At 46.2% G+C, this 57671-nt stretch carries 59 protein-coding genes and 1 riboswitch (2 of these 60 running past the window's edge); of the genes, 2 read left to right on the forward strand and 57 right to left on the reverse strand.

Annotated elements, in window-relative coordinates:
• The 7 genes from CTH_RS07640 to CTH_RS07670 all read right to left on the reverse strand — a co-directional run.
• Positions 1-818, reverse strand: partial view of an ABC transporter ATP-binding protein gene (locus tag CTH_RS07640; RefSeq protein WP_078666466.1) — the 5' portion only. 700 nt of this gene lie to the left of the window's left edge; the window shows 818 of its 1518 coding nt (coding positions 1-818); it begins with the start codon at positions 816-818; the stop codon falls past the left edge of the window.
• Positions 819-879: 61 nt separating this feature from the next.
• Entirely contained in the window at positions 880-2004 is a 1125-nt protein-coding gene (locus CTH_RS07645) for a BMP family lipoprotein (RefSeq protein WP_078666473.1), read from the reverse strand.
• A gap of 107 nt (positions 2005-2111) precedes the next feature.
• Positions 2112-2846, reverse strand: coding sequence for a GntR family transcriptional regulator (locus CTH_RS07650; protein ID WP_078666467.1), 735 nt, complete (start codon positions 2844-2846; stop codon positions 2112-2114).
• Between the two features lie 83 nt (positions 2847-2929).
• Complete coding sequence (locus tag CTH_RS07655; protein WP_107753454.1) at positions 2930-5071, reverse strand: FtsK/SpoIIIE family DNA translocase; 2142 nt, start codon at positions 5069-5071, stop codon at positions 2930-2932.
• Between the two features lie 80 nt (positions 5072-5151).
• A complete protein-coding gene (locus tag CTH_RS07660) occupies positions 5152-5937 on the reverse strand; it encodes an undecaprenyl-diphosphate phosphatase (protein ID WP_078666469.1) in 786 nt (261 codons plus the stop codon).
• 60 nt (positions 5938-5997) lie between these two features.
• On the reverse strand, positions 5998-6219 hold the full coding sequence (locus tag CTH_RS14525) for a YlzJ-like family protein (RefSeq protein WP_078666470.1): 222 nt from the start codon (positions 6217-6219) through the stop codon (positions 5998-6000).
• A complete protein-coding gene (locus CTH_RS07670; RefSeq protein WP_078666471.1) occupies positions 6220-6999 on the reverse strand; it encodes a ClpP family protease in 780 nt (259 codons plus the stop codon). It abuts the gene before it with no gap.
• Positions 7000-7172: 173 nt separating this feature from the next.
• On the opposite strand from CTH_RS07670, the gene CTH_RS07675 reads away from it, so the two are divergent.
• Positions 7173-7862, forward strand: coding sequence for a copper amine oxidase N-terminal domain-containing protein (locus CTH_RS07675; protein ID WP_107753456.1), 690 nt, complete (start codon positions 7173-7175; stop codon positions 7860-7862).
• The gene (locus CTH_RS07680; protein ID WP_159073838.1) at positions 7852-10281 is read left to right on the forward strand and encodes an outer membrane protein assembly factor BamB family protein; all 2430 of its coding nucleotides are present in this window, start codon (positions 7852-7854) and stop codon (positions 10279-10281) included. The genes CTH_RS07675 and CTH_RS07680 overlap by 11 nt, the downstream gene beginning before the upstream one ends.
• A gap of 79 nt (positions 10282-10360) precedes the next feature.
• Here the strand turns inward: CTH_RS07680 and CTH_RS07685 are convergent, their stop codons facing one another.
• The 50 genes from CTH_RS07685 to CTH_RS07930 all read right to left on the reverse strand — a co-directional run.
• Entirely contained in the window at positions 10361-12028 is a 1668-nt protein-coding gene (locus tag CTH_RS07685) for a ribonuclease J (protein WP_078665226.1), read from the reverse strand.
• A 174-nt stretch (positions 12029-12202) separates the two neighbouring features.
• On the reverse strand, positions 12203-13063 hold the full coding sequence (gene dapA / locus CTH_RS07690; RefSeq protein ID WP_078665227.1) for a 4-hydroxy-tetrahydrodipicolinate synthase: 861 nt from the start codon (positions 13061-13063) through the stop codon (positions 12203-12205).
• A gap of 17 nt (positions 13064-13080) precedes the next feature.
• Positions 13081-14301 (reverse strand): aspartate kinase, encoded by a 1221-nt coding sequence (gene dapG, locus CTH_RS07695; RefSeq protein WP_078665228.1) that lies wholly within the window; start codon positions 14299-14301, stop codon positions 13081-13083.
• Between the two features lie 14 nt (positions 14302-14315).
• A complete protein-coding gene (locus CTH_RS07700; protein WP_078665229.1) occupies positions 14316-15326 on the reverse strand; it encodes an aspartate-semialdehyde dehydrogenase in 1011 nt (336 codons plus the stop codon).
• Positions 15327-15349: 23 nt separating this feature from the next.
• Positions 15350-15940, reverse strand: coding sequence for a dipicolinate synthase subunit B (locus CTH_RS07705; protein ID WP_078665230.1), 591 nt, complete (start codon positions 15938-15940; stop codon positions 15350-15352).
• A 1-nt stretch (position 15941) separates the two neighbouring features.
• A complete protein-coding gene (gene dpsA / locus CTH_RS07710; RefSeq protein WP_079906376.1) occupies positions 15942-16850 on the reverse strand; it encodes a dipicolinate synthase subunit DpsA in 909 nt (302 codons plus the stop codon).
• 84 nt (positions 16851-16934) lie between these two features.
• Positions 16935-17714 (reverse strand): 4-hydroxy-tetrahydrodipicolinate reductase, encoded by a 780-nt coding sequence (gene dapB / locus CTH_RS07715; RefSeq protein WP_078665232.1) that lies wholly within the window; start codon positions 17712-17714, stop codon positions 16935-16937.
• 107 nt (positions 17715-17821) lie between these two features.
• Positions 17822-18007, reverse strand: a riboswitch (Lysine riboswitch).
• Between the two features lie 69 nt (positions 18008-18076).
• Positions 18077-18346 (reverse strand): YlmC/YmxH family sporulation protein, encoded by a 270-nt coding sequence (locus tag CTH_RS07720; protein ID WP_078665233.1) that lies wholly within the window; start codon positions 18344-18346, stop codon positions 18077-18079.
• A gap of 52 nt (positions 18347-18398) precedes the next feature.
• Positions 18399-18848, reverse strand: coding sequence for a dUTP diphosphatase (gene dut / locus CTH_RS07725; RefSeq protein ID WP_200803473.1), 450 nt, complete (start codon positions 18846-18848; stop codon positions 18399-18401).
• Complete coding sequence (locus tag CTH_RS07730; RefSeq protein ID WP_078665235.1) at positions 18836-20089, reverse strand: M16 family metallopeptidase; 1254 nt, start codon at positions 20087-20089, stop codon at positions 18836-18838. Before CTH_RS07730 ends, dut begins: the two co-directional genes overlap by 13 nt.
• A 66-nt stretch (positions 20090-20155) precedes the next feature.
• Entirely contained in the window at positions 20156-20848 is a 693-nt protein-coding gene (locus tag CTH_RS07735) for a polysaccharide deacetylase family protein (RefSeq protein ID WP_107753460.1), read from the reverse strand.
• A 39-nt stretch (positions 20849-20887) separates the two neighbouring features.
• A complete protein-coding gene (locus tag CTH_RS07740; protein ID WP_159071880.1) occupies positions 20888-21988 on the reverse strand; it encodes a D-alanyl-D-alanine carboxypeptidase family protein in 1101 nt (366 codons plus the stop codon).
• 64 nt (positions 21989-22052) lie between these two features.
• Positions 22053-24146 carry a polyribonucleotide nucleotidyltransferase gene (locus CTH_RS07745; protein ID WP_078665238.1) on the reverse strand — a complete coding sequence of 698 codons (2094 nt, stop codon included), beginning with the start codon at positions 24144-24146 and terminating at the stop codon, positions 22053-22055.
• Between the two features lie 161 nt (positions 24147-24307).
• Complete coding sequence (gene rpsO / locus CTH_RS07750) at positions 24308-24577, reverse strand: 30S ribosomal protein S15 (protein ID WP_078665239.1); 270 nt, start codon at positions 24575-24577, stop codon at positions 24308-24310.
• A gap of 105 nt (positions 24578-24682) precedes the next feature.
• A complete protein-coding gene (locus CTH_RS07755) occupies positions 24683-24904 on the reverse strand; it encodes a hypothetical protein (protein ID WP_078665240.1) in 222 nt (73 codons plus the stop codon).
• Positions 24905-24982: 78 nt separating this feature from the next.
• Positions 24983-25927 carry a bifunctional riboflavin kinase/FAD synthetase gene (locus CTH_RS07760; RefSeq protein WP_078665241.1) on the reverse strand — a complete coding sequence of 315 codons (945 nt, stop codon included), beginning with the start codon at positions 25925-25927 and terminating at the stop codon, positions 24983-24985.
• 3 nt (positions 25928-25930) lie between these two features.
• A complete protein-coding gene (gene truB, locus CTH_RS07765; RefSeq protein ID WP_079906371.1) occupies positions 25931-26839 on the reverse strand; it encodes a tRNA pseudouridine(55) synthase TruB in 909 nt (302 codons plus the stop codon).
• A 2-nt stretch (positions 26840-26841) separates the two neighbouring features.
• Positions 26842-27825, reverse strand: coding sequence for a DHH family phosphoesterase (locus tag CTH_RS07770; protein WP_078665243.1), 984 nt, complete (start codon positions 27823-27825; stop codon positions 26842-26844).
• Positions 27806-28165 (reverse strand): 30S ribosome-binding factor RbfA, encoded by a 360-nt coding sequence (rbfA, locus tag CTH_RS07775; protein ID WP_078665244.1) that lies wholly within the window; start codon positions 28163-28165, stop codon positions 27806-27808. The genes CTH_RS07770 and rbfA overlap by 20 nt, the downstream gene beginning before the upstream one ends.
• Before the next feature lie 15 nt (positions 28166-28180).
• Positions 28181-30580 (reverse strand): translation initiation factor IF-2, encoded by a 2400-nt coding sequence (gene infB, locus CTH_RS07780; protein ID WP_079906369.1) that lies wholly within the window; start codon positions 30578-30580, stop codon positions 28181-28183.
• Positions 30581-30605: 25 nt separating this feature from the next.
• Entirely contained in the window at positions 30606-30905 is a 300-nt protein-coding gene (locus CTH_RS07785) for a L7Ae/L30e/S12e/Gadd45 family ribosomal protein (protein WP_078665246.1), read from the reverse strand.
• On the reverse strand, positions 30887-31165 hold the full coding sequence (rnpM, locus tag CTH_RS07790; RefSeq protein WP_078665247.1) for an RNase P modulator RnpM: 279 nt from the start codon (positions 31163-31165) through the stop codon (positions 30887-30889). Before rnpM ends, CTH_RS07785 begins: the two co-directional genes overlap by 19 nt.
• 5 nt (positions 31166-31170) lie before the next feature.
• On the reverse strand, positions 31171-32214 hold the full coding sequence (nusA, locus tag CTH_RS07795; protein ID WP_107753463.1) for a transcription termination factor NusA: 1044 nt from the start codon (positions 32212-32214) through the stop codon (positions 31171-31173).
• A gap of 17 nt (positions 32215-32231) precedes the next feature.
• Positions 32232-32699, reverse strand: coding sequence for a ribosome maturation factor RimP (locus tag CTH_RS07800; protein ID WP_078665248.1), 468 nt, complete (start codon positions 32697-32699; stop codon positions 32232-32234).
• 158 nt (positions 32700-32857) lie between these two features.
• Positions 32858-33397 (reverse strand): GNAT family N-acetyltransferase, encoded by a 540-nt coding sequence (locus tag CTH_RS07805; RefSeq protein ID WP_078665249.1) that lies wholly within the window; start codon positions 33395-33397, stop codon positions 32858-32860.
• A 23-nt stretch (positions 33398-33420) separates the two neighbouring features.
• Positions 33421-37707, reverse strand: coding sequence for a PolC-type DNA polymerase III (locus CTH_RS07810; RefSeq protein ID WP_107753465.1), 4287 nt, complete (start codon positions 37705-37707; stop codon positions 33421-33423).
• Between the two features lie 5 nt (positions 37708-37712).
• On the reverse strand, positions 37713-38342 hold the full coding sequence (locus tag CTH_RS07815; RefSeq protein ID WP_078665251.1) for a glycosyltransferase family 2 protein: 630 nt from the start codon (positions 38340-38342) through the stop codon (positions 37713-37715).
• Positions 38343-38359: 17 nt separating this feature from the next.
• Positions 38360-40081: a proline--tRNA ligase gene (locus tag CTH_RS07820; protein WP_078665252.1), complete on the reverse strand. Its 1722-nt coding sequence runs from the start codon at positions 40079-40081 to the stop codon at positions 38360-38362.
• Complete coding sequence (gene ispG / locus CTH_RS07825; protein WP_107753467.1) at positions 40082-41134, reverse strand: flavodoxin-dependent (E)-4-hydroxy-3-methylbut-2-enyl-diphosphate synthase; 1053 nt, start codon at positions 41132-41134, stop codon at positions 40082-40084.
• A 6-nt stretch (positions 41135-41140) separates the two neighbouring features.
• Complete coding sequence (gene rseP, locus CTH_RS07830) at positions 41141-42208, reverse strand: RIP metalloprotease RseP (RefSeq protein ID WP_078665254.1); 1068 nt, start codon at positions 42206-42208, stop codon at positions 41141-41143.
• 5 nt (positions 42209-42213) lie between these two features.
• Positions 42214-43377 carry a 1-deoxy-D-xylulose-5-phosphate reductoisomerase gene (locus CTH_RS07835; protein WP_078665255.1) on the reverse strand — a complete coding sequence of 388 codons (1164 nt, stop codon included), beginning with the start codon at positions 43375-43377 and terminating at the stop codon, positions 42214-42216.
• 22 nt (positions 43378-43399) lie between these two features.
• Positions 43400-44512 (reverse strand): sporulation integral membrane protein YtvI, encoded by a 1113-nt coding sequence (gene ytvI / locus CTH_RS07840; protein WP_107753469.1) that lies wholly within the window; start codon positions 44510-44512, stop codon positions 43400-43402.
• The gene (locus CTH_RS07845; RefSeq protein WP_159073839.1) at positions 44509-45300 is read right to left on the reverse strand and encodes a phosphatidate cytidylyltransferase; all 792 of its coding nucleotides are present in this window, start codon (positions 45298-45300) and stop codon (positions 44509-44511) included. Before CTH_RS07845 ends, ytvI begins: the two co-directional genes overlap by 4 nt.
• Positions 45301-45316: 16 nt before the next feature.
• Positions 45317-46084, reverse strand: a complete 768-nt coding sequence (locus CTH_RS07850; RefSeq protein ID WP_078665303.1) for an isoprenyl transferase — start codon at positions 46082-46084, stop codon at positions 45317-45319.
• Between the two features lie 104 nt (positions 46085-46188).
• Positions 46189-46356, reverse strand: a complete 168-nt coding sequence (locus tag CTH_RS07855) for a DUF362 domain-containing protein (protein ID WP_078665258.1) — start codon at positions 46354-46356, stop codon at positions 46189-46191.
• A gap of 30 nt (positions 46357-46386) precedes the next feature.
• Positions 46387-46944 carry a ribosome recycling factor gene (frr, locus tag CTH_RS07860; RefSeq protein WP_078665259.1) on the reverse strand — a complete coding sequence of 186 codons (558 nt, stop codon included), beginning with the start codon at positions 46942-46944 and terminating at the stop codon, positions 46387-46389.
• Positions 46941-47669: a UMP kinase gene (gene pyrH / locus CTH_RS07865; RefSeq protein ID WP_078665260.1), complete on the reverse strand. Its 729-nt coding sequence runs from the start codon at positions 47667-47669 to the stop codon at positions 46941-46943. Before pyrH ends, frr begins: the two co-directional genes overlap by 4 nt.
• 116 nt (positions 47670-47785) lie before the next feature.
• On the reverse strand, positions 47786-48433 hold the full coding sequence (gene tsf / locus CTH_RS07870) for a translation elongation factor Ts (protein ID WP_432612288.1): 648 nt from the start codon (positions 48431-48433) through the stop codon (positions 47786-47788).
• Positions 48434-48504: 71 nt separating this feature from the next.
• Positions 48505-49203, reverse strand: a complete 699-nt coding sequence (gene rpsB / locus CTH_RS07875; RefSeq protein WP_078665262.1) for a 30S ribosomal protein S2 — start codon at positions 49201-49203, stop codon at positions 48505-48507.
• Positions 49204-49346: 143 nt separating this feature from the next.
• Positions 49347-49802, reverse strand: coding sequence for an endolytic transglycosylase MltG (locus CTH_RS07880; RefSeq protein WP_107753475.1), 456 nt, complete (start codon positions 49800-49802; stop codon positions 49347-49349).
• Positions 49802-50248, reverse strand: a complete 447-nt coding sequence (locus CTH_RS07885) for a DUF6115 domain-containing protein (protein WP_143311824.1) — start codon at positions 50246-50248, stop codon at positions 49802-49804. Before CTH_RS07885 ends, CTH_RS07880 begins: the two co-directional genes overlap by 1 nt.
• A gap of 13 nt (positions 50249-50261) precedes the next feature.
• Positions 50262-50528 carry a hypothetical protein gene (locus CTH_RS07890; protein ID WP_107753477.1) on the reverse strand — a complete coding sequence of 89 codons (267 nt, stop codon included), beginning with the start codon at positions 50526-50528 and terminating at the stop codon, positions 50262-50264.
• Positions 50529-50538: 10 nt separating this feature from the next.
• Entirely contained in the window at positions 50539-51942 is a 1404-nt protein-coding gene (locus CTH_RS07895; RefSeq protein WP_107753478.1) for a DUF342 domain-containing protein, read from the reverse strand.
• Positions 51943-51959: 17 nt separating this feature from the next.
• Positions 51960-52751 carry a FliA/WhiG family RNA polymerase sigma factor gene (locus CTH_RS07900; RefSeq protein WP_107753480.1) on the reverse strand — a complete coding sequence of 264 codons (792 nt, stop codon included), beginning with the start codon at positions 52749-52751 and terminating at the stop codon, positions 51960-51962.
• Positions 52752-52763: 12 nt separating this feature from the next.
• Positions 52764-53246 (reverse strand): chemotaxis protein CheD, encoded by a 483-nt coding sequence (locus CTH_RS07905; RefSeq protein WP_079933047.1) that lies wholly within the window; start codon positions 53244-53246, stop codon positions 52764-52766.
• A gap of 6 nt (positions 53247-53252) precedes the next feature.
• Positions 53253-53864 (reverse strand): chemotaxis protein CheC, encoded by a 612-nt coding sequence (locus CTH_RS07910; protein WP_107753482.1) that lies wholly within the window; start codon positions 53862-53864, stop codon positions 53253-53255.
• Positions 53843-54265: a chemotaxis protein CheW gene (locus tag CTH_RS07915; protein ID WP_159073840.1), complete on the reverse strand. Its 423-nt coding sequence runs from the start codon at positions 54263-54265 to the stop codon at positions 53843-53845. Before CTH_RS07915 ends, CTH_RS07910 begins: the two co-directional genes overlap by 22 nt.
• Before the next feature lie 5 nt (positions 54266-54270).
• Positions 54271-56292 carry a chemotaxis protein CheA gene (locus tag CTH_RS07920; RefSeq protein WP_078665271.1) on the reverse strand — a complete coding sequence of 674 codons (2022 nt, stop codon included), beginning with the start codon at positions 56290-56292 and terminating at the stop codon, positions 54271-54273.
• 19 nt (positions 56293-56311) lie between these two features.
• The gene (locus tag CTH_RS07925) at positions 56312-57346 is read right to left on the reverse strand and encodes a protein-glutamate methylesterase/protein-glutamine glutaminase (RefSeq protein WP_078665272.1); all 1035 of its coding nucleotides are present in this window, start codon (positions 57344-57346) and stop codon (positions 56312-56314) included.
• 11 nt (positions 57347-57357) lie between these two features.
• Positions 57358-57671, reverse strand: the final stretch of a protein-coding gene (locus tag CTH_RS07930; RefSeq protein ID WP_078665273.1) for a flagellar brake protein. 331 nt of this gene lie beyond the right edge of the window; the window shows 314 of its 645 coding nt (coding positions 332-645); its start codon lies off the right edge, out of view; it ends in the stop codon at positions 57358-57360.

The raw sequence follows: 57671 nt of genomic DNA on the forward strand, positions 1-57671 counted from the left end.
AAGGCAGGTAATTTCCTATCATTCAGCGCTTCCAGATTTTCAACTCTGAGAATAGTCTGTCCAACTTTTGCCTCAGTTTTAGGCACTTTCAGGATTACTTCCCGGCCCACCATCATGCGGGCTAATTCATTTTGATTGGTCTGGGCAGTGGCAACCGAGCCAACAGTACGTCCAGCCCGTAGAACGGTAACATTATCGGTAATTTCAATAACTTCATTGAGTTTATGAGTAATAAAGATAATGGTTTTACCCTGAGCAGTCAGGTTTTTCATGATCCGGAACAATTCCCGCACTTCCTGGGGAGTTAAAACAGCTGTCGGTTCGTCCAGTACCAGTATTTCCGCTCCCCGATAAAGGGCCTTGATAATTTCAACCCGCTGTTGCATCCCTACGGAGATATCCTGTATTTTGGCCTGCGGATCTACCAGCAAATTATATTGTTTGGAGATTTCTTCAACCTCGCGGATTGCTCTCTCCATGTTCAGCATAATGCCTTTTTTGGGTTCTGAACCCAGGACAATATTTTCCGTAACTGTAAGGGTTGGCACCAGCATAAAGTGCTGGTGAACCATACCAATACCCAGCTTAATAGCCGTAGTAGGGCTATCAATGGTGACTTTTTGTCCATTGAGCAATATTTCTCCGCTATCCGGTTGATATAACCCATAGAGAATACTCATCAGGGTGGACTTACCTGCACCATTTTCTCCAACCAGAGCGTGGATTTCCCCTTTTTTTATCGCCAGGTTTACATTATCGTTAGCGATAACTCCAGGGAACTTCTTGGTAATATTACGCATTTCCAGAATATAGGTCATAGAGCTGCCTCCTTCGCTAAAGAGGGTGCTGTTTGGTAACAGCACCCTCTCTCCTATTCATTTACTTGGCAGTTGGGTCTTTGACAGTGATTTCGCCTTTTGCAATCTTTTCTTTAGCATCATTTACAGCTTTTACAACATCATCAGGAATAGCTTTCTTCATATCTTCGATTTTTTTGATAGCAGCGGCATCATTTTTAACCCCTTCTTTTTCAACGGGCTCAACGTTGCGCAGATCGGTCAGGCCAACGCCATCTTCTTTTACACCGAAAACTTTATTACCAGCGGTGAACTTGCCATCCAGAGTGTCTTTTACTACCTGGAAGACAGCCACGTCTACCCGCTTCAACATAGAAGCCAGGATAGTACCAGGTTTAATCCAGTTCTGGTTGGAGTCTACACCAATAGCGAATTTGCCCTTTTCAGCCGCAGCCTCAAATACCCCTTGACCAGTACCACCAGACGCATGGTAAATAATGTCAGCACCATTGTTGAACTGGGTAGTTGCCAGAGCTTTACCTTTTACAGGGTCATTGAAAGCCTCACCAGTTGTACCAGCGTAAGCGGATTGTACTTTTACATTTTTGCCAAAGTTTTTGTTAACATATTCTACCCCTTGCCTGTAGCCTTCTTCAAACTTGTGAATCAAGGGGAAGTCAGCACCACCAACAAAACCGACATTACCGGTCTTTGACATCATAGCAGCCAGAACGCCAGCCAGGAAGGAACCTTCATGCTCCTTGAAAGTCAAAGAAGCTACATTGGGCTTGTCTACTACTTCGTCAATCAGAGCAAATTTTACATCTGGAAATTCAGTAGCGACCTTTTCCAAAGAGGTCTTCATCAAGAAGCCGACACCGATAACCAGATCATAACCGTTTTCGGCCAGGAAGCGCAGTGCTTCTTCATCAGAAGCCATTTCTTTGGGTTCAATGTATTTATATTCGATACCCAGTTCTTGTTTGGCTCTTTCCAAACCAGCAATAGCAGCGTCGTTAAAAGATTTATCACCTTTACCACCAGTAGACAGTACGATCCCTACTTTGATGCCTTTTGCTTTTGGAGCTTCTCCGGTAGGTGCTTTTTCTTCAGTCTTCTTGGCACAACCAACGCCGACCAGAGAAACTGCCATAATCATGATGGCCAGCAACAGCAAGGAACGGTGCTTACGGAACAGCTGATACATTTTAATCACACATATCCCTCCCAAATTTTTAAGGTAATTCCGGAACCACACATGCAATCGTTTGCGCTCCTCTCGCCTCCCTTCAAACAGTTGAAGAAAAGAAATAATTATTTTCTTTTTCTGATAACCTTAAAGTTGAAGAAATCAGGGCGGAAATAGTTTTCACAGTAAAATATCGGGACCCCGCTACGATCAAAGTGAATTTGTTTTAGTAATAATAAGGGACTGTTTTTGCGAATGTGCATGAGCTTGGCCATGTTTTCGTCAGCATTTATCGGTACAATTTGAGCTATCGCCTGTTCTATGTAGATACCCAGTTGAGATTCCAGCAAGCTAAAGAGTGAACCATCCCAGCTGGCATTCTCAGGCAAGCGTTCTGTATATATTTTGGGAATGTAGTCGATACAATATACTGCCACCTTATTATCCGCTGTTCTAAGGCGGGAAAGCTTGAGTAGCTCTGCGCCCACAGGTAAATTGAGGGCTTCGGCCATGCTTTTATCGGCTTGAGCTTGTTCCAGTCCAACTATAATAGAGCCTGCTTTCTGGCCTAATTTTTCAATGCTTTCTGTGACACTGAAAAGCTCCTCAATCCCTCGTTCTACCAGGGCCCGGGGCTGATTAACAAAAGTCCCAATTCCCTGTTTTCGGGTTAATACCCCTTCTTCTTCCAAAACGCGCAAGGCTTCTCTTAGAGTAGCCCTGCTCACTCCGAATAAGCGGGCTAATTCCGCTTCAGGAGGTAACTGTTCTCCTGCCTGGTAGCTACCATCAGCAATCATTTTTTCCAGTCTTTCTTTGACCAGCAAATATAGCGGTCTATTATCCTGTCTAACCTGCATAATGTTATCCCCCTGTTCCGCCTGACTGACGTTAGAGGTCAGACATCTGATTTTATTTTAATATGACTTTGGCTATTTGTAAACTATTTTTTTAGAGAATCCAAAAAATTATCCAGCTGCTCTTTCGAAAGCAAGACGGTGCGCGGCTTACTGCCCTCGTGAGGTCCTACCACACCAATCTGTTCCAGTAAGTCCACTAACCGGGCTGCCCGGGCATATCCCACCCTCAGACGCCGTTGTAGCAAAGATGCTGAGGCCTGACCATGCTCAACTACCACCCTGACTGCCTGAGGTAACAGATCATCGTCTATATTCTCCGGGCCCGCTGTTGTGTCTTCCGGTAAATTGATTACCTCTTCATTAAAAATCGGAGCTCCCAGAGTTTTCAGGTGACTAACAATCAGTTCTATCTCCTCTTCTCCAATATAGGCGCCCTGAACCCTAATCGGCTTATTGGCTCCAATCGGATAATACAGCATATCCCCTCGCCCCAGCAGTTTTTCCGCCCCGGCCATATCCAGAATAGTTCGGGAATCGATCTGGGATGAAACAGCAAAGGCGATACGTGAAGGAACATTCGCCTTGATTAAACCGGTAATAACATCCACAGAAGGCCGCTGGGTAGCAATTACGAGATGAATACCAGCCGCCCGCGCCATCTGAGCGAGGCGACAAATAGCATCCTCTACATCGGCAGGCGCCACCATCATCAAGTCAGCCAGCTCATCAATAATTACAACGATATAGGGCAATGGTTTCTGGTTTTGTTTTTGCAACCAGTTGTTGTAGCCTTCGATATTTTTTACTTTGGCCTCAGCGAAACTGGTATAGCGTTTTTCCATTTCCATTACCGCCCAGCGCAAGGCACCTGCAGCTTTTTTGGGATCCGTAACCACTGGAGCCAGCAGATGCGGAATGCCATTATAGATGGATAATTCCACCATTTTAGGATCAATCAGCATGAACTTGACTGTTTCTGCCCCCGATTTATATAGAATACTGGTAATAAGACTATTAATGCAGACAGATTTTCCTGAGCCCGTAGAACCAGCTACCAAAAGATGGGGCATCTTGATCAAGTCAGCCACCACCGGTTGACCAGCAATGTCCTTCCCCAGAGCCACAGTGAGAGGCGATGGACTGTTCTTAAACTGAGGACTTTCAATTACTTCTTTTAAAAACACAGGGGCAGGAGTTTTATTGGGCACTTCAATTCCTACTGCTGCCTTGCCGGGGATGGGTGCTTCAATTCTCACCTGTGCTGCTGCCAGGGAAAGGGCAATATCATCAGCCAGGTTGACTATCCGGCTAACTTTAATTCCAGGGGCAGGTTGAATTTCGTAACGGGTGATAGTTGGGCCTACGCTGACCTGCTGAACTTTTGCCTTTACCCCGAAGTTATCCAGGGTTTGTTCTAGCAAAGCAATATTTTTATTAATTTCATCCTCTGACAGGGTGAAATTGCTATTTGCTGGTGCTCGTAACAATTCGATATCCGGCAAGGCCGCACTTTCAGCTCTTTTGCTGTCTGTGTCAATTTCTGCAGTAATGATAGGTTCAGGCGGATTGCTAACAACCTCTGTTCTTACCAGAACCTGCTCTTTTTCTGCAGACTTTACTTTAGTACTCGTTCTGGTCCTGGCTTTTCCTTCTTCTCTGGGCTTCTGGCGGGATGAAACTAATCTGGTCATTATTCCTGTTAAAACTTCCTTTGTCCTGGAATAGAGCCAGCGTAGCCCGCTGCTGGCCGAAACTTCTGAAATTATTAATACCCCTGTCAAAAATAAAGAAATGATAATAACATAACTACCAGCCTTACCAAAAAGTTTCAGCAAAATCCAGCTAAAAGCTGCTCCCAGAAGTCCTCCTCCAAGCCCACCGCTGGCATAAGCAAAAAACCCTTCCGCAGGAATATCCATATGCAAATAGGCTAAAACGCTAAGCAATACCAACCCGGCGCCAGTAAGCCTCTTCTGCCATGCCGCCTGAGCCCAGTAAAACAGGCGATAAAAACCAATATAAAATAAAAAAAAGGGAAAAAACCATACACCTTCACCGAACAAGGAAAAAAGAAACTTGCGCATATAGATGCCCAGCAGGCCAATTTGGGCAGCGGATTTTTCTAAAATAATCAAAAAAGTTAAAATAGCCAGGGCTATCCATCCTATCCCCTTAAGCTCGTTTTTAAATCTCGTACTGGTTTGGCTTGGTTGTACCTTAGGCACACAATCACCTCCAACTGGTGTTTATTTATTCCACACCCCTCCGCGGTTTTCCTGCAAAGAAAAACCCCCAATGAGGGGGATTAAAATTTGCCAAACCACTGGGCAATCACTATGCTGATCCCTAAAAACCAGGTGTAGTAGGAAAAATATTTTAGACTCCGGTTCTGGATCAAGGCTATCATCCAGCGCACAGCTAGATACCCTGAGATAGCTGCCAGCAAGGTTCCGGCCAGCATCGGCCCTATTTCCATCCCCGCCTGATTTATCCCAGTTTTAGCTAAATCCTTCACCTGCAATACTACTGCTCCTAAAATGGCAGGAATAGATAAAAGGAAAGAGTAGCGAGCAGCAGCATTTCGTTTTAAACCGACAAATAGAGCTCCCGCAATAGTAAGTCCTGAGCGGCTAATAGCTGGAAGGATAGCAACACCCTGTAACAGACCTACTACAATCGCGTCAAAAATAGTCATATCATCCAAGCGTTTATAGCCCTCGCGAAATCTTTCAGCCAGCCAGATAACCAGACCGGTGGCAATGAACTCATAACCCAGAGTACTGCCACTGGCAAATAATTCTTCAAAAAGATCCTTGAAAAGCAAAGCGATTATTACTGTAGGTAATGTTCCCCAGAAGAGCAACCAGGTTAGCCGTTGCCAAGGTCGTCGTAATAAGGAAATAATATCTTCCCAAAAATAAACAACTACGGCTACAAGGGTGCCCAGGTGCAATAATGTATCCAGTAATAAGCCAGCTTCCTTAATACCCATCAATTTTTGCACTAGCACCAGATGTCCCGAGGATGATATGGGAAGAAACTCTGTTAACCCTTGAATAATACCTAGAATAATAGCCTCAATATAACTCATTTTCCTGCCTCCCAGTCTAATAATGACATTACTTTGTTATTATAACAACAATCACCCCCTTTAGCAATTAGCTAAAGGGGGATCAACCAACCTTCCGGGAGCAAAATTAGGGTTAAGATAGTCATCCAGGTTAGTACTAATTATTCGATAGACTTCAATTTTCCCATCCCGTAGCCTACCCTGCAGGATAAGATCTCCATATCTATACTCACTTACATCGCTTAAAAAAGAATAGTCAACAGGAAAAATTGCCTCTGGAGCAAGAGGAGTATATAATATCATTTAACTTCTGGCCTCCTTGATCATATCTTTTAGTTTAGCGAGGGCCTTACTTAATCCGCCTACCTCATCGATTAAACCAACTTCAACTGCCTCAGCCCCTATTAATACCGTCCCAATATCCCGGGCCAGTTCACCTGTTCGGAACATGAGCTCGCGAAATTTCTCGGGAGTAATCTTGGAATGTTTTGTCACAAATTTAACTACCCTATCTTGCATTTTATCCAGATATTCATAGGTCTGAGGAACCCCTATCACCAGTCCGCTCAAACGAATGGGATGAATGGTCATCGATGCCGTTTCTGCGATAAAGGAATATTTAGCCGCAACCGCTATCGGGGTCCCAATGCTGTGGCCTCCCCCAAGAACCAGGGATACGGTGGGTTTACTTAAACTTTCCACCATTTCAGCAATAGCCAGACCGGCCTCCACATCACCACCGATGGTATTCAATATTAACAGAATACCCTCTACTTCCGGGCTTTGCTCCAATGCCACCAACTGCGGTAATATATGCTCATACTTGGTGGTCTTATTTTGTGGAGGCAGCATCATATGTCCTTCGATCTGACCTACTATGGTAATACAGTGGATAGAACTTTTATTCACGGCGGGATTCTGGGGTTGTCCATATTCTTTTATTGGATTAAAAGTCTCTTTCCTGCTGGCTCCTGGTAAAGGCGCTGCCGGTTCAGGATTTACCGGTACTTCCGGTTCATTATCCTGGGTAAAGGTCTGTAAAGCCACGGCAGGCTCCCACCACTGCCAATGGTAGTTAGACATAAATTGCCCTCCTTTCTTCCTCTATGGTTTGCGATAAAAGCAAAAAAAATACACCTTCTGCTTGGTGGTAGTAAAGATGTAGATTTTTGTCGCTTTGTATACAGGATTTGGCAGCAGGAAATCAGGGAGATGCGAGGAATATGTCATAAAAAACCAGCAAGGGGGAGTTATTTGTGAAAAAAGTCCTTATCTCTTTTTTGTTTGTGGTGTTTTTATTGCCAGCGACGCTGGTCTGGGCCTGGGAGGACCATATCATCCTGGGTCGTACCTATGATGGGGAGGTGGATACCACCCATACCATTCCCGGCTATTCCCTGGAGCAAATGCTGAAGTTTCTCTACTATGAGGCCAGCAATGTGGAAGAGATTCTGGCTATTGATGGAGTGCCCATCAGCAAAACACCATGGAAGAAGTACGGGGGGAAAATTAATCCTAAGGTGAAAAAGCCCGACCCAATTGATACTATGCCGAGGCCTATAAATGTGGCATTTTCCAATGGTCTATTTGTCTATTTTCCAGATCAGCGACCTGTTTTTTATAAAAACAGAGTTATGGTCCCACTTCGTGCTTTTGCTGAGGCATTAAGTGCAAATGTTTCTTGGAACCAGCAAGATCAAAGCATTAAAATACAGAAAGACAATACAATGATAGTTTTTAAAATCAATTCAAATATTATGCTTATTAATGGAATTGAAAAAAAGATGGATATCTCACCCTATATCCTTAACAAGCGGACCATGACGCCAGTTCGTTATATCTGTGAGGCGTTTGGATATCAGGTTAGCTGGGATAATAACGCTAAAATGGTGTTAGTCAATGTTGATGTTGATTTTGTTCCCGGAGGTTACGGCAATGAACAGTAAAAAAATAGCTTTGGTGCTGTTTTTAATCTTTTTGAGTTTTATAAGTAATTTTTCTTACGCAAATACTAATGTTGAACATAAAAATTCTTATATGTTCGGAAATTATCCTTCTAGAAATAGGATATTTAATGACCCCACCTTTCCGCCCATTACCACCCAGTGGGAAGTACAGCTAGCCCCGGCGGGCAAATCCGGTGAACCGCCAATCTTAGGCCAGCCCGTCATCCTCAGCCAGGAACAAAAAATCTACATCAAAGCGGGTCAGGAAATCCTGGCCTTAGACCTTAACAGCGGCCAGCTCCTCCAGCGCAAGCAGATTGAAACCACAGCCACCTTTCCTTCCATCTCCTCACCCACCTACAGGCAGGGCCGCCTTTTCTTTGGCACCAGAGCTAATGGCATCTATGCCCTTAGCAGCAATCTGGCCCAGACCCTCTGGCATCTGCCCCTGGAGAGCAAAGTTTCCTCCTCACCCCTGCTGGTGGACAACCTGGTCATCCTCGGGGCCACCGACCAGCACACCTATATCCTGGATCAGCATCAGGGTACCCAGGCTGGCAATTCCCCTATTTCCCAGCAAGGGGAAATCACCTCTTCCCCCTGCCTGTTTGGCAATGCTTTTGCTATCGGTGTGGATGGAACGGCTCTAAATGGCTCCGTCCAGGCCTATGACCTGCAGGGACGGCTGCACTGGACCTATAACACCAAAACCGGGGTACCGGCCTCCATTGCTACCGATGGCAGCTATCTTTACTTTTCCGATAAAAAAGGCCGCTTCTATGCCTTAAATGCTAGTACCGGCAAAAGGCAGTGGATGAATGAAAGTTTCTTTAAACCGGCCAATTTCATCAACAACTCCCCCGCCCTTTATCAAAACCGCCTCTATTTCGTTATTAACCAGTACAACGGCCAAAAAGCCAGAGTAGTTTGTCTCAACAGCACCAATGGCCTTCCCCTTGCCGGCTGGCTTCAGCGGGACCTGGCGGCGGATAGCTGGGTTTCGCCTATCATCTGGTCAGCTGCCAATTTGCTGCTGGTAGCAGATGATAGCGGTACTGTCTATGGCCTGGATCTCACAACCGGCCAGGAGCGGCCCTGGTATTATGACCGGCAACAGGGCAAGACCGTCAGCCGGGTTAACCTGGGAGCTCCGGTTACAGGGGAAATGGCTTTAGCAGGGGGATATTTGCTGGTAGCCACCCTGGATGGCAAGTTACACGCTTTCGGTAACCAGGGCCTGCAAAACCTGATGGTCTCCGGTTTAACCAGCAGCAGCCAGGAGATAGAGAAAGGCAAGACCAATCAGACCCGGCTGCTGGTCAGTGCCCGCGATGTTAGCCGGCCGCTGATAACAAAACTGGAACTAAAGCTGGACGGTCAGACGGTGGCCAGCCAGAACCTGACCATAAGCCCCGGTGATGGCAGGCCCTGGCAGGAACGGGGTCGGACCGTGGAGGTGGAAATCCACTGGCAGGCTCCGGCTAATCTGCCGGAAAAGGATAGCTACACCCTGACCGCCATTGTCAACGGGGACCGTCAGGCCCACTGGCTCAACCAGAACCAGCCTTTTGTAGAAACCACCTATGCCGATAATACCACCAGCTTAAAGCTCAATGGTTCCCTGGTTAACCTTAGAATGCTCAGCTTATCTTACCCGTCTCCCATCAGTCCCGGACAGAGCTACCAGGGGACAGTACAGGTAGAAAATCAGGGTAGCCGCCCGTTATCGACAACACTGAAACTGACCCTTAACCAGCGTCAGGTAGCATTATTGCCTGTAACCCTGGTAGCGAAGGAAAAGAAGGCAGTCAGCTTTGCCATCAAGGCACCGGACACTACCGGTTCCTTTAACCTGACAGCCCGGATTAATCCTGATCGTCAGATTAAGGAGAAAAACTATCAGGACAACAGTTTGAGCAAGGCCATCCAGGTTCGTCAGGAAGTGAGGGAAGAACAGGGCCAGCTGACCGTCAGCGGCAGGGCGGAACCGGCCCAGATCAAAGCCGGACAGGTATTTGCCCTGGTGGTGGAAACGGCCACCACCCCTTATACCTGGGAAGAAACTGTTTATGAACAGCAGCCTGATGGCAGTGTTGTAGAAAAGAAAGTAAGACGAAGTCGGCCCTGTCCGGGAGCAAAATATGTACAGGCCCGCTTTCCTGATGGACAGCAGGTGCTGCTGGAACCGACAAATCCGGCCGGGACACCGGCTAACACCTGGCAATTGCCTGTTAATCCCCGGTCGAAAAACAAAGCTCGCATCCATTTCACTGATCCCTATTTACCGGATGGACTTTATCCGGTTACCATTATCGCTGGCGGGGCGGGGGATAATGGTAACCTTTCGGCCCGCACGGTGATAAAAGTGGTGATTAAGGGCAGTATACTGGAAGGAATTAAGAGCAGATTGACATATTGAAAAAAAATCAAAAGAGGTCCCTTGCATTACATGCAAAGGACCTCTTTTCTTGTCTTAAAAAAGGCAAAATCGGCTTTGTTTATACTTCCATGATGATGGGCAAAATCATGGGTCTTCTCCTGGTCTTTTCATAAAGATATTTACCGATGCTGTCTCTAATTCCGGCTTTGATCGAAGCCCAATCAGCATTCCCTCTGACCTGGGTCTTCTCAATCGCGATCTTCACCTTCTCTTTGGCTTCTTCCATTAGCTTTTCCGCCTCACGGACATAGACGAAACCTCGTGAAACAATATCTGGACCTGCTACAATGGCACCGGTCTCTTTGTTCATTGTCACCACTACAATCAAAATCCCATCCTGGGCCAACTGTTTTCTATCCCGCAATACAATATTTCCCACATCGCCTACACCCAGGCCGTCAACCAGTACTTTACCGGCAGTGGTGCGACCTGCCACCCGTCCACTTTTGCGTGTAAACTCCAGCACCTGACCATTTTCAGCCACAAAGATATTGGCTTCATCCATTCCCATTTCTTTTGCCAGCTGGGCGTGTTTAATCAAATGGCGATATTCCCCATGTACCGGGACGAAAAACTTAGGCCTAACCAGGTTGAGCATCAGTTTTAGCTCCTCCTGGCTAGGGTGCCCGGAAACGTGGATACCGGAGAACTTTTCGTAAATTACTTCCGCCCCTTGTTTAAACAGGCTATTGATTACACGGGAAACCATGCGCTCATTTCCAGGGATGGGAGTAGCTGAAATAATTACCGTATCACCTGGTAAAATTTCCACTTGACGATGGTCTGCATTAGCCATGCGGGTAAGGGCAGACATAGGTTCACCCTGGCTACCAGTGGTCAAAATCACAACCTCATTGGCAGGATAGTCGTTGATATCATCCAGATCAATCATGATATCTTCCGGATAAGTCAAATACCCCAGCTCTGTGGCAATATTAACAACATTGACCATACTCCGCCCTGAAACAGCAACTTTTCTGCCATATTTGTGAGCCGCATTAATTACTTGCTGCAGACGATGAACATTGGAAGCAAAAGTGGCAACAATTATCCGGTTTTTGGCATTCTGAAAGGTTTCATCGAAAGTCAAACCTACTGTCCGCTCAGACATGGTATAGCCAGGGCGTTCCGCATTGGTACTATCTGCCAGTAAAACCAGAACTCCCTGATCGCCAAGCTCAGCGAATTTATGAAAATCGGTTACTTCCCCATCAACAGGAGTTTGGTCAAACTTGAAGTCCCCGGTATGCACAATCACACCTAACGGAGTTCTGACCGCTATTGCTACCGCATCAGGTATGCTGTGGCTGACCCGGATAAACTCCACTTTAAAAGGTCCGATGGTCACACTGTCTCTGGGTTTTACTGCCACTAACTTGCACTGCCCTAAAATCCCCGCCTCTCTCAACTTTCCCTGCAAAAGCCCTAAAGTCAATCTGGTCCCATAAACCGGCACATTCAGTTGTTTCAAGACATAGGGTAAAGCGCCGATATGGTCCTCATGTCCGTGGGTGAGGACTATCCCCCTGACCATTTCCTTATTTTCCAACAGATAGGTGATATCCGGAATCACAAAATCAATACCAGGCATATCATCTTCAGGAAACATCAAACCTGCATCAATAACCAGAATGTTATCCTCATACTTTACTACCATCATGTTTTTGCCAATTTCCCCCAGACCACCCAGGGGAATTAATGTAATTTTACCCTTGGCCGCAGCCATGGATACACCTCCTGACTTTTCTTTCTCTGCCCATCTTTGTGCCAGGAGAAGCAATCTTTTACCTCAGGTGATTCCGGATATAAGCCGCCCTTGCCACTTCGTAACAATTATACAGGAAAGCCAGTTCATTTACAAGTATTCCCCAAGAAAAGAAAAAAATCCGGGGCACCCCGGTTATAGCAATTTTGCTATTGCTGCTTTTATTTCTTCAGTAGCAGGGACTAAAGGCAGGCGTACACTGCCAACCTGAAAACCTTTAAGAGCCATCGCAGTTTTTACCGGTACTGGATTGGTAGTAATAAACAACCCCTTAAAAACAGGTATCAGTTCCCGATGCAAGCTGGCAGCAGTTTCGATATTGCCAGCAAGATAGCTTTCAATCATTTTTTTCATCTGCAGGCCTACAATATGAGCCGCTACACTAACTACTCCATAACAGCCCAGGCTTAACATGGGTAAAGTCAGACTATCATCACCGCTATAGACACGGAAGTTTGCCGGAACCAGACGTAGCAACTGACTTACCTGATCCAGGTTGCCGGAAGCCTCTTTAATAGCCACAATATTGGACACCTGAGCCAGTTCTGCCACCGTCTCCGGCAATAGATTGATTCCTGTTCTGCCCGGAATATTATAGAGCATAATGGGTAACCCAGTGGATTCTGCTACTGCCCGGAAGTGAGCTTTTAACCCGTTTTGACAGGGCTTATTATAGTAGGGAACTACCAGCATTACCCCATCTACACCCAGTTTTTCTGCTTCTTTGGTCAGAGCTATAGATTCTTTGGTATTATAGGAACCGGTTCCAGCAATAACCCGGGCTTTATTGCCCACCGCCTCCTTTACCGCCGCATAAAGCTTAATCTTTTCTTCTTTAGTAAGCGTAGGGGATTCACCAGTGGTCCCAGTCACAACTATTCCATCACTGCCGTTATCGACCAGGTACTGGGCTATCTTCTGAGCCTCAGAGTAGTTTACTTCATCATTTTCTGTAAAAGGAGTAATCATGGCGGTTATTAACCTGCCAAAATCCATTAATGTTTCCTCCCTTCTTATTGGTCCAAATAAAACTCAGTATGCAAGGCCCGTATTGCCCTTTCCATATCCTGATTTTTGACCAGTACCCAGATGGAGGTATAGGAATCAGCGGATTGCAGGATATTGATCTGTTCTCGATAAAGGGCGCGGGCAATTGCAGCCATTACCCCGGGAATGCCAGTCATACCAGCACCTACCACAGCTACTTTAGCGCATCCAGGGGTGAGATAAACTTGATAACCTAAATTAGCTAAGATGCTATATGCTTTTTCCGCCAGGTCATCTTTTACAGTAAAAGCTACCATTTGCGGATCAGCATTTATGAAATCCACACTGATGCCAGCTTCCGCCATGGCATGGAAGATTTTGTATTGTTCAGTGATGCCGTTTTCCTGAGCAAGGACAACTTTAACCTGGGTAATTCCAGCAATATGAGCTATCCCGGTAATCATTCGCTCTCGTTTAACACCATTATTGCCCTGAGCCTCCTGGTTACCAGTTACCAGTGTCCCCGGATGTTCGGAAAAAGTATTTTTAACCCAGATTGGGATGTTTTTTTGCATAGCAATTTCCACGGCACGGGGATGGATCACTTTGGCTCCTTCCTGGGCCAGCTGGCAAATTTCATTGAATGTAACCACATCCAGCAGTTTGGCTTTATCTACTATGCGCGGGTCAGCAGTCATAATGCCGTCAACATCAGTATAAATGTCAATATATTCGGCATTCAGGGCCACCCCCAGGGCAGAAGCAGTAGTATCACTGCCGCCCCGGCCCAGAGTGGTGATCTCACCTGCTTCAGTCATGCCTTGAAAACCTGCTACTACAGGGATTATATTGCGTTCCAGCAACTGCCGAATTCTTTTGGGTTCTACCCGCAGAATGCGGGCATCACCAAAATGGTCATCGGTAATTATCCCCGCCTGCCAGCCAGTCAGAAAAGAAGCTGCCAGCCCTCGCTCCAATAAGCCTGCCACTAAAACAACCCCGGAAATTATCTCTCCACAGACAGCCAGTAAATCCAATTCCCGCCGTGGCACTTTAGGGTTAGTTTTACGAACCAGATCCAGAAGGGTGTCGGTAGCATAAGGATCACCCCGCCGGCCCATGGCCGAAACGACTACTACCGGCAGGTATCCCTGTCGCACCGCACCAATAATTTTTTCCAGTACTTTTTCTCTGGTCTGCTCATTTGCTACCGATGTCCCACCAAACTTCTGGACAATAATCTTCATAAATTCGCACCTCGTCAAATACAATTATATTTGACCAGGAGTTCCGCTATTTGCACCGCATTTGTTGCTGCCCCTTTACGCAGCTGGTCGGCAACTACCCAGAGATTTAAACCATTGGCAAGGGAATTATCCTCCCGGATCCTGCCGACAAAAACTTCATCCCTATTGGAAGTGAAAAGTGGCATCGGGTACTGTTTTTCCTGGACATTATCAACCACAATAATACCAGGGCTATTGCGCAGTATTTCCCTGGCTTCAGCCGCAGTTAGCTTCCGCTCGGTCTCAATATTAATTGATTCGGAATGGCTGCGATAAACAGGAACCCGTACAGTCGTAGCTGTAACAGCAATATTGTCATCATGCAGAATTTTCTTGGTTTCCCGTACCATTTTCCACTCTTCTTTGGTATAATCCATGTCTTCAAAGACATCGATGTGAGGAATCAGGTTAAATGCGATTGGATAGGGAAACACCTGGGGCGGATACTCTTCCCCCGCCAGTACAGCCTGAGTTTGTTTGGTTAGTTCTTCAATGGCCTCAATTCCGGCACCAGAAACTGCCTGGTAAGTAGAAACAACAACCCTCTTAATTTTAGCAGCTTGATGCAGCGGATTCAATGCCACCACCATTTGAATAGTGGAACAATTGGGGTTAGCAATAATGCCTTTGTGCCATTTTACATCTTCGGGATTGACCTCTGGCACTACCAGGGGTACATCAGGTTCCAGCCGAAAGGCACTGGAATTATCAATAACTACACAACCAGCTTTGGCCGCGGAACGGGCAAATTCCTTACTGGCAGAGCCGCCAGCAAACAGCGCTATATCCACCCCTTGAAAGGATTCATGGGTAGTCTCCTCTACGATATAGCTTTTTCCCTGATATTGAATTTCCTTACCTGCAGAACGCTGGGATGCCAGTAATTTCAGGCCATTGATGGGAAATTCTCTTTCCGCCAGCACTTTTAGAATCTCCTGTCCTACTGCGCCAGTGGCACCTACTACAGCTACATTCAATTTTTTCACGTTCATCCCTCCATCTCTCTCTGTTATTTCGGTGGTCCTAACAAAACAGGCTGGATTTGGCGCCCGTTTAATGCCTCTATAATGGTATCAGGAATAAGTTCCATTTTAGCCACCAGTGAGTTGGGTTTTTGCCAGGGGTTATCCTGACAGAAAGGCACCAGATAGATATTTTTGCTGTTTAATAGTAATCCGATATTTTTAGCATTCATACCCAGTCCATCATTGGTCGAAACTGCAATGACCACCGGGCGGCCATTGCGCAAATGAGCTTTAGTAGCCATCAATACCGGGCCGTCGGTAATGCCATTGGCCAACTTGGCGATAGTATTGCCGGTACAGGGAGCGATCACTATCAGGTCTAACAGCTTGCCAGGACCGATGGGCTCTGCTGTGACTATTTCGTTTATTACAGGACCGCTACAATATTTAGAAAAGCGATTCAGCCAATCTTCTGCCTTGCCGAACTTGGTATCCGTCTGGTATGCCGCTTTGGACATAATCAGAGTGATCTCGGCACCCTCCTGAGCTAGCTGGTCCAGTACCGGTTCTACGGCAGCAAAGGTGCAAAAGGAGCCGGTGATAGCAAACCCGATTTTTTTACCCATGAGACGCATATCAGGCATCCCCCTTTTTAGTCAATCCAAGTTCCTGCATAATGATTTTGGGAATCACCTCAACCAGGATTTGGGCCGCTGTCACCGGTGCCACCTTGCCGGGGAGCCCCGGAGCCAGTACGGCTTTTATGCCGAGTCCGGCAGCAGTTTCAAAATCAACCCCGCCGGGATGGGAGGCCAAATCCAGAATATATGCGTCCGGGCGAACTTTTTTTAATTTTTCCCTGTCCAGCACCAGAGCTGGGACTGTGTTGAAGATAATATTCATACCAGGTAATACTCTGTCGATCTCAGCAAAGGCTACGGGAACATACCCGCATTCATAAATTCTTGCCAGGTCTTTTTGTTTTCTGGCTGCCACATAGGTATGCGCCCCAATGCCTTTGAGCATGCGAGCCAGAGTAATGCCAGTCCTGCCAAAACCGATAACCAGGGCATTAGAGCCATGGATAGTGATCGGTAAGGCTTCCATTGCCATCTGGATAGCCCCTTCAGCAGAAGGAATAGAATTGTAAATAGCAACATCATCTAGTTCCATATACTCGATAACCCGGTGACCAGTGCGTGCTACCAGTTGTTTTAAAGCCTTTTTAATCACTCCCACCAGGATTGGGGCCCGTAATGGCAAATGGGCAAGCGTCTCCTCCGTTAAAATTAAAGGAACAGATAAATGGGGAGCGTAAACTCTGCCGCCATCTCCAATTCCTGGTACCGGCAATAACAGCACATCTGCGTCTTTCAGAGCCTCGTGGATGCTGGCAGCTTGAATAATCTTAGGTCCAGATTTAAGATTGGGAACCCCGATGACTTTTAAAATCGCCCCCATTTCCGCCAGGGCATTCACCAGAATAATCTGCCTCTGGTCCCCACCAACTACGGCTATGGTTACCCCGTTTAATACAGGCGTCATTTTTTCCCTCCCTCCCTGAGCCTAAATCCCAATATACTCTCATGGTAGTTGTAGTATATGGTGCTCAGGGAGAAGGCGTGCCTGTTAGAGTTCCAAAAAGTTATCCAAACCGTATATTAAGCCCTGGGTATGATAAATCTGGCGAATACCCAGCAATACCCCGGGCATAAAGGACTCCCGGCTGATGGAATCATGGCGAATGGTGAGGGTCTGGCCTAAACCGCCAAAAATAACTTCCTGATGAGCGACATACCCTGGTAATCGTACGGAATGAATTCTAATCCCACCAAAATTGCCACCACGGCTAGCAGGAATGGTTTCTTTTTCCTCCGGGTGACCCTGAGCTTTTTCGCCCCTGACAGTCATAATGGCTTCCGCTGTCTTGATGGCTGTGCCCGAGGGAGCATCCAGTTTTTGATCATGATGTAATTCAATTATCTCTACATCGGGAAAGTACTGGGCAGCTTTTCGGGCAAATTCCATCATCAGGATAGCACCTAAGGCAAAATTCGGAGCTACCAGGCAGGCAGTTTGATATTGCTGACACCAGCGCTTAATCTCTTCCAGGTCCTGCTGGGAAATACCAGTCGTCCCTACTACTGCTTTAGCCCCATTGGCTAAAATGGTATGTATGTTGCCCATCACATTTTCCGGGCTGGTAAAATCGACCACTACATCAGCTCCAGTGGACCGAATAGTTTCGGCCAAATCATTGCTTACATATAAATCTGTAATTGCAATTTTTTCCTTATTACCGCGTACATCTACTGCTCCCACTAAAAGCAAGTCCGAAGCACTATTTACAGCTTTGATGACTTCCTGGCCCATTTTACCTAATGCACCATTAACTATAACCTTAATCATCTAATCCCTCCTCCTGCTTAATAAAAAAGCGACTGCTGAGTATTTCTCTCAGTAGTCGCCCAATTCCCGATGAGCAGAGTTAAAAGAAATACTCACCTCTGTCCCCCAAATGAGTCAGTGCTCCATTAGGAAACGGGGATTTCCTAATGACAGTCCCGGACATCTTCTGCCCGGTCCCAGCAACAATAGCGCAGATCTATTGTCACTTCGGCGGTCTCCCCTTTCCCCTGACCTCCTCGAGTTCTGCCCTCTCCGTCAGGTTACTCATGAATCCCGCGACCTCTGACTCATCCCTCGTCGAGATGAGGATGATATTTTTTAATTTATATATTAGCATAATTTTTCTCCTCTGGCAAGGCTGGTTAATAGGCGTATTTCTGATAGTTGGGATAAGTATTATCCAGTTCTACAATTACCACTTCACTGCCTATTTTTTTTATCGCCGGCCATGGTATAATCAGATATTGTTTGTCCATCCAAAACCCCAGCATACCACCCCGATTAGGTAAAATAATGGATTCTATCTGCCCGGTTCTGGGGTCGATGACCACATCAGACTCGCCGATGGTGCCCAATCTGGCGCCATCCAGGATATTTATTACTTCTTTGCCAATTAACTCACTCAAGCGCATAATCACTCCCCCTTTGGAATTAAATATATCCAACAGGGGACAAAATTATGCTTTATCTGCCGGTATGACCAAATCCTCCCGTGCCTCGCTCCGTTTGAGGCAATTCATCGGTTATAACCCATTGGCCTTGAACTACTGGGGCAATTACCAGCTGGGCTATTCGCTCTCCCGGCTGGATGGTAAAAGGCTGTTGGCCGTGATTGATCAAAATAACTTTTATCTCACCTCGATAATCAGCATCGATGGTACCAGGGGTATTTAAGCAGGTGATACCATGTTTGGCAGCCAGGCCACTCCTGGGCCGGACCTGAGCTTCATAACCGGGGGGTAAAGCAATGGCAATCCCGGTATCTATTAACCTGTACTGGCCCGGTTCCAAAATAACAGGTGCCGGAATAGCTGCAATTAAATCAGCCCCGGCGCTCCCTTCTGTCATATAAACCGGGACCACATCTAGTGGTAAATCCGTAACTTTTTTCAGGGGGACTTTTATTTGTGCCAAGATTCAATCACCTCTTGGGTACCTTTCGGTCCGATTGCTGCCAATGACCACCCCTGCTGGTACCAGAATTTTGTACCCAGCTGTTTTACCTGTTCCACAGTAACCTGATCTATTTTGGCCAGTACTTCCTCTATTGGTGTAATCCTCCCCAGGGTAAGTTCCAGCTTACCCAGCCTGGACATGCGACTGCTGGCTGACTCCAGACCGAGGACAAAATTTCCTTTAATTTGCTGTTTGGTCCGATGGAGCTCCTCCTCATTTAAATCATTTAACATTTGCTCGAAATTCTCTTTAATTAAAGTTAAGACTTGAGGGATATTATTCATGGTCAAGCCGGCATAAATCCCCAGTATGCCCGTATCCATATAATTACTGGTATAGGAATATACCGAATAAGCCAAGCCTCGTTCTTCCCTTATGCTCTGAAACAAGCGGGAACTGATCCCACCCCCTAGTAAACTATTAAGACAGTGCAGCCCATAAATATCGGGATCTCCTGCTGCCAGACCATAACTGCCCAGGCAGATATGTACCTGTTCAATATCCTTGGTTTTAACCAGTACAGGTTGCTGTTCAAAAGTGTTTTGGCTGGTAACGGTTAGGGCATTTTCCCGCTGCCAGTTAACAAACAACTGGGTAAAACGATTCTTTACATATTCTGGCTCAAAAGAACCGGCAATAGCTATCACAGTGTTTTCAGGACGATAGGTTTGTTCTAAATAGGTCAAAATATCTTCCCGTCTGATGTTATTTATGATTTCTGTTGTACCAATGATCGGACGACCCAAAGCATGTCCGCTGAAAAGCGCTCGGGAAAGCAAGTCATGCACAATATCATCGGGAGTATCTTCATACATTTTAATTTCTTCCAGAATTACATTCCGTTCTTTATCAATAGCATCTGTGGCAAAAAGGGAATTGAAAAACATATCGGTCAGAACATCAATTGCGATATCAATGTATTCATCCAGTACTTTAGCATAATAGCAGGTATATTCCTTGGAAGTAAAGGCATTTAGTTGTCCGCCAACAGCATCAAGAGCTTCTGCCAATGCTTTAGCACTACGCTGGGTTGTTCCTTTAAACATCATGTGTTCAATAAAATGAGAAATACCGTTATTTTGTTCATTTTCTGATACAGAACCAGCTTTAACCCAAATGCCAATGGAGACGGATTTTACCCAGGGTAAGTGTTCATAAACAATCCGTACACCATTGGGCAAAACAATTTTTTCGATCATTCTATATCCTCCCTGAACCCACAAAATTACCTCTAAAAAATTCAACACGATCGAGCAAATTCCTGCTTATGACGACATATTTGTTAATAATTTTCCAATTGATTCAATCTCATAACCTTCCTGTCGGATCTGGTTAATTAAGGAAGGTAACGCTAAAACTGTTGGAGCTGTAGGGTGAATGAGTATTATTCCACCATTACGCAGTTTACGCTTTACCCGTTGTAAAATTATTTCTGGTGCCGGTTTTTGCCAGTCGATGGTATCGATGTTATTGATTACAGTAATATGGCCTGTTTCATAGGCAGTGCTGATAACAAAATCATTAAAGTCACGATAAGGGGGGTGGTAATAAACCGTTGGTTTTCCCGTCAGTCCCCGAAGGATTTCCGCAGTCCGGGTTATATCTTCAATTAGTTGTCTCCGACCCAAACGGGTAGGATAAACATGACGAAAACCATGGTTTTCCACCTCATGGCCATAGGCCACAATTTCTCTTACCAGGTCGCCATTTTTCTGGGCCCATTGCCCTTCCACAAAAAAAGTAATCTTAACATTTTTGTCTTTAAGTACCTTTAATAAAGGCGGTAAATATTCCTCCCCCCAGGCTACATTACACATTATAGCTACCGCCTTTTTATCACTTGGTCCTGATTCAACCAGCCCTTTGGCAATTACTGGTTGCGCCGCTTCTCTGTTATAAAATATAGTTACCAAAAAGATAAGCAAAATCAGTGAAAAAAAGAATAGTTTTTTTTTCATTCCCAGTTTTCGCCTCCCTCCATTCTATTTTATTATTCTTTACTGTTTACGATGCCAGAAGTTCGTAATTATATCGCGATCAGGATAAAGCTCAATCCGGCCAATGAACTGGTTTCCAAACCAGAACTCCGCTTTTCCTACTGGTTGTTGAGCCTTAACCGGTAACTTAATATTAGGATTGATATATACTCTTTTTATAATCTGATTTTTTTCGGAGGCAGGCAGCACCACTTCTATTCTTTTTTTACTGATTACATCAAATTCTAGCGGCCTATTGCCGCCCAGGCGCACTCTTTGCCAGTCTTGGTCAAAATCTACAATAATCTCCTTTGTACACCTTTCTTCAGTAAATCTCTTTAGTTTCAACATGTCACCCCAGCGTTCAGAACTATTTAGCACGATCCCAATAAAATGATGACCATGGGCGTCCCACGCCCCAGCCAGACATTTGCCAGCCAGGCTAGTGGTACCGGTTTTTATACCATAAATTCCCTGGTCACTAAAAAGTAAGCGGTTGGTATTGCGTAAGGTCAGCTTTTTTTCCTCTCCTTTACGCTTTATCATGATTTCTGCCTCTTTCATTCCTGCCAGGGCTTTAAATTCAGGATTACGCATTGCCATCGCTGACCAAACCGCCAGATCATAAGGGGATATGCGATGATTAGCTACTGACAAGCCATGAGTGTTGGTAAAACTGGTACTAGCAAGCCCAAAACCATAAGCAGTGCCATTCATTAGTTGTAAAAACAGCTCCAGGTCACCGGCTGTAGCTTCTGCAATCGCTATGGTAGCATCATTGGCAGAAACGATCATGGCCGCTTTCAATAAATCTTCAAATTTGATTTCATCTTCACTCTTTAGCCCAATGATAGAGCCAGTATTTAAATTTCCAGCTTTCTGTGATACAATCACCACTTTCTTATGGTCGCCAAATCTCAATCCTGTCAGGACAGTTGCTATCTTAGTCAAGCTGGCGGGATGAGCTTGCTTATTCATCTTTTTTTCCCAGATTATCAAGCCTGTATCCATGTCATAGAGAACGGCCTGGGCAGCTTTGAGCTGGAGGGATTGAGCAGCATGAGCACTTTCCACCGCTAAGAACAATATTAAACACAAACTAAACATGACTTTTCTAATCATTTTTATCCTCCTTCCCCTTTTATTATGCCCAGATAAACAAAAAAAGCTCAGGTAATTCCTGAGCTTAACCCTTTTGCTTTTCTTCCTGGATAGCTTGCTTGCGGGAAAGATTGATCCGCCCCAAATCATCAATCTTGATTACCTTAACAGGAATCTGATCGCCAACACTGACTACATCTTCTACTTTATTGACTCTCTGTTCGGAAAGCTGACTGATATGCACTAAGCCTTCCTTACCGGGCAGAACTTCGACAAAGGCGCCAAATTCTACAATCCGAACTACTTTACCGAGATAAGTTTTGCCTACTTCCACCTCCTCGGTGAGTTCCTCGATCATTTCCTGTGCTTTTCTACCAGCAGATTGGTCAATTGCATATATGAAGACTCGGCCATCATCTTCAATATCAATCTTTACTCCGGTTTCATCAATGATTTTCTTGATGGTTTTACCACCAGGGCCAATCACCGTCCTGATTTTATCCGGATGAATGGTCAGGAAAATCAGGCGCGGAGCCCATGGTGACAACTCCTTACGGGGTGCCGGTAAAGTCTCCAGCATCTTCTGAAGAATATACAGCCGTCCCTGTCGGGCCTGTTCCAGAGCCATCTTGAGGATCTGCCGGTCAATCCCAGCGATCTTGATATCCATTTGAATGGCTGTTACCCCGATTTCAGTACCTGCAACTTTGAAATCCATATCCCCCAGAGCGTCTTCCATACCCTGGATATCGGTCAGGACCCGGACAATATCTCCTTCCTTAACCAGACCCATAGCTACACCGGAAACGGGGCGCTTGATAGGTACACCTGCATCCATTAAGGACAAGGTGCTGCCGCAAACGCTGGCCATGGAACTGGAACCATTGGATTCCAGGACTTCGGAAACCAGGCGGATAGTATAGGGGAAGACCTTTTCATCAGGTATCATAGGTTCGAGAGCTCTTTCTGCCAGAGCGCCGTGACCGATTTCCCGTCGGGATGGAGCCCGGAGCGGTCTGGCTTCTCCTGTGCTATAAGGCGGAAAATTGTAATGATGCATATAGCGTTTTGATTCGTCTACTCCCAGGTCATCCAGAATCTGTTCATCCCCAATCGCCCCCAGAGTAGTAACGGTCAGTACCTGGGTCTGTCCTCTGGTAAAGATAGCAGAACCATGGGTTCTGGGCAAAACTCCGACTTCACACCAGATAGGACGAATTTCATCCAGTTTCCGGCCATCAGGACGGATTCCTTCAGTGATAATCATCTGCCGTACAGTTTCTTTCAAGATGTTATGAAATACTTTTTCCAGCTCTTTTTCCCGTTCCGGATATTGTTCCTGGAAATGTTCTAGCACTTTTTTCCTCAGTTCTTCTAATGTATCCTGCCGTTGCTGTTTGTCAAAAATTCGCACTGCCTGGTTGATCTCTTCGGCAATAAATGCCCTGACTGCCTGGTCCATTTCAGGATCTGGCTGGGCCAATGGAATTTCCCGTTTAACCACTGCCAGTTCAGTTTGAACCTGAATCTGAAATTCTACTATCTTCTTGATTTCTTCATGGGCAAACATGATGGCTTCCAGAATTTCATCTTCCGGAACCTCATTGGCAGCAGCTTCCACCATCATTACTGCATCTTTGGTTCCCGCTACGACGATGTGCATGTCGCTCTTTTCAGATTGTTCTAGATTAGGATTAATGATAAGCTTCCCATCAACGCGGCCAACGATAACAGCCCCAATAGGTCCGTTAAAAGGTATGTCAGAAATGGTTAGAGCAACGGATGCACCACACAAAGCCACAACCCGCGGGTCATGATCCTGGTCAACGGACATTACAGTAGCTACTATATGTACATCATTGCGAAAACCTTCAGGAAATAAGGGACGTATGGGTCTGTCAATCAAACGGGCAGCCAGAATGGCTTTTTCCCCCGGCCTGCCTTCCCGTTTGATGAAACCGCCTGGGATCTTACCAGCGGCATATAATCTTTCTTCATAATCTACTGTCAAAGGAAAGAAATCAATCCCTTCCCGGGGTTCCTTGGAACAGGTAGCCGTAACCAGGACCCGAGTATCGCCATATGCTGCCATCACAGCACCATTGGCCTGTTTTGCCAGTTTCCCGGTCAAAAAAGACATGGTCCTGCCGCCTACCTCTAACTGGAAGGTTCGTTCCATTGCTATATTTTCCTCCTCTCAATTTCGCCATTTAAGAATAACCTATAATTATTTCCACATTACCTATAGTATTTCCTGCTTATCTAGCAAAAAATACATTATTTTCCCATCATACAAAATGATTGATATAAAACAAGCGGGGTCTATACCCCGCTTATTGTCTATCTTCTCAGACCCAGTTGCTCAACAATATTACGGTAACGATTGAAATCCTTTTCCTTCAAATAGTTGAGCAAGCCTCTTCTCTGGCCTACCATTTTGAGCAGACCCCGACGAGAATGATGGTCCTTCTTATGAACCTTCAGGTGTTCAGTCAGGTAATTGATTCTCTCGGTCAGGATAGCAATCTGCACTTCAGGAGAACCAGTGTCCATGTCATGCAGTTTGTACTTGGCGATAATAGCTTGCTTCTGTTCTGTAGTGAGTGCCATGGTTTTCACCTCCTATTCCTAATATCCCCACAAGCCAAGAAGAAGGGCGGAGCCTCCTCCCTCCGAGCCAGTGGTTCTTTATAACAAAGGGATTCCTTTGTTAACTCATTTTCCAATGACAGTGATCACTATCCGCAAATTATCACTGTCTTTAACAACAACATCAAACCATCTTCCTGAACCAGCGAGAAAATTTCTAAATCTGGTGGCAACCTGAATCCGTCCAGGAATACTGCTGGCTGCTGCCAGAACATCTTCAACCCGAATCAGTTGCTGTCTCTCTTCCTGCAAGCGCCTCCGGGCATGATCGCTGATAATCACATTCACCTTTACTCACCCTGAGTCAAGCAGGACACTTATAAAATATACCATATCGGCCCCGCTTTGTAAAGTATCCTGCTTAGATTATATGCAAGGTGAGTAAAAAAGGCCTCTAGCTTTGGCAATATCCAGCTTTATTTGCTCTTTCAATTCTGCCACACTGGTAAATTTTTTTTCATCCCTTAATTTTTTAAGAAATTCCACTTCGATAGTCTCGCCATAAAGCTCGGGCACATTATCATTTAAAATAAAAACTTCCAAACCCAGCTGGCCTTGTTCATAAAAAGTAGGCCTATGTCCTAGATTGGCTACTCCCGGCCACTGCTGTTCCTGCCACCTAACTTTGACAGCATAAACTCCTTGCGCCGGAATGACCAGTTTCCTGTCAACTGCTACATTAGCAGTAGGAAACCCTAGTTCCCTCCCCCGCGCATCACCATGCTTTACTTCACCGGCAAGATAGGGATAATAGCCCAAACAGGTTGCCGCTGCTTCCATATTGCCCTGCTGGATATAGTGACGAATCAGGGAACTGCTTACCCGCTGCCCGTCAACAGTTACAGGAGGCACTATTTCTACCGGTACATTATAGACATTCCCCAGTTCCTGCAAAGTTTCTGCAGTACCTTTTCCGCCCTGGCCAAAGGTATAATTATACCCTACCACCAGACCCCTAACTCCTACTTGTTCCAGTAACACTTCTGTAAAAAAAGCCCGGGGCAAAAGTTCAGCAAAAATCCGGGTAAAGGGCACCACCAGAACGACTTCTATCCCTTTACTGGCCAACAATTGGAGTTTTGCCTTCTGATCGAGAATCATAGGAGGTAATTTTTGAGGGGCAAGTAATTGCAAGGGATGGGGATCGAAGGTCATGACACCCGGAATAGCGTCCAGCTGTGCCGCCAGTTGTAAAGTTTTCATCAACAAAGCTTGATGGCCGCGGTGTACCCCGTCAAAATTCCCCAGAGCCAGAACCAGCCTTCCTCTCAGGTCCCGCCCAAGATCAGACAGGTCTCTTAATATCAACATTCCTTACCCCTCCCGGAAAACAATCACAGGTTGCAGATGACCATTCTCTATGCTTTTGGCCACAGCTAATAACCTGCCCTGTTGATTGCACAGCAAGATTCTTTCCGCCTGGTCTGGAAATGTTTTAGTATAAGGCAAATTGATCCTGTTCCCGTTTTCCACTTTTCTTGCTTCTTCTGCGGAAACAATAACTACCGGCCAATCCGGAAAAACCTGCTCAACAGAAAAAAGATAATCCTTTATTTGGTCTCCGTCCATCTCTTCTAACTCTTCCAGTGCTAAGCCATTCTTCAGGTTAAAAATCCCGACTTCTGTCCGTTCCAGTGCTGTCATGACTGCCCCTGTTCCCAGTTTCTGCCCCAGGTCGTGCACCAGGCTCCTGATATATGTTCCTTTTGAACAATGGACCTCTATTTCTACTAATGGGTGGTCACTGCCCAGCTGTTCTATTTTTGCAAGTTTTATCTGATAGATCTCGACAGGACGAGCCTCCCGTTCCACTACAATTCCCTGCCGGGCCAGCTCATATAAGGGCTTACCCTGCCTTTTAATAGCAGAGAACATAGGAGGTACCTGCATTATTTGGCCTTCGAACGTTTGTAAAGCTAATACAATCATCTCCCCGGTAATGTGACTGGCCGTGGTTTCGGCTATCACACTGCCTTCCCGGTCATAAGTATCGGTCTCAATCCCCAGTTGCAGCTGGGCCCGGTATTTTTTACCCATGTTGCTCACATACTCAGCCAATCGGGTAGCTGGTCCTAAACATAGAGGAAGTACCCCCGTTGCCAGCGGGTCCAAGGTACCAGTATGGCCGATTTTTATTTTACCGGTTTTTTTCTTAACCCTTTGTACTACTTGTTGAGATGTTAGTCCAGCTGGTTTTAGTACATTAAGAAAACCAAAATGCATATTTATGCCCCCGCGCCCTCAGTTATTAATATGGCCTGTTCAATTATTTTCTGTTCAGCCTCTGTTAAGGGACCACGGTAACGACAGCCAGCGGCTCTCTGATGGCCGCCTCCCCCAAATATCTGGGCCAGCGCATTGACATCAACAGCCTTCTTGGAGCGGAAGCTGACCTTAACTAGATCTGGCTCAGCTTCTCTGAGCAGAATCCCAACCTCTACGCCCTTCTGGGCTTTGGCATAATTAACTATACCTTCCAGATGCTCATCCCGGGCCTGTAAACGGGTCAAAGTTTGCTTATCCAGTACCAGCCAGCAGACTTTGCGCTGGGGTGAATATTGAAAGTGGGCAAAGGCATACCCAAGCACCGCCAGGGTTTCTGGCGGTATTTCTTCATAGATCTGGTGATTGATTGTTTCAGTATCGGCACCGGCCTCTTTCAATTCTGCTGCAATCCGGAAAGTGCTGGCGGTGGTATTAGGAAAACGAAAAGAACCGGTATCGGTCACAATGGTAACATACAGACAGGTGGCTATTTCCCTTGATAATGGCACCCCAGACATTTTCACCAGCTCATATATGATTTCACCGGAAGCAGCCCGTTCAGGAACTACCAGGTTAAAATCAGCAAAAAGCTTGTTACTGATATGATGGTCAATATTGAAGAGGGTGCTAGCCTGACGGTAATAAGGCAAAATTTCATCCCCACAGCGTTTCGGTTCAGAACAGTCGACAAAGATCAGGTTTTTCCCCTGCCAGTCTCCTGCCTGGGGGCAAGAGAAACGTTGCACCCCCGGCAGGAAATGATAAAGCTCCGGTACTGGGTCCAGATTCCAGAGTTCAACCTTTTTCCCCAGACTCTCCAGCATAAAGGCCAGGGCCAGAGCAGAACCGATAGTATCACCATCAGGATTGATATGGCCGATGATAGCAAAATCATCCAGCTCTTGTAGCTTAGCCAGGAAATTTTTAATCTCTTGATTCTTCATTCTGGTTCACCTTGTTTAAAAGCTCCATTATCCTGGCACCATGCTCTATCGACTCATCATAGACGAATTGCAGTTCCGGAGCAAACCGCAGGCGCAGGCGTCGACCCAGCTCCCCTCTGAGCCAGCCGCTGGACTTTTCCAGCAGCTCAGCAACTGCTCCTTTATCACCCTTGCCACCCAGCAGGGTGAAATAAATTTTGACATACCGCAGGTCAGAAGAGACATTGACCGCTGTAACAGTGACCAGTCGTAAAACTTCTTCTTTAACATCTTCGCGCAGGATTTTAGCCAGTTCCTTTTTAATTTCTTCAGCTACACGTTGCGGTCTGTGACCTCCCATTTTAGTTCACCTGCCCTAAATTTCTCTTTTTATTTTTTCAAAGGTAAAGAACTCAAGAATATCTCCTTCTTTGATATCATTATACTTTTCAATGGTCAAACCGCACTCATATCCCTGGTTAACTTCACGTACATCATCTTTAAACCGCTTGAGAGATTCCAGTTTACCCTCGTGCACGACGATTCCATTGCGGATTAACCGTAAATGGCTATCCCGGGTAATTTTGCCTTCCAGCACATAGCAACCTGCGATGGTACCGATTTTGGAGGCCTTGAAAGTCTGACGCACTTCCGCCCGCCCCAGGACTACTTCCTTGATTTCCGGCTCCAGCAAGCCACTCATAGCGGCTTTTACATCTTCGATAGCATCATAGATAACCCGATACAGTCTGATATCGATTTTTTCCTTTTCAGCCGCCTTACGTGCATTGCTGTCCGGCCGGACATTAAAGCCAATTATAATAGCATTAGAGGCTGAAGCCAGCATAATATCGGTTTCAGTTATAGCTCCAACCCCGCCGTGAATGGGTTTAACTCTTACTTCATCATTGCTCAGATTTTCCAGGGACTGCTTCAAGGCCTCTACTGAACCTTGCACATCCGCTTTAACAATGACATTTAGTTCCTTGATTTCCCCTTCTTTAATACGGGCAAAGAGGTCCTCCAGACTAACCTTGCTGTTAGCCTTCAGTTCCTCTTCCCGCTTGCGATCCAGCCTGATTTGCACCAGTTGCTTGGCCTTTTTCTCATCATCAAAAGCATAGAAAACATCCCCAGCTTCTGGTACTTCTGACAACCCCAGGACCTCAACCGGCATCGAGGGTGGTGCTTTCTTGACCTGTCTTCCCTTATCATCGGTCATGGCTCTGACCCTACCAAAGGCAGTACCGGCAACGATGGCATCACCAATTTGCAGGGTACCATTTTGCACCAGCACAGTAGCCACCGGTCCGCGGCCTTTATCCAGTTTAGCCTCAATCACTGTACCTTTGGCCAGGCGTTTGGGATTAGCTTTCAGCTCCAGCATTTCAGCCACCAGCAGAATCATTTCCAGCAAGTCACTAATTCCTTGCTTGGTTTTGGCAGAAACATTTACACAAATGGTATCTCCGCCCCATTCTTCCGGCAGCAGACCGTGTTCAGTCAGTTCCTGTTTTACCCGATCAGGGTTAGCTCCTGGTTTATCCATTTTGTTAATGGCAACTATGATCGGTACATTGGCAGCTTTTGCGTGGTTGATAGCCTCAACAGTCTGGGGCATTACCCCATCATCAGCCGCTACCACCAGGATAGCGATATCAGTAACCTTTGCCCCCCGGGCTCGCATTGCTGTAAAAGCTTCGTGACCGGGAGTATCCAGGAAGGTAATTTTCTGCCCATTGTGCTCGACTTGATAAGCGCCAATATGCTGGGTAATTCCACCAGCTTCTGAAGCAGTAACATTAGTCTGACGGATAGCGTCGAGCAAGGAAGTTTTCCCATGGTCAACATGCCCCATTACCGTAACCACACAAGGACGGGCTACCAGATCCTCAGGACTATCTTCCTGCTCCAACAGCTCCAGAATTTCTTTTTCCGGGTCCTCGATTTTGACCTGAACTTCCACCCCGTAATCAGCGCAGATAATTTCAGCGACTTCTGCGTCGATTTCCTGGTTGATGGTAGCCATAATGCCCAGGCCGATTAACTTTTTAATCAATTCAGCGGCTGGTTTCTTTAAACGATTAGCCAGCTCCTGTACAGAAATGGAAGCTCCCATAATGATAGGCCCAATAACTTCCTGATTTTCATTGCTCGCCCTTTGCTGTTTGTTTCCTTTTTTGGCTTTACCGCGGGTTTTTTGCTTCTCCAGCAATTTTTGTTCTTCCCGTTCCCGGCGTAATTCGATAATGTTCTTTTCCTCTTTTTCCAACGGTTTTACCTTTTCCCGCGGCTGCTCCTTTTCCGGTGGTATTACCGGAGGTATACTAGCAGCGGCCTGGGGTCGCGGACGGCGCTGGTCGTCCTTACGGAATTGGGGCTGATTAGCCGCTGCGGCAGGGGCCTGACCCGGTTTTCTGTCCCGATTCTGCTCCCGCTGCCGATCACGCCTTTCACCTTGCGGTACTGGTCTGTTTCCAGGTCTGTTATGCCGGTGCTGTTGACCCTGAGGCCGGTGCTGTTGCTGTTTCGGTTGCTGTTGTTGTGTGGTAGTTTCTGTCTGCTGTTTTTTGGCTGTCTGCTGCTTAGGCACGGATTTCTCCTCTTTTTTCTCTTTTTGACCTTTTGCTTTTGCCCGTAGCATTTCTGCTACATCATCTTCAATTGTGCTCATGTGATTTTTTACCTCTATTCCATGGTTTTTTAGCCAGCTGATCATATTTTTACTTTCTATCCCCAGTTCCTTTGCCAGCTCATGCACCCTGATTTTACCCATGAATTCACCCCCAGAAGTTATGCTTTTAGACCAGATTTTCATATACGGCTTTTGCCAGTTCGGCATCAAGAATCAGTACCACGGCTCTGGGAGATTTGCCCAGTGCTATGCCCAGTTCCGTTTTCGTTCCGGCAATTACGCTCTTTATACCCAGGGACTTAGCCCAGTGTTGATAAACATTTATCCGTTTACTATTTAAATCTCCTGCCAGAACCAGTAATTCTCCTTTGCCTTTTTTCAACATGGCCTCAACAGCCGCTTCGCCCGATACCACTTTCCCTGAACGTTGCCCCAGCCCTAAGAGACCTAACCATCTGTTTCGCATGCCGCCAACTCCTGTTCCAGTTGACTGATTAGTTCAGGAGGAATGGTAACCGACAGGGCTCTGTCCAACCGCTTGCCTTTGACTGCTTTTTTTAAACATTCCAAATTGGGACAGATATAAGCCCCACGCCCATTCTTTTTCCCAGTCGAGTCGACCAGCACCTCTCCTTCTGGAGTCCGTACTATCCGTACCAGTTCTTTTTTAGGCTTCATCTCCTGACAGCCTACGCATTTTCTTTCCGGAATCTTTTTTACCTTCATCAGCCTCACTCCAGTTCGGCAGCTTGACTCTCACTCTTGATATCGATTTTCCAGCCTGTTAATTTCGCTGCTAAACGCGCATTTTGTCCTTCTTTACCAATAGCCAGAGAAAGCTGGTAATCCGGCACAATTACTCTGGCCATTTTCTCCATATCCCTTATTTCTACTTTAACCACTTTGGCAGGGCTCAGGGCAGCAGCCACAAACACTGCCGGGTCTGGATGCCAGGGGATAATATCAATTTTTTCGCCCTTCAATTCATTTACCACCATCTGCACCCGGGCCCCTTTTTGACCGACACATGCTCCCACCGGATCAACATTTTCATCTCTGGAATGGACGGCAATCTTGGAACGGTATCCTGCTTCCCGGGCCACCGCCTTGATTTCCACAATTCCTTCCCGAATTTCAGGTACCTCCAGCTCAAACAGGCGTTTCATCAGCCCCGGATGGGTACGGGAAACATAGACCTGAGGGCCTTTATTGGTACGCTTGACCTCAACCACATAGGTTTTAATCCTGTCCCCGGAATGGTATTCTTCCGTAGGCATTTGCTCACTTTTGGAGAGCAAGGCTTCGGTTTTGCCCAGATCGATGATAACATTATCCCGTTCGATGCGCTGTACAATCCCGGTAACAATGTCCCCTTCCCGATTGGCAAATTCCTCATAAATCAGACCTCTTTCAGCTTCCCGCAGCTTCTGGATTACCACCTGCTTGGCATTCTGGGCCGCAATCCGACCAAAGTTACGGGGAGTTACTTCCAGTTCCACCACATCGCCCAGGTCATAGCGGGGGTTAATTTTTCTGGCCTCGGTCAGGCTGATTTCCTGGGTTTGGTCAGCCACTTCTTCTACTACAGTTTTTCTGGCAAAGACTTTAAGTTCCAGCGTATCCCGGTTAATATCCACCCTGACATTGTCTCCGGTACCAAAGTTCTTTTTGTAGGCTGAAACCAGAGCTGCTTCCAGTGCTTCGATAATTACTTCCTTGTCCAGTCCCTTTTCCCGCATCAAATCAACCAGTGCTTCCAGTAGTTCACCACTCATTGCCTGTGCCTTCCTCCTTAAAAATCTATTTCTAATTTAATTTTGGCTATTTGATTACGTGGGATGCTGGTTTCCAGCATCTCTTCTCCTATCCCAATAACCACTCTTTCTTTAGAAAAAGCCCGTAGAGTACCTATCCATTCTTTTTTCCCTTCAAAAGGGGCAAACAAACTGATTCTGACTTTCTTACCCAAAGACCGGGCCAAATCCTGGTCGTTTTTCAGGGGCCGGTCCAGTCCTAAAGAAGATACTTCCAGATGATATGGGAAGGGTATCGGATCGTGATTATCCAGAACAGGATCAATTTGCCTGGAAATCATTTCACAATCATCGATATTGATGCCTTCCGGTTTATCAATAAAAATGCGCAAATACCATTCACCATGTTCTTTTTCCAGTTCCACATCAACAACTTCAATTCCCAGGGGTTCCGCAATTTCCTGCGCCCATGTGAGTACCTTCTGGCAAACCTCTTTCTTATTCAATTTTTTTCACCTCTTCAACAAATATTTCCACTGGTTATTATTTCCCAGGCTCTATCCTTTAATAGCCATTCCATCTCTGCAAAAGGAAAGAGTGGGTATGGACCCACTCTTTATCCGCTCCATTCATGGGATACTATAACAATTATACCATAGTACAACTATAATAGCAACCCCATCATTACTTCATCAATATACTCCGAGCCAATTCGATATTGTCTTTTCCTTCTGCCTTCTTCCTGGAAACCGTGTTTTTCAAAGAGATGGATTGAGCGACGGTTGGTGGTAAAAATCTGGGCTGTTAGTTTGCCGAAGCCTTTCTCTTTGGCCCATTCGATTGCATAAGCCAGCATTTGACTGCCAATCCCGGCCTCCCGATAATCCTTAACCAAATGCAGGCCTATTTCCAGCACATGCTGCAGTTTGGGATACTTGCCTCCCCCTGCCTGGGACGCTCCCAAACCGCCGATAACCTTATCTTCATGCAAAGCGACCAGCAAAAGATTGTGCTGAGTATCCAGGTTAGCGATATATTTAGCTTCTTCTTCCACTGTTCGTCCCACATTTTCGGTGAGGATAAAACTGCGCTCCCTGGCAACTGAAGCTATACTGCTGAGAATCCCTTCAGCATCTTCCGGCCGGGCAGGGCGGAGCCAAATTTCCCTCCCTTTTTGGTCAATAAAACGCCACTCTCTCTCCATACTTTAACCTCCCATCTTTAATCTTAAGCCATAGTAAAAAGCTGCAACTGACTGGTAGCCGGCAAACCTCTTAAACAACCATGCCGGTCTAACACCTCGATGACGGTTTTGGTCAGGCGGGCCCTGGTCCGCAAATCCTCAATGGACACAAAGGGGGCTTCTCGCCGCGCCTCCACAATATTCTGGGCTGCAGCTTCACCTACTCCCTGTAAACCAGCAAAAGGCGGCAGTAATCCTTCCGGGGTGATGATGAATTTCTTGGCCTCCGATTCTTCCAGGCTGATCCGGCGCATTTTGATTCCACGCATATACATTTCCAGAGCCAGTTCTAAGATGGTCTGCAGGTTTTTTTCTTTCTGCGTAGCGTCAGAGCCTTTGGCCTCGATCTCTTCAATGGTCTTACGTACAACCTCTGGTCCCTGACAAATGAGCTCCGCATCGAATTCATCGGCACGTACGGTGAAATAGGTAGCGTAAAAGGCTTCAGGATAATAGACTTTAAAGTAGGCTATCCGGAACGCCATCATGACATAGGCTACCGCATGGGCCTTGGGGAACATGTATTTTATTTTCTTACAGGATTCTATATACCACTCCGGCACATTATGCTTGCGCATTTCTTCTTCATCTTCCGGTTTTACCCCTTTACCTTTCCGTACGCCCTCCATAATTTTAAAAGCTCGGCTGGGTTCCAGTCCTTTATAGATCAGATAGATCATAATATCATCCCGGGCCGAAATGGCCTCTCCCAGCTGACAGATGCCATTTTTGATTAAGTCCTGGGCGTTATTTAACCAGACATCGGTTCCGTGAGAAAAACCGGAAATTCGCACAAGTTCTGAAAAAGTTTTGGGTTTGGTATCTTCCAGCATCTGTCTTACAAATTTAGTCCCGAATTCAGGTATACCGTAAGTGCCCACATTACTCCGAATTTGTTCCGGTGTCACCCCCAGTGCCTCCGTACTGGAAAAAAGGGATAATACTTTCGGTTCATCCAGGGGTATGGTTTTGGCATCCACTCCGGTCAAATCCTCCAGCATTTTTATTACCGTCGGGTCATCATGTCCGAGAATATCCAGTTTAACCAGACGGCTGCTGATGGAATGGTAATCAAAATGAGTGGTAATCACCCCGGATTTTTTATCATCGGCCGGATACTGCAAAGGAGTAAAATCGTGAACATCACAATCCCGCGGTACTACCATGACCCCTCCTGGATGCTGGCCTGTTGTCCGCTTTACACCGGTACAGCCCTTGACCAGGCGGAGCAGCTCTGGATTGCGTTTGGGAATCCTGCGTTCCTCAAAATACTTTTTCACAAACCCGAAAGCGGTTTTTTCGGCAATGGTACCGATAGTACCAGCACGGAAGACATTTCCCTGGCCGAACAATTCCTCAGTATATTTATGGGCCCGGGGCTGATACTCACCCGAAAAGTTTAAATCAATATCAGGTACCTTGTCGCCTTTGAAACCCAGGAATACTTCAAAGGGTATATCATGGCCATCTTTTTTGTATTTACAACCGCAGTCAGGACAGTTCTTATCAGGCATGTCCGCACCAGAGCCTACCGACCCGTCCAGGATAAATTCGCTTTTCTTACACTGCGGACAAACATAATGAGGGGGTAAAGGGTTAACCTCCGTAATCCCGGTCATGGTCGCCACAAAGGAAGAACCGACAGAACCCCGGGAACCGACCAGATAGCCATCATCATTGGACTTTCTTACCAGTTTATGAGCAATTAAGTATAAGACCGCAAAACCATTATTGATAATAGAATTCAGTTCTTTATCTATCCTGGCCTGTACTATTTCCGGCAGGGGGTCACCATAAATTCTTTTTGCCGTCTCATACGTCATGTTGATAATTTGCTCCTCCGCACCTTCTAGAACGGGAGGATAAAACTCATCCGGAATGGGTTTAAAGACTTCTACCGATTCCGCTATTTTCTGCGGGTTTTCAATTACCACTTCCCGCGCCTTCTCTTCCCCGAGATAGGCAAATTCCTCTAGCATCTCCTCGGTAGTTTTAAAATAGAGTGGTGCCTGGTCATCAGCATCGGTAAAGCCCTTGCCTGCCATTAATATTCGCCGATAAACTTCATCCTCAGGATTGAGGAAATGCACATCACCAGTAGCTACAACGGGAATCTGCAGCTTTTCCCCCAGCCTGACAATTTCCTGGTTCAGCCGTTGTAACTCTTCTAAATTCTTGACGGCATTTTCTTTCAATAAAAATTGATTGTTGCCAAGGGGCTGAATCTCCAGGTAATCATAAAATGTGGCGATTTCTTCCAATTTTTCCTGACTGGTCCCGTCGAGCAAAGCCCTGTAAAGCTCTCCAGCTTCACAGGCAGAGCCGATGATCAAGCCTTCACGATGTTTTATCAGCTGACTTTTGGGAATGCGGGGATGACGATGATAATAGTGCAGGTGGGACAAGGTAACCAGTTTGTACAGATTTTTGAGACCAGTCTTATTTTTGGCCAGTAAAATAATATGGTAAGATTTCAGACTATCCAGATTGATGTTTTTAATCAAACTGTTAATTTCCTGAATCTCATTTATGCCTTTTTCCCTTACCAGTTCCAGCAGTTTAAGAAAAATCAGGGCAGTAGCCTCAGCATCACAATCGGCACGATGATGCTGTTCCAGGTCTACTTCAAAGTGACGGGCCAGCTGATCTAGTTTATAATTTTTCATTGTCAGTAAGCAGCGAGCTAGCGATAAAGTATCCAGGAGGGGGTTAGTCAATTTTTCGCTGAAATACTGTTCAATTTTCACCCGGATAAAACCAGCATCAAAAGTGGCATTGTGAGCCACCAGAACAGCCCCTCGAATGAAGTTAAGAAAATCCTGCAACCCTTGTTCTGGCTCCAGAGCCTCAGCAAGCATTTCATTAGTAATACCTGTTAATTGGCTAATTTCTTCACTAATTGGCCGGGATGGCTTGAGAAAACAGTGGAATCTGTCTTGAATTTGTCCAGCCCTTATTTTTACGGCACCGATTTCAATAATATCATTGGTTAAGGGACTAAGTCCTGTTGTTTCCAGGTCAAAAATAACATAATCCGATTCGGCAATTGGTCCATTAACTTCACCGATCAGAATCGGCTGACCATCATCGATTAAATAACCTTCCAGGCCATAGATAACTTTAATGCCATACTTCCCCGCAGCTTCAGCCGCTTCCGGGAAAGCCTGTACTACGCCATGATCGGTAATGGCTATTGCCGCATGTCCCCACCGGGCAGCGGTTTTAACCAAATCCGCAGCACTGGCCACTCCATCCATCGCACTCATCTTGGTATGGGCATGGAGCTCAATCCTTTTTTCAGTCGCCTGGTCCTGTCGTTCAGGTATCCCTTCGGCAATGTTAATATCATAGGCCATTACCACCAGTTCCCGGCAAAAAGGGTCATATTGCACTGGTCCCCGTACTTTCAGCCATTTACCTTCTTTTAGCCAGGAATTCTCCTGTTCCTCATCCTTTTTCTCGCTGAAAAACTTGACCAGAATGGAATCGGTAAGATCTGATATGGCAAAAGTTGTCACAGTCCGACCGGATTTTAATTCCTTGCGTTCAATATTGAAGATTTGCCCCTGGATAACCACATTCCGTTCTTCTTCCAGAACGTCCTTAATCAGGACAGGAGTAGCGGTAATAGGCTTGCCTTTTAAAACAGGACTTTCCTTCTCTTCTTTTCTTTGCTCTTTATTTTCCTGCTCCTTATCAGTTTTTTCCTCTTTTGCTATTGCTTCAATCCTTTGAGTCAAAATGGTCTGCACATCCGGCAGGTCTTCCTCTAAGCTCGGCTGGTGACCGATATCCAGAAGCACCTCCAGACTAAACTCAAAATGTTTCAGGCAATATTCCCTGATTAGTTCGGGAATCTTCTTGTCCTTTAATACCTGAACTCCCAGCAGGTTAGGCATTGAAATCAGAATACGTCCGGCCTCAATTTCCACTTCCGACATTTCCAGCCACTTGCGGCAAACTTCTGATTTTTCGCCTACAGCCTCAAGCAGATAAGACTTTAACTGGACTGACTGCTGGCTCAAATCCGAGGCTGGACAATATAACAATAGCTTCAGTTTAGCGGGCAGAATCAGTTTATTCCCCAGCCCCTGTTCCAGTATGTTTAATTCCTCCAGAGGCAGAAGCCCGCCGATTTTCAAGTGAACCAGCCACAACCCCTGTTTCTGGCTGATTTCCACTTTGATTATCTCTGCTTCTGCCAGCAGCGCACAGCTTTCCGGAGAAAGGCGCAATTCCTCTGCCAGTTGCCCGAAATCTATTCTGCGCATAGTAATTACCACCCTGTTAAGGATTTAGCAATTTCCCAGTACATTTTCATTCTGGCCTGCATCCCTTTAACCAGGCCAAACTTTTCTTCTTTCATTCGATGGGTAAGATCAAAAAGTTCTACCTCCAGCACTTTCCAACCTTTCTCCCGGGCCAGACTGTTAATAAAAACTTCTACCCCGTAGCGGGTGCTGGCCAGTTCATCATAGGGGGTAATTAAGTCCCGTAAAAGGGCCCTTTGTCCGGACAAACTGGGGGTAATTTTTTGCGCCAGGTCAGTGGTTAACCTACCCCCGCTAAATATACCTACTGTCATTTCAGCTTGTCCATTTAGAATTGGATTCAAAAGATTGGTGATATGTTCATCTCTAAGACCGATCAGATCAGCATCAAGAAACAGCAGAACGGAATGAAGAGCAGCTCTGGCGCCAACTAGCAGAGCTGCTCCCTTGCCTTGATTGTAAGGTAGTTCGATCACTTTTGCTCCTGCTTGCTCAGCAAGGATGGCGGTTTGGTCCTGACAGCCATCGCAAACAACGATCACTTCATCTACCAGAGCATGATTCCTGGTTGTTTTCACCACTGGCGCGATAGTTTTTGCTTCATTATAAGCCGGGATTATGGCAGAGCATCCCATGGTACAACCTCCACAAGTTAGTATCTGGCTAATTCTTCTTTGACCAGATTAGCAATCACCTGTGCAGCTTCCTCTACATCGAGTACCCGGGTGTTACCTGTTCTCCGTTCCTTGAGCTCTACTTTACCCTCGGCCAGGGTTTTGCCTACAGTAAGGCGATAGGGGTAACCAATCAGGTCTGCATCCTTGAACTTGACGCCGGCCCTTTCAACCCTATCATCAATTACAGTTTCAATCCCCAGCTGAGTTAACTGACTATAGATTTTTTCCGCTGCTTCCCGCTGTTGCTGATCTTTTTCGGATACAGGTATAACCACCACATGATAGGGAGCTATGGCCAACGGCCAGATGATCCCATTTTCGTCATGGTTTTGTTCAATAGCAGCTGCCATTGTCCTGGTAATACCGATACCATAGCAACCCATTACCATTTCTTTTTGTTTGCCATTTTCATCCAGAAAAACAGCATTCAGAGCTTTACTGTATTTTGTCCCTAACTGGAATACTTGTCCAACTTCAATACCTTTTGCTGTCAGCAATTTGCCTTCTTCACAGCGCGGGCAATGTTCTCCTGCCTCAACCATCCTTATATCTGCAACCAGGTCAACTGCATAATCCCGGTCATAATTAACGTTTTTTAAGTGATAGCCGTCTTCATTGGCTCCACAAACCAGGTTGTTCTGCTGGACTACTTCCGGGTCCGCAATGACCTGCCATACCTTGCCTTTTAGACCCACCGGTCCGATTGAACCAGGAGCTACACCGATCTTTTCTACTACTTCTTCATCACTGGCCAGATGCAATTGCAAAGTATCAACCAGGTTTTGCAGCTTGATTTCATTAACCTGTCTGTCTCCTCGCAGCACAGCAGCTACCAGACCTTTTTCAGTATGATAGATCAGGGTTTTAATAGTCTGTTCAGGAGCTATTCCCAGAAAGGCCGCTACCTCATCAATGGTCTTTTGTTCCGGAGTGGCGATTTTCTCTAAAGGCTGGGCTTCCTGTTTTTCCCTGGCAATCAATCTGGACTCAGCCTTTTCCACATTGGCAGCATAGGTACAGGTATCACAGTACACAATGGTAGCTTCACCCGCATCAGCAAGTACCATAAACTCATGGGTACTGCTGCCCCCAATGGCACCTGCATCGGCCTCTACTGGCCTGAATTTGAGGCCCAGCCTGGTAAAAATCCGGGTGTAGGCATCAAACATTTTTTGATAGCTGATTTGCATGCCTACTTCATCTTTATCAAAGGAATAAAGATCCTTCATGATAAACTCGCGCCCTCGCATCAGTCCAAACCGTGGCCGGCGCTCATCCCGGTATTTGTTGGCAATCTGATAGAGCAACAGGGGCAGCTGTTTATAGGAATGCACTTCATTGCGCACCAGGTCAGTAATGATTTCTTCATGGGTTGGTCCAAGGGCGAATTCGCGACCGTGCCTGTCTTTTAAACGGAAGAGCTCGTCACCATAAACATGCCAGCGCCCTGATTCCAGCCAGAGCTCTGCAGGCTGGATGATGGGCATGGTAATTTCCTGGCCCCCGGCCCGATTCATTTCTTCGCGGACGATTTGCATTATCTTATGCAAAACCCGCTGTGCCAGAGGCAAATATGTATAAACACCAGCGGCAGCTTTGCGGATAAATCCCGCTCTGAGCAGCAGCTGATGACTGATAACTTCGGCTTCAGCCGGAGTCTCTCTCAAAGTGGGTGCTAATAACTGGGATGCTCTCAACTAATCCAACCTCCTTATTTCTTCTAACAAAGCTGATAATAACTGTTCTTCCGGCACCTTGCGGATAACCTGTCCCTTTTTGAATAATAATCCGGCTCCTTTGCCCCCGGCAATGCCAATATCAGCTTCCCTGGCTTCGCCGGGACCGTTAACTGCACAACCCATAACAGCTACTTTCAGGGGCCGGTCTATCTGGTAAAGAATCTGATCAACCTCTTCTGCCAGCTTAATTAAATTCACCTGGCAACGACCACAGGTGGGACAGGAAACCAGCTCCGGGCCAGCCTGACGCAGATTCAAACTCTGCAAAATCTGCCAGGCAGTTCTCACCTCATAAACGGGATCAGCGGTCAGGGAGACCCTCATTGTATCACCTATACCTTCAGACAGCAATATTCCCAGACCTACTGATGATTTTATCACACCACGGAACAAGGTGCCAGCCTCTGTAACACCTATATGCAAGGGATAAGGCACTTTTTGTGCCAGCAGTCGGTAAGCAGCCAGCAAAACCGGAACCCGGGAGGTTTTCAGGGAAATTTTTATTTCCTCATAGCCAAATCGCTCCAGTAATGCTACATGCCTGAGAGCGCTTTCAACCAGCGCTTCGGCACAGGGATGGCCGTATTTTTCCAGCAAGTCCTTCTCCAGAGAGCCGGCATTAACCCCGATTCTTATTGGTACTGCTCGCTCCCTGGCAGCTGCCACAACTTCTTTTACCCGATCTTCACTTCCGATATTGCCAGGATTAATGCGCAGGCCTGCAACTCCATGGGCCAGAGCCTTTAAGGCCAGGCGATAATCAAAATGAATATCGGCAATCACCGGCAAGGGAGACCTGCGGCAGATTTCCTTGAGTGCCTGAGCTGCTTCTTCATCAGGTACGGCCACCCGAATAATTTCACATTTTTCCCGGGCCAGTACCTCAATCTGCTGCAGGGTAGTCTCCACATCCCTGGTATCGGTATTGGTCATGGACTGAACAGATACAGGCGCTCCGCCTCCGATTAATATATTCCCTATCTTAATCTGTTTTTTACTGGCCAAAAACAACTCCCCCTATTTCATCAGCTGGGAAATATCATTTACAGTTACCACTACCATTAACACCAGCAACAGAGCAAAACCCACCAGGTGAACGATGTTTTCCCGTTTGGGGTCTACCCGGCGACCGACCAGCCCCTCCCAGCCTACAAACAGCAGTCGGCTGCCATCAAGAGCCGGAATGGGCAACAAATTAAATAATCCCAGCTGCAAACTCAATAAAGCAGCTAGCTGCAGCAAGTTCAGCCAACCTGCCTGAGCAGCCTTGCCTATCTCCATACTAATACGAGCCGGACCAGCCAGCCCTGCCGTCGGGTCGGGCATCTTAAACAAGTTAGCCAGATAGTGTAAAACAGTAGAAGTAATTTTACCTGTATATAGTACCCCATAACCGGCTGCTTCCCAGAGGTTAACTGATTTCATTTTTGGTGGCTGAGGGGAAATACCAATCATACTCTGCCCTGTTGCCGGGTCCTTTTTGGGTCTAAGCTCGATCAGCATCTTCTTCTGATTCCGGAGAATTTCCAGAGAAACTCGCCCTTGTTCCTGCTTTCTGATTTCCTGGACTACTTTTTCCCAATCCGTTACGGTCTTGCCATTGACCGCAATAATTCTATCTCCCGGCTTTAGTCCTGCAGCTTCGGCAGGCATGTTTTTTATCACTTCACCGATAACCGGCTCAATTACTGGTACACCCAGTTTGAAGAAAATTCCTGCTAGAATCAGGATAGTTAAGACAAAATTCATTAACGGTCCTGCCAGGATTACCAGTCCTTTTTGCCAGGGTTTCTTTTCATTAAAGCCTTCCCCCGGCCGGTATCTGAGCGCCCCATCTTCATCGGTATCTTCTTCCTCATCCATCCCGGCAAATTTAACAAATCCTCCCAGTGGGATAGCCCGTACACTATATAGAGTTTGGTTGCGTCCGGTTTTACCAAAAAGCATAGGGCCAAAACCGATAGCAAACTCATAAACTTTCACGCCTACCGCTCTGCCGGCAAAATAGTGTCCGGCCTCATGTACCAGCACCAGTAAACCAAGAACCAGGATAGTAGCGATTACCGAGACAAGAAAACTGGTCATTTTAATCACCGACCTTTCTTAATCAACTCAGCAGCCTTATAGCGCGCCTGCTGGTCGATATGAAGCACAACCTCCAGATCTTCAGCCTTCTGAGGCGAAAACTGGTCCAGGGTGGCTGCAATGACATCTACAATTTCCACAAACTTTATTTCCTCATTTAAAAATGCTGTAACCGCAACTTCATTGGCTGCATTGAAAATCGTTGGCGCCAGTCCCCCTGCCTGACCAGCCAGATAGGCTAATTTCAATCCTGGATACTTGGCATAATCCGGCAGCGAAAAAGTTAAGCTGCCGATACTTGCCAGATCCAGCCGCGGCCAGGCCCCACTCCAGCGCTGCGGCCAGGAGAGGGCGTACTGAATGGGCAGGCGCATATCCGGTAAACCTAATTGAGCCAGCTGGGAGCCATCACAAAACTCCACCAGTGAATGGATAATACTCTGGGGGTGGAGCAGCACCTGGATCTGTTCATAGGGTATACCAAACAGCCAGTGCGCTTCGATCACTTCAAGACCTTTATTGATCATGGTAGCGGAGTCAATGGTTATTTTGGCTCCCATAGACCAGTTAGGATGAGCCAGAGCATCTCTAACTGTTGCTTCCTGGAGGCGCTGGATATCCCACTCGCGAAAAGCCCCTCCGGAAGCGGTTAAAATCAATTTACTAACTTCATTTTTCTTTGACCCTTGAATACATTGAAAAATAGCAGAATGTTCGCTGTCTACCGGGATAATTTTGACGCCATGTTTTTCGGCCAGGGCCATCACCAGTTCTCCTGCTGCTACCAGGGTTTCCTTGTTGGCCAGAGCAATATCAATTCCTTGTTTAATAGCGGCAATAGTAGGCAACAGCCCCCGGGCACCAGTAATAGCCGTCACAAGCAAATCTATCTCAGCTTCAGTAGCTGCTTTTAATAAACCTTCAGTACCCCAGTAGATTTCTGGAACCCAGCTTTCAACCCGCAGTTGCTGAGCTAGCCACTCAGCGTCCTTCGCTTCTGCAACTGCTACTACCTCTGGCTTAAACTCCCTAATCTGAGCCAGCAATAAATCCACGTTACGTCCTGCAGCAAGGCTTGATACTTGCAGATTTTCCCGCTGGGCACGGACTACTTCCAATGTCTGTGTCCCAATGGAACCTGTACTGCCGATTAGTCCTATTTTGCGCATGTCTGAACCCCGTTTCTTTCTATTATATCCGTGTTATCCCAGTTTTAATAACCGCCTGAATAGCGATTAACAGGATAGGACCCAATACTACCCCCAGAGCGCCCCAGAGCTGATAGCCTGTATAAATCGCTATTAAAGTGGCCAGGGGATGCAGGCCCACATTATCAGCGACCACTTTTGCTTCCAGTAGCTGCCTGACCAGGCTCAGCACCCCATACAGGATAACCAATTTCAGAGCAAAAAAGCCCTGGCCGTGAAAGTAACTGAGCAGAGCCCAGGGTAACAATACTGAGCCAGGGCCCAGCACCGGAATAAAATCCATTAACCCTACCACAATTCCCATGGTTAGAGCAAATTGACTGCCCGTCAGGTAAAGACCACCAATGGCCAGGATAGTGGTAATTGTAATAAGTATAAGCTGGGCCTTGAGATAGCCAGTAAAGGCCAGTATAATTTTCGATCCCACTTCTAAAGTCGTTTCTCCCCAGGGAGGATTTAGCAGTTGTAACCAGAAACGGATAATTTTTTCTTTGTCCTTGAGGAGAAAAAAGGCTGCCAAAATGGCGATAATCAATACAACAAAGCCGCCAGTAATACTGGCTGGTAATACTTGTACTGACCTCAATAAAGTCTCTGATGCTGAAATAATCAGCTGCTGGCCTTTAGCCACAATATTATCTATATTGTCCTTGACAGCCTGATGGAGCTGCGGTGGCAACTCCCGGTAAAATGCAACCCCTTTTTCCAGCAATGCGTTAGCTTTTTGCCAGACGTGATCAACAAAAATAATGATCTGTTCCCGGTATTTAGGCAGTTCTCGGGTTAAGCGAAGGGTTTCCAGAATCAATCTGGCTAAAATCAGGGCCCAGATAACTATAAATCCGCCTACTACACCAGATAAGGTTAATAAAACAGCCAGAGACCTTTTTAATTTAAATCTTGCCTCCAGTTTATTAACCAGTGGATCCAGCAGGACTGCCAGAAAAGCCGCCAGGATAAACGGTAATGAGATATAAAGAAACTTTCCGAGCCAGGGCATCAAAAATGGTAAAAAGTAAGCCCCACCAAAATAGAGGGTGAGTAAAATCAGCAAGGCCGTCAGCCATTGATAATAATTGGAAGCCATCCGCCTCATCCATTGCCCCCCCTAAAAAACCAATCCAGCAAAACATAGGCCAGCGGCGCTGTAAACATGATCGAATCAAACCGGTCCAGTACTCCTCCATGGCCCGGAAAAATGTTACTACTATCCTTTACCCCTGCCGCTCTTTTCAAAGTGGATTCTGCCAGATCTCCCAGCTGTCCTCCCAGACTTATGACAATCCCAAAGCCAGCCCAGAAAAGGTAAGAAAAACCGGTCAGTTTAGGCCCCAGCATTGCCAGCACCAGGGCAGCAGTGACCGCTCCACCAATAACCCCCTCGATGCTTTTTTGGGGACTGATCACTGGTGCCAGGGGATGTTTTCCCAGGGCCCGCCCTGTAAAGTAAGCCCCGGAGTCGGCCAGCCAGTTAGCAATAAAAAACAATGCTGTCAACCATAATCCCTGATCTTGCTCTCGGAGGAGTAGAATGTAAGTGAGAGAAACAGTTACATATACAATACCAAAAAAGCCTGCTCCTAGATCTGACCAGCGTAGGCGCGGAAAAGATATAACCGCAATCAGCAATGTCCAGAGCAACAGAAAGGTTATTCCATAATCAAGACGATGATTAATCATGCTGAAAAAGACCAGTATTACCCCCGGTCCAGCCAGCAGCCAGCTGACCTTTATCCCCAGATGCTGAAGGATATTTTTCAGCTCCCACTGGCCCAGCAGCGCTAGGATCAGAATACCTCCTCCCAGCCAGCTTCCCCCCTGCCAAATAAGCCAGAGAGCCAGAGGTATTCCGATAATGGCAGTTATAACCCTGTATACCAGCACAAAATCACCTCTATAGTTATAGCAAGCCGCCAAAACGGCGCTCCCGCTTTTGATAATCCACTATAGCCTGTAAAAAATGCTCTTCCCGGAAATCAGGCCAGAGCACATCTGTGAGCCAGAATTCCGTGTAAGCTAACTGCCAGAGCAAATAATTGCTGATGCGCAATTCTCCAGCAGGGCGAATCAATAAATCAGGATCTGGGATATCTCTGGTGTAAAGAAACTTTTCTATCACCTCTTCATCAATAGAACCGGGGTCAATTTTCCCTGCTTTCACTTCTGCCGCAATCTGATTTACCGCTTGCACTATTTCAGCTCTACCGCCATAGTTTAGACACAAGCCTAAAACCAGTTTGTTATTTTTGGCAGTTAAATTGATAGACCTGGTCAGTGCCTGCTGGGCAGCAAGGGGTAACCCGGCCAGATCGCCATAAGCCCGAATCTGAACTCCTTGCTGATTTAACTCTGCCACCTCTTTTTCCAGATATTCCACCAGTAAATTCATCAGTGTATCCACTTCTTCTTTAGGCCGCTTCCAGTTTTCCGTGGAAAAAGCATATACTGTGAGATATTTTATACCAATGTTTGTACAAACTTTCACCGCTGTACGCAAGCTTTCCACACCGGCACGATGACCAACACTTCTTGGCAATCCCCTTTTTTGTGCCCAGCGGCCGTTGCCATCCATAATAATGGCAACATGTTGGGGTAATCGAGACAGATCTATTTCATTAATTTGGTGATTGTCCGCTTGTTTTTCCGGCAAAACCGCAGAACCCAACATGCGCGATATCCATTTGGCCACGGGCAATCCTCCCTCCGATAATTTACCATAAATATATTATAACATGAAAAAACCCCCTCGGCGAGGGGGCTTTTTCCCGCAATTTAGCCCTGGCTGATTGCGCCAGTGGGGCAAGCTTCTGCACAGCTACCACAATCTACACATGCATCAGCATCAATGGAGTAGATATCCCCTTCCTTGATGGCGCCATTCGGGCAGGTATCCATGCAGGTACCGCAAGCTACACACTCATCGGAGATTTTGTAGGCCATTCCTCACACCCCCTTTCCCTATGTGGAAAATTAAAGTTCCATAATTTCTTCTTCTTTATGTTCAGCTAATTTATCGATTTCTTTAATATATTTGTCAGTCAGCTTCTGAACCTCATCCTGACCGCGTCTAACTTCATCTTCAGAAATGCCTCCAGCTTTCTCCTGAGCTTTCAGCTCATCATTTGCCTCTCTTCTCACATTCCGCACAGCAACCCGGGCCTCTTCCGCCTTTTTCTTAACCACTTTTACCAGCTCAGTCCGCCGCTCCTGGGTCAATTGCGGAATAGCAATACGAATTACGGTACCGTCATTGTTGGGGGTCAGCCCCAAATCGGATTTCATTATCGCTTTCTCAATTTCATTCAAAACACTCCGGTCCCAGGGTTGAACTACCAGCAACCTGGGTTCAGGAGCGGAAATATTAGCCAGCTGGTTAACAGGAGTTGGCACACCATAATAGTCCACTGTTACCTTCTCCAGCAAAGCGGGAGTTGCGCGTCCAGCCCGCAGAGAAGCCAGTTCTTTTTTTAGTACAGCCACTGCTTTTTGCATTTTCTCTTCATGCTCACGAATGATTTCTTTAATCATTTCGTCTCTTCACCTCCAACTAATGTACCGATCTTTTCTCCCAGTACTACTTTCTGGATATTGCCCTCTTCATTAAGGTTGAAGACAATAATGGGAATACTGTTATCCATACACAGGGAAGTGGCGGTTGAATCCATTACCCCCAGCCCCAGTTGTAAGACATCCAGATATGTAAGTTCTTTAAACAGTCGGGCAGCGGGGTTTTTCTTGGGATCAGAATCATAGACCCCATTTACTTGCTTGGCCATCAGGATAACTTCCGCTTCTATTTCGGCAGCCCGCAAAGCTGCGGTGGTATCAGTAGAAAAATAGGGGTTACCAGTGCCGGCTGCAAAGATCACCACCCGTCCTTTTTCCAGATGGCGAATCGCTCTCCTTCTTATATAAGGCTCAGCTACCTGCCGCATCTCAATGGCCGTTTGTACCCTGGTATCCACGCCCAGGTTTTCCAGGGCATCCTGCAGGGCCAGAGAATTCATCACAGTAGCCAGCATACCCATATAATCAGCAGTAGCCCTGTCCATGCCTTTAGCACTACCGGCCACTCCGCGCCAGATATTACCTCCACCCACAACGATAGCAACCTGGACTCCCAGTTTTACAATTTCACTAATCTGGCGGGCAATGTTCTGAACAGTATGCTGGTCAATGCCAAAACCCTGTCCACCAGCCAGCGCCTCACCGCTTAGTTTAAGAACAACCCGTTTATATTTTGGAACTGTCATGGGCCAACCTCCTGTATTTGTATAATCAATTCTACAACGGTGGCCGATTTCCTTTTGTTTTCAGAAATATTTTTACAAAAAAGAGAACACAAAAATGTGTTCTCTTTTATTACCAACTACCGCTGCAGCTCCTTCATAACTTCGGCAGCAAAATCATCCTGCCGTTTCTCCAGACCTTCACCCATTTCGTAACGAACAAACCGTCTGACATTAATATTTTCACCGATTTTGGCAATTTTTTCCTTGATAAGTTGTTCTATGGTGATGTCCGGATTTTTAACAAAAGGCTGCTCCAGCAAGCATACTTCTTTGTAGAACTTTTCAATTCTTCCTTCCACCATTTTTTCGACGATATTTTCGGGTTTGCCTTCATTAAGAGCTTGAGCCCGCAGAATCTGCTTTTCTTTTTCAATTACATCAGCAGGCACTTCTTCCCGCCGGACATACTGAGGCTTGGAAGCAGCAATTTGCATAGCAATATCCTTGCCCAACTGCTGGAATTCCTCGGTTTTGGCCACGAAGTCAGTCTCACAGTTAATTTCCACCAGGACACCTACACGGCCGCCAGCATGTATGTACGATGTAACGATCCCTTCAGCTGCAATCCGGCCAGCTTTTTTGGCTGCTGCAGCCAGCCCCTTTTCCCGCAGATATTCAACAGCCTTTTCCATATCACCATTGGTTTCCTGCAATGCCTTTTTGCAGTCCATCATCCCGGCACCGGTTCTTTCTCTTAGTTCTTTAACTGCCTGTGCAGATATCATCACGATAACCTCCTTAAATTTTTGTAATAAAAAGGGTGGGCCCGAGTTTCCCGGCCACCCACCCGACTTTACTACTCGGTCATTTGCTGTCCTTGCAAACCTTCCAGAATAGCATCTGCCATTTTGCTGGTTAACAGCTTTACCGCCCTGATGGCATCATCATTACCGGGAATAACGTAGTCTACCTCATCTGGATCACAGTTAGTATCCACAATAGCGACCACCGGTATACCCAGTCGCCGCGCTTCAGCAACAGCAATTTTTTCTTTCCGCGGGTCGACCACGAACAAGGCACCGGGCAGTTCCTTCATATCCTTAATGCCGCCCAAGAATTTTTCCAGTCTGGCTTTTTCTTTTAACAGTTCGGCCACCTCTTTCTTGGGCAGTACGGCAAAGGTACCATCCTGCTCCATTCTCTCCAGCTCATGCAGCCGTTCAATTCTTTTCCGAATGGTGGTGAAGTTGGTCAGCATACCACCCAACCAACGCTGATTTACATAGAACTGACCACAGCGGACAGCTTCCTCTTTCACAGCTTCCTGCGCTTGTTTCTTGGTTCCTACAAACAGCACAGTCTTGCCTTCTTCAGCTACACTGCGCAGGAAATTGTAGGCTTCCTCTACTTTCTTAACAGTTTTTTGCAAATCGATAATGTAAATTCCGTTCCGGTCAGTGAAGATATATTCCCGCATTTTGGGGTTCCACCGCCGGGTTTGGTGTCCGAAGTGAACACCGGCTTCCAGTAATTGTTTCATGGAAACGACTGACATATTTACACCTCCATTAGTTTTACCTCCGCCCCCATCTTCTTCGCTGCCCACCTGTCTCCAGGCACTCGGCAGCGAATCCGGAGACGTGTGTATTTTACACACCATTTGCTATTTTAACATAACTTGATTTAATTGGCAAGGGTTCAGTGGGTCAGGGTTTTAAGAATGTCAGCAACCGATGTGTTTTGTTTTATCTGATAAGTTCCCGCTTTAAACTTCCGGGCCAGTCCCGCCTTATCCACTTCCATCAGAAAAGCTTTTTTATCCTGGATTAATCCTTCTGCCAGCAGAATATCCGCTATTTTTTCTGAAGTAACCCCTTTGGGCAAAACCACTAGAACCATGCGTTCTGCTGATTGTTGCTGGGCAGGCTGGACCGGCAAACGTTGCTGGGCTTGTTTTTCCCATTCTTTCCTGGCGTTGGCCAGTTCCTGGGCTACCTTTTCCGCCGCCTCCTGTCGAGTAATCATACCCAGGGAGCGGGCCCGGCTAATTAGTTCTGCTTCTGATAACTGCAGGTTGCTTTTTGCAAAAAACAGGGCTAAACCGCCCAGTACCAGGCCTATGCCCAAACCGCGCCAAAAGGCTTGCCTACCCATTATCGCCCTGCCTCCTTGCCAAATAAATCTATAATCAGCTGGGCTTCCCCTTTGCCTATTCCCAGACGGGCCGCAATTTCATCTATCGATAGCCCTGATTGCCATAAGGCTATGATTTCATCTTTATTTTTAAACCGGGAATCCATTTTCTTCTGCGGCTCCTTATCTTTTTCCCGGTTTTCTTTAACTTTGTCCTTAGTTTTAGGCTTTTTCATAACCTGTGGGTCTCCATCCGATACCACTGTTTTTTCCAGCCTGTTAACCAGTTTTTCTGCCGCTTCTTCCACTTCTGTCAATAACAAGGCTACATCTGCTTTTGCCTGTTCAACCCTGGTCAATATCGTTAATAGTTCGTCCTGACGTTTCAGATTTTCCCTTTTTTCCAGCCAGAAACTCCAGCCCAGAGCCAGTATACCTGCTAACAACATCCACCATTCTAATGTCACCGCAAATCGTCTCCTATACCAGAATATCCAGATGTTCCTTTTTCCCTTCTTCCCGTTCTTCCTGCTTTTCTTTGTCTTTTTCCGTTTTTTTTCGTACACGACTGCCCAGCGTTTTGCTGCTGGCTTGAATCTTTTGTTTCACATTTCGGGTCTGTTTATCCAGTTGAGCGCTGAATTCCTGATTAGCCTGCTGGCGAGCAGCCAGCTCAGTTTGCTGGATTTTGCTTACTTCCTGAACTTTAATGAAAGTATTTTGCATATCAACAGGCTTAATACCCATCGCTCTCCCCCTAACGCAAAGGCCGCATTTCGATTTCACCTTCCTGATTCAGCTGAAAAGACACGTATTGCACGGGTTCATCGATAATCAGGGTCTGGTCACCAATGACGATCCGGGTTCCGGGATGGACAATTTTTTCTATCATTATTTTGCCTTCAATTGAGGTTTGCAATAAAGTTAATAGCTCCTGCTCCTCGACTATCAAATTTTTTAATTCAGCTTCCAGATTAATTACTGATCGTTTTACCTTAATTAACAATGCCTTCTTTTCATCAGGAAGCTCACCGGCCTTTTCCTTCATTCGCTGCAGAAGGTCAATGATTTGCTTTGCTTTGGTCAAACTTTGTTGAACTGCTGTCAGCCCGGATACAGTCGCTAAATATCTAAGTTTCAGTTTCGGGCTTACTCCAGCTTCCAGCAAAGTATGAGTCCCCATCGGTGCTCCCACAGTTTTGGCCCGGATGTCCCGTCCAGCCCGGACTTCCCCGCCGGCAATCAGAGCTTTGCTGCCTTCCACTATGACCGAACCTTCCGCAATTACCTGGCTGTGCATAATCCCTTTCCCGATTTGCACATTCCCGCCACATTCAATGAATGCGTTTTCAACATAGGCTGCAAACAGGTTACCCTGACAGGATATCTGAGCGCCTTTTTTGCCAATAATGCCATTACGTACCCGCAAATGTCCCCCGGCCTGGATACTGCCTCCTAAGACAGCACCACCTACTTCCACATCAGCGGTAGCTTTGACCTGAAATCCGCCAAGCACATCACCGGTGATACGGATGGTGCCATCAAAATCAATGTTTCCGGTGGAAAAATCCACATTACCCCGCACCTCATATATATCAGATACGGTTACTTTGCCATTAATCAAGGCCACATGTCCGTTTTTTTCTGCAACAATTATATTTTCCTCCTGCAAAAGGCGCGTTCCTTTTCCTGCTTTCAAGACCACATCTTTTGCCTTTTTAGCAGGAATCACCCGACCAAATATGTCCATTCCATCCTGGCCAGGTACAGGAGGAACCCGCTCGGCCAGCACATCCCCGGCTTTAACCTGTTGAATCAGTTCCAGGTTATAATAGTCGACCGACCCGTCCTGACGGGCTTTGGGAGTTAGAGGGAGCCCATTAATTTCAAAATGATATTTAATACAAGCATCTATTCCAGCTACAGGTTCCCGGCCCCGGGCTAGTAGAATTTTTTCGCCATTCCGTTTTACAATAGCGGTTTTAATATTTTCCTCAATCAAACCATATTTAATCTTCCGTTCATTGATAGCTTTCCAGACCAATTGTTCCAGTTTCTGGTCACTTTCTTCTGCTGCTGCAAGCAGCTGTAAAAAGGCTGTCATGTTATCCGCACTGGTTTCGAGACTTAAAACGATTTTCTTTTCTTTCTGCTGATCCATGACAGCCCCTCCCCCGGTTATTCCGCAAAAATCTTTTGCTTCTGTCGACTGAGCCGGCCCCGTAACCGGAAAATTGCTTTGGTATGCAGCTGTGAAACCCGGGATTCACTAACTCCAATTACTTGTCCTATCTCCTTTAAGGTCAAACCATTATAATAATACAGGGCTACAACTAGTTTCTCCTTTTCTGGCAGTTTGGCAATAGCGTCGGCAAGAATTTGCTTGACTGCTTGAAGCTGAAACTGTTCCTCAAGGGTTGGTTGACTTTTGTCGGCGATCAATTCATGGAATCCGGCAGTATTTTCTTCTTCCCCAGGAATCAATTCATCAAGGGAAAAAATAACCCCCTGGGAGCTCTGTACCAGCAGCTGCTGATATTGCTCCTCTGACAAACCTAAAGCCTGGCAAATTTCTTCATCCGTAGCCGACCTACCCAAACGCTGTTCTAACTCCCAAATTCCCTGTTCTAATTTCTTTACTCTGGCTCTTACTGAAGCTGGCATCCAATCCAGCTGGCGCAAGCCATCGATTATCGCCCCTTTGATGCGGGCTACCGCATAAGTTTCAAATTTGATGCCTCGCTCAGGCTCAAACCGTTCGATGGCTTCCAGTAAACCAAAGGTACCAAAACTTAATAATTCATCATAAGTGATACTGGATGGCAAGCCTGAAATAAGCCTGCCCGCCACATATTTAACGAGATGAGCATAACGTTTAATGAGGGCCTCCTTCAACTCTGGTCCTTTTTTTTCTTTATATTCTGCCCAGAGCTGTTCATCCTTTTGCCCGCTCAATTTAATGGCCAACATGGGCTCACCTCTTTAGATATGATAGTTTTTAGCTGCCATAGTACGAATATGCACAAGCCCTGTTTCCAGGTCAAATTCAATGGTTCGCCCGATATTTCCTCCAGTGTCCTCCGCCAGCAAAGGAATATCCCAGGCAGCAAGGGCTGTTTTTACCGCTTCCACATTTCTCTGTCCCACTTTCATGATTTCATGTTCACCACCAAAGGAAAACATCTGGGCCCCGCCTGCAATCTTAGCTTTTAACCGACGGCGGCAAGCCCCATGGTTTTCCAGCAACTGGATTAGTGCCGGTACGGCTGTATCAGCAAATTTCGCGGGATTTCCCACTACCCTGGCTTTAGTGCTATCTGGCAGCATAATATGGGCCATGCCGCCTTTTTTGCTGAGAAAATCCCAGAGACATATGCCTACACAGGAACCCAGACCAGAAGTCAATAACCGGGCAGGAGCCTGTCCTATCTTTAAATCAGCCATCCCAACTTTTATAATCTCCATCTCAACTTACACTCCCAGCGCCGTAACTATAACTCTAAGGGAATCAGGCTCAGGCAAGAGGAAAAAGTGCCCGATCATTTCCTTGTGATTTAGCTTGAATATGGTCTCTATTATCAGTACCTCATTGGAAACATGCCCTAGTTCCGCAGCAACACTAGAAAGGATATTGCAGCCATAATCCAGGGCCACCCCCGGTATCGAAGGATAAAATCTGATACCAGTAAAGCCAGTAATGGCCGCTAGAAAACCTCCTGTTACGATATTTCCGACTTCAGCCAGGGCCGATAACTCAAACTGATTAAAATTCCCCGTCTCAGTTACAGAGCGCTGTAACAGCATTTCCACCAGTTGCTGGGCCATGGATTGCGGCAAGAGCCATAAAACTTCTCCTGGAGCTTGCCCCTTAACCTTCTGGTAAATACCATAAACAGTTTCCTGGCAAATAGGCGATGCTTCCAGAATCTCCTGATAAGAAACAATATTTATCTCCGGCACTGACATCTCTACTCTCTGACCCAGCATGGTGGCCAGAGCAGTGGCACCATTACCAGCACCAATATTGCAAACTTCCCTGATTACATCCAGCTGCGCTTCACTCAATTTTTTGAATTCCCCCACCCCAATTCCTCCTTAAATTGCCGTTTCAATACCATCACTACCCGATCTGGCAATTTAACAAAAGCGTCAATATATTTTTCGTAGATATCAGTTTGAATCTGATCTTCTCCTACCTTGGTTACACTGCTAATTTCATCAGCCAGTACCCCAAACATACCCTCCTGTTCAGTCAAAATTATAATTCGGTTTTCTTCAGTGCTTAACGGTTCCGGCAAGCCAAACAACCGGTGCAAAGAAAGGACTGGTACTACTGTTCCCCGCAGGTTTATCACCCCGAGAATATAGGAGGGTGTCCGCGGCACCCTGGTAATTTTAACGAGCGGAAAAATTTCCTTCACTCTGTTGATATAAAGACCATACCATTTGTTTTGTAAACGAAATACAACAATTTGAACCTCCACTGCCTTTACCTCCCCGTCAATAGGGATGGGACATCCAGGATCAAGGCAACTTCACCATTGGCTAAAATGGTAGCACCTGCAATGCCTGAAATCCCTGTCAAAAGTGGGCCCAGGGACTTGATGACGATTTCCTGCTGTCCCAGCAGTTCGTCCACGATCAACCCTATCCTCTGTCTCCCTGTTCTGACAATAACCACAGGCAATTCTGTTTCCGGCTCTGGTATCTCCCAGGGGTGTTCCAGCAATTCTTTTAAAATGTACACAGGAACCAGTACTTCCCTTAGTTTTATATAATAAGCCCCCTGTAGTTCCAGAATATCCCTTTGTAAAATTGCCGCTGTTTCTTCGATATAGCCGATCGGTACTGCATAGGTCTCCTGACCGATCTTGATAAGTAAGCTCTGCAAAATCGCTAAAGTTAAAGGCAAAATAATGTGCACAGTGGTGCCCTGATGCAAACGAGAATTCAGCATAATCCGCCCATTGAGGGATTCAATTTTTTTCTTCACTGCATCCATTCCCACACCACGGCCAGAAATATCGGTCACTTTTTCTGCTGTACTCAATCCCGGTCGGAAAATCAGAGCCAGTTTTTCCTCTTCACTCATTTGTTCCGCTTCAACGCTATTGATAAGACCGTTCTGCAAAGCCTTTTGTACTACTTTCTCAGTATCAATCCCTTTGCCATCATCCTTAATTTCAATGACCACATGATTCCCTTCATGAAAAGCCGAAAGACTGATGGTTCCGGCAGCTGGTTTTCCTTTTGCCAGCCGCTCAGCAGGGGATTCAATACCGTGGTCAATGGCATTTCGCAGTAGATGCACCAGTGGCTCCCCAATTTCATCTATCACCGTGCGATCCAGCTCTGTATCAGCTCCATAAACCTGAAAATCGATCTCTTTTCCCAGTTCTCTGGCCAGATCCCTAACCATGCGAGGAAAACGATTGAACACCGTCTCAACTGGTACCATGCGAACTTTCATTACCAGGTTTTGTAATTCGGAGAAAATAAAATCCATTTGTTCGATAGTCTCGTTAAGTTCTTTCAGTCCATTTTTCCTGGCGATGGCGAATAAGCGGGTTTTATTTATTACCAGTTCTCCCACCAGGTTCATCAATATATCCAGTTTCTGAATATCCACCCTGAGGGTTTGAGCTTTCAACTGTCCTGACGGTTTCTTATCAGATTCTACCGCTGGTTTTATCGTTTCCTGCCCTGATGATACTGCCGGTTTTTCTGTTTTTGTTTCCTGTACCGGTCTGGCCTGAAGCTGAAAGGCTTCGATGTGATAGCTTTCCAGTTCAGAGACAGATTGCATAGCTGTTTCTACTGCACTGGCTGATTCGGAGCTTATTAACAGAAATTCCACTATCCGGTCAAAATTGTCTTCTTCAATTTCCGATGTGTCAGGTACGGTTTTAATAATTTCCCCCAGCTGCTCCAAATTGCGATAAACCATCAATACCCGGGGCACTTTCATTAAACAATCTTCCCGTAGAATTACTTTGATTTTCCAGACATTTAACCCCTGGCTACTGGCATCCTGTACCACTCTTACTTCATACTCATTGAGTACCATAGCAGGTGCGGGGGAAGTTGTCGGTTTAGACTCTTCATTTTTTTTGGTAGTAACTGATTCAGCGGCCTCAGGTTGATGATTCCTAAGCTGATTGATAATATCCTGCGGCGATGTTTGAATACTGCCCTGGCTGGCGACTTCCTCCAGCATAATTTCCAGCGTATCAGCTACTTTCAGCAAAAGGTCAATCCCATTGGAACTGATACATTGCTGGGTTCCCCGGTAGGGTTGCAAGAAACTTTCCATTTCATGGGTAAGTTCGGCCATCTGGGTAAAACCCATCGTTGCCGACATTCCTTTCAAAGTATGGGCACTGCGAAAGAGCTCATTGATGGTTTCCAGGTTACACGGATCTTTTTCCAGCTCCAGCAAACACTCACTGATTTTTTGCAAATGCTCCCGTGCTTCCTCAAAAAATATGGTTAGATACTGGGACAGATCCACAATTCTCCCCTCCCCTGGGCTATAGCCATTTCATTATCTCCAGGGCAATTTTATTCAAAGGCACAACTACATCAACGCCACCTTTTTGGATTGCTACTTTTGGCATACCAAAAACCACACATGAACTTTCATCCTGGGCGATAGTTTTACCCCCGGACTTTTTGATTTCCACCATTCCATCAGAGCCATCCCCACCCATACCGGTCATAATCACCCCGATTTTGGGCAGATTTAAGCGGGCTACTGATTTCATCATTACATCTACTGATGGTCGATGTCCGGAAACCGGTGGTGACTGGTTTAGACTGATAAAGTAACTGCCCTGATTTTGACGAACTTCCATATGATAGTCTCCAGGTGCGATATAAACGATCCCGTTTTTGATTTCCTCTCCATCTTCCGCTTCCTTGACTACTAAATGAGAAATGCTGTCCAGTCTCTCTGCCAGCGATTTGGTAAATCCTCTGGGCATATGCTGTACAATCAGGATAGCCGCCGGTAAATTGCGTGGAAACTGGGTCACCACTTCCTGTAAGGCCCTGGGCCCTCCTGTGGATGTACCGATTGCAACCAGCTTGGAAACACGCTGAAAAGCAGTGAGCTTTGCCCCTGTCTGAGGAAGGAGCGAGAGGCTGCTGCTCGTTTTTTTCAATTTGGCCAGAGCAGCATTGCTTACTTTAATGATTAGTTCCTCCTGGACTTTATCCAAATCAAAACTAATTTGTCCTGAAGGTTTGGCTACAAAATCCACCGCTCCCAGTTCCAGAGCTTTAATGGTAGCTTCTGCCCCTTCTGTCGTCAGAGAACTGAGCATAACCACTGGGAGTGGGAATTGTTCCATAATTATTTTTAAAGCTTCCAGGCCGTTCATGACCGGCATTTCCACGTCCAGAGTCATCACCTGGGGTTTTAGTTCCTGGACCTTTTCTATGGCTTCCTGACCATTTTTGGCATATCCGACTACTTTGATTTTACCGCTGCTTTCTAAGATCCTGGTGATGTACTGGCGCATAAATGCTGAATCATCAACAACTAAAACTTTTAATGGTTCCATAGCCAAACCCCCTATAACAATCCCTTCTTTCTCAGCTCCCGTTGCCGATCGAAAATGTATTTTATGATTTTATCCCTGTCCCGTTCTTCAATAATAGTAAACTGTATACCGATATTGTAACCTTTTTTGGGTTTTTCCAGGGGCAGGCAGCGTACTACCTTGCCTACGGCGATGATTTTATCCTTTGGCAGTTTTAAATGGAGTTCCAGTTCGGTCCCCAGTTCCAGGGGTTGCGGGATTTCGATGCGCACGCCGCCACCGGAAATATCTTTGGTTACAGTATCAGTTCCGGTTATATCATCTTCTTGCAGTTTATAAAAGGTCA

Source organism: Carboxydocella thermautotrophica (genome assembly GCA_003054495.1).
GTDB lineage: Bacteria > Bacillota.

Excerpts from the sequence above, each read along its gene's own strand:
- CTH_RS07645 (WP_078666473.1), bottom strand. The coding sequence starts at position 2,004 with ATGTATCAGCTGTTCCGTAAGCACCGTTCCTTGCTGTTGCTGGCCATC.
- CTH_RS07650 (WP_078666467.1), bottom strand. The coding sequence starts at position 2,846 with ATGCAGGTTAGACAGGATAATAGACCGCTATATTTGCTGGTCAAAGAA.
- CTH_RS07660 (WP_078666469.1), bottom strand. The coding sequence starts at position 5,937 with ATGAGTTATATTGAGGCTATTATTCTAGGTATTATTCAAGGGTTAACA.
- CTH_RS14525 (WP_078666470.1), bottom strand. The coding sequence starts at position 6,219 with ATGATATTATATACTCCTCTTGCTCCAGAGGCAATTTTTCCTGTTGAC.
- CTH_RS07670 (WP_078666471.1), bottom strand. The coding sequence starts at position 6,999 with ATGTCTAACTACCATTGGCAGTGGTGGGAGCCTGCCGTGGCTTTACAG.
- CTH_RS07680 (WP_159073838.1), top strand. The coding sequence starts at position 7,852 with ATGAACAGTAAAAAAATAGCTTTGGTGCTGTTTTTAATCTTTTTGAGT.
- CTH_RS07685 (WP_078665226.1), bottom strand. The coding sequence starts at position 12,028 with ATGGCTGCGGCCAAGGGTAAAATTACATTAATTCCCCTGGGTGGTCTG.
- dapA (WP_078665227.1), bottom strand. The coding sequence starts at position 13,063 with ATGGATTTTGGCAGGTTAATAACCGCCATGATTACTCCTTTTACAGAA.
- dapG (WP_078665228.1), bottom strand. The coding sequence starts at position 14,301 with ATGAAGATTATTGTCCAGAAGTTTGGTGGGACATCGGTAGCAAATGAG.
- CTH_RS07705 (WP_078665230.1), bottom strand. The coding sequence starts at position 15,940 with ATGCGTCTCATGGGTAAAAAAATCGGGTTTGCTATCACCGGCTCCTTT.
- dpsA (WP_079906376.1), bottom strand. The coding sequence starts at position 16,850 with ATGACGCCTGTATTAAACGGGGTAACCATAGCCGTAGTTGGTGGGGAC.
- dapB (WP_078665232.1), bottom strand. The coding sequence starts at position 17,714 with ATGATTAAGGTTATAGTTAATGGTGCATTAGGTAAAATGGGCCAGGAA.
- CTH_RS07720 (WP_078665233.1), bottom strand. The coding sequence starts at position 18,346 with ATGCGCTTGAGTGAGTTAATTGGCAAAGAAGTAATAAATATCCTGGAT.
- CTH_RS07730 (WP_078665235.1), bottom strand. The coding sequence starts at position 20,089 with ATGATCGAAAAAATTGTTTTGCCCAATGGTGTACGGATTGTTTATGAA.
- CTH_RS07735 (WP_107753460.1), bottom strand. The coding sequence starts at position 20,848 with ATGAAAAAAAAACTATTCTTTTTTTCACTGATTTTGCTTATCTTTTTG.
- CTH_RS07740 (WP_159071880.1), bottom strand. The coding sequence starts at position 21,988 with ATGATTAGAAAAGTCATGTTTAGTTTGTGTTTAATATTGTTCTTAGCG.
- CTH_RS07745 (WP_078665238.1), bottom strand. The coding sequence starts at position 24,146 with ATGGAACGAACCTTCCAGTTAGAGGTAGGCGGCAGGACCATGTCTTTT.
- rpsO (WP_078665239.1), bottom strand. The coding sequence starts at position 24,577 with ATGGCACTCACTACAGAACAGAAGCAAGCTATTATCGCCAAGTACAAA.
- CTH_RS07760 (WP_078665241.1), bottom strand. The coding sequence starts at position 25,927 with ATGTTGATATTAAGAGACCTGTCTGATCTTGGGCGGGACCTGAGAGGA.
- truB (WP_079906371.1), bottom strand. The coding sequence starts at position 26,839 with ATGCATTTTGGTTTTCTTAATGTACTAAAACCAGCTGGACTAACATCT.
- CTH_RS07770 (WP_078665243.1), bottom strand. The coding sequence starts at position 27,825 with ATGAAGAATCAAGAGATTAAAAATTTCCTGGCTAAGCTACAAGAGCTG.
- rbfA (WP_078665244.1), bottom strand. The coding sequence starts at position 28,165 with ATGGGAGGTCACAGACCGCAACGTGTAGCTGAAGAAATTAAAAAGGAA.
- infB (WP_079906369.1), bottom strand. The coding sequence starts at position 30,580 with ATGGGTAAAATCAGGGTGCATGAGCTGGCAAAGGAACTGGGGATAGAA.
- CTH_RS07785 (WP_078665246.1), bottom strand. The coding sequence starts at position 30,905 with ATGCGAAACAGATGGTTAGGTCTCTTAGGGCTGGGGCAACGTTCAGGG.
- rnpM (WP_078665247.1), bottom strand. The coding sequence starts at position 31,165 with ATGAAGGTAAAAAAGATTCCGGAAAGAAAATGCGTAGGCTGTCAGGAG.
- nusA (WP_107753463.1), bottom strand. The coding sequence starts at position 32,214 with ATGAGTGGTGAACTACTGGAAGCACTGGTTGATTTGATGCGGGAAAAG.
- CTH_RS07805 (WP_078665249.1), bottom strand. The coding sequence starts at position 33,397 with ATGGAGAGAGAGTGGCGTTTTATTGACCAAAAAGGGAGGGAAATTTGG.
- CTH_RS07810 (WP_107753465.1), bottom strand. The coding sequence starts at position 37,707 with ATGCGCAGAATAGATTTCGGGCAACTGGCAGAGGAATTGCGCCTTTCT.
- CTH_RS07815 (WP_078665251.1), bottom strand. The coding sequence starts at position 38,342 with ATGGGATGCTCTGCCATAATCCCGGCTTATAATGAAGCAAAAACTATC.
- rseP (WP_078665254.1), bottom strand. The coding sequence starts at position 42,208 with ATGACCAGTTTTCTTGTCTCGGTAATCGCTACTATCCTGGTTCTTGGT.
- CTH_RS07835 (WP_078665255.1), bottom strand. The coding sequence starts at position 43,377 with ATGCGCAAAATAGGACTAATCGGCAGTACAGGTTCCATTGGGACACAG.
- ytvI (WP_107753469.1), bottom strand. The coding sequence starts at position 44,512 with ATGAGGCGGATGGCTTCCAATTATTATCAATGGCTGACGGCCTTGCTG.
- CTH_RS07850 (WP_078665303.1), bottom strand. The coding sequence starts at position 46,084 with ATGTTGGGTTCTGCGGTTTTGCCGGAAAAACAAGCGGACAATCACCAA.
- CTH_RS07855 (WP_078665258.1), bottom strand. The coding sequence starts at position 46,356 with ATGGCCTACAAAATCTCCGATGAGTGTGTAGCTTGCGGTACCTGCATG.
- frr (WP_078665259.1), bottom strand. The coding sequence starts at position 46,944 with ATGATTAAAGAAATCATTCGTGAGCATGAAGAGAAAATGCAAAAAGCA.
- pyrH (WP_078665260.1), bottom strand. The coding sequence starts at position 47,669 with ATGACAGTTCCAAAATATAAACGGGTTGTTCTTAAACTAAGCGGTGAG.
- tsf (WP_432612288.1), bottom strand. The coding sequence starts at position 48,433 with ATGATATCTGCACAGGCAGTTAAAGAACTAAGAGAAAGAACCGGTGCC.
- rpsB (WP_078665262.1), bottom strand. The coding sequence starts at position 49,203 with ATGTCAGTCGTTTCCATGAAACAATTACTGGAAGCCGGTGTTCACTTC.
- CTH_RS07880 (WP_107753475.1), bottom strand. The coding sequence starts at position 49,802 with ATGGGTAGGCAAGCCTTTTGGCGCGGTTTGGGCATAGGCCTGGTACTG.
- CTH_RS07890 (WP_107753477.1), bottom strand. The coding sequence starts at position 50,528 with ATGGGTATTAAGCCTGTTGATATGCAAAATACTTTCATTAAAGTTCAG.
- CTH_RS07895 (WP_107753478.1), bottom strand. The coding sequence starts at position 51,942 with ATGGATCAGCAGAAAGAAAAGAAAATCGTTTTAAGTCTCGAAACCAGT.
- CTH_RS07900 (WP_107753480.1), bottom strand. The coding sequence starts at position 52,751 with ATGTTGGCCATTAAATTGAGCGGGCAAAAGGATGAACAGCTCTGGGCA.
- CTH_RS07905 (WP_079933047.1), bottom strand. The coding sequence starts at position 53,246 with ATGGAGATTATAAAAGTTGGGATGGCTGATTTAAAGATAGGACAGGCT.
- CTH_RS07925 (WP_078665272.1), bottom strand. The coding sequence starts at position 57,346 with ATGGAACCATTAAAAGTTTTAGTTGTTGATGATTCAGCATTTATGCGC.